The organism is Nonomuraea sp. NPDC052265, from assembly GCF_044547985.1.
Taxonomy (GTDB): Bacteria; Actinomycetota; Actinomycetes; order Streptosporangiales; family Streptosporangiaceae; genus Nonomuraea.
In genome coordinates this window covers 1-47,923 of the sequence record NZ_JBIUBJ010000038.1, presented here as the reverse complement: position 1 = coordinate 47,923, position 47,923 = coordinate 1, and the positions used below count along the sequence as shown (strand labels likewise).

General features: G+C 64.5%; 28 protein-coding genes. 16 read left to right on the top strand and 12 right to left on the bottom strand.

Annotation, left to right across the window (positions count from 1 at the left end; genetic code table 11):
* Positions 1 to 123: 123 nt before the first annotated feature.
* Positions 124 to 1,140, top strand: coding sequence for a hypothetical protein (locus ACIHAD_RS46855; protein WP_397361345.1), 1,017 nt, complete (start codon positions 124 to 126; stop codon positions 1,138 to 1,140).
* Positions 1,141 to 1,813: 673 nt separating this feature from the next.
* Here ACIHAD_RS46855 and ACIHAD_RS46850 read toward each other — a convergent pair.
* Genes ACIHAD_RS46850 through ACIHAD_RS46840 form a run of 3 tightly spaced genes read right to left on the bottom strand, consistent with a single transcriptional unit; the run spans position 1,814 to position 5,317 of the window.
* Positions 1,814 to 2,512, bottom strand: a complete 699-nt coding sequence (locus ACIHAD_RS46850) for a hypothetical protein (protein ID WP_394502933.1) — start codon at positions 2,510 to 2,512, stop codon at positions 1,814 to 1,816.
* A 37-nt stretch (positions 2,513 to 2,549) separates the two neighbouring features.
* Positions 2,550 to 4,484 carry a hypothetical protein gene (locus tag ACIHAD_RS46845; RefSeq protein ID WP_397361343.1) on the bottom strand — a complete coding sequence of 645 codons (1,935 nt, stop codon included), beginning with the start codon at positions 4,482 to 4,484 and terminating at the stop codon, positions 2,550 to 2,552.
* Positions 4,485 to 4,486: 2 nt separating this feature from the next.
* Entirely contained in the window at positions 4,487 to 5,317 is an 831-nt protein-coding gene (locus ACIHAD_RS46840) for a hypothetical protein (protein ID WP_397361342.1), read from the bottom strand.
* A gap of 474 nt (positions 5,318 to 5,791) precedes the next feature.
* On the opposite strand from ACIHAD_RS46840, the gene ACIHAD_RS46835 reads away from it, so the two are divergent.
* On the top strand, positions 5,792 to 6,694 hold the full coding sequence (locus tag ACIHAD_RS46835; RefSeq protein WP_397361341.1) for an IS5 family transposase: 903 nt from the start codon (positions 5,792 to 5,794) through the stop codon (positions 6,692 to 6,694).
* A gap of 299 nt (positions 6,695 to 6,993) precedes the next feature.
* On the opposite strand, the gene ACIHAD_RS46830 is transcribed toward ACIHAD_RS46835, so the two are convergent.
* Positions 6,994 to 9,249 (bottom strand): HD-GYP domain-containing protein, encoded by a 2,256-nt coding sequence (locus ACIHAD_RS46830; RefSeq protein WP_397361340.1) that lies wholly within the window; start codon positions 9,247 to 9,249, stop codon positions 6,994 to 6,996.
* Positions 9,250 to 9,992: 743 nt separating this feature from the next.
* Between ACIHAD_RS46830 and ACIHAD_RS46825 the strand changes: the two genes are divergently transcribed.
* The 6 genes from ACIHAD_RS46825 to ACIHAD_RS46800 all read left to right on the top strand — a co-directional run bounded on the left by ACIHAD_RS46825 (position 9,993) and on the right by ACIHAD_RS46800 (position 19,346).
* Complete coding sequence (locus ACIHAD_RS46825; RefSeq protein ID WP_397361339.1) at positions 9,993 to 10,925, top strand: HNH endonuclease; 933 nt, start codon at positions 9,993 to 9,995, stop codon at positions 10,923 to 10,925.
* A gap of 499 nt (positions 10,926 to 11,424) precedes the next feature.
* The gene (locus tag ACIHAD_RS46820; RefSeq protein WP_397361347.1) at positions 11,425 to 13,044 is read left to right on the top strand and encodes a DNA methyltransferase; all 1,620 of its coding nucleotides are present in this window, start codon (positions 11,425 to 11,427) and stop codon (positions 13,042 to 13,044) included.
* A 184-nt stretch (positions 13,045 to 13,228) separates the two neighbouring features.
* Positions 13,229 to 14,311, top strand: a complete 1,083-nt coding sequence (locus tag ACIHAD_RS46815; RefSeq protein WP_397361338.1) for a hypothetical protein — start codon at positions 13,229 to 13,231, stop codon at positions 14,309 to 14,311.
* A gap of 16 nt (positions 14,312 to 14,327) precedes the next feature.
* Positions 14,328 to 17,255 (top strand): DEAD/DEAH box helicase, encoded by a 2,928-nt coding sequence (locus tag ACIHAD_RS46810; protein WP_397361337.1) that lies wholly within the window; start codon positions 14,328 to 14,330, stop codon positions 17,253 to 17,255.
* The gene (locus tag ACIHAD_RS46805; protein ID WP_397361336.1) at positions 17,252 to 18,439 is read left to right on the top strand and encodes a hypothetical protein; all 1,188 of its coding nucleotides are present in this window, start codon (positions 17,252 to 17,254) and stop codon (positions 18,437 to 18,439) included. Before ACIHAD_RS46810 ends, ACIHAD_RS46805 begins: the two co-directional genes overlap by 4 nt.
* Before the next feature lie 700 nt (positions 18,440 to 19,139).
* Entirely contained in the window at positions 19,140 to 19,346 is a 207-nt protein-coding gene (locus ACIHAD_RS46800) for a hypothetical protein (RefSeq protein WP_397361335.1), read from the top strand.
* Between the two features lie 260 nt (positions 19,347 to 19,606).
* On the opposite strand, the gene ACIHAD_RS46795 is transcribed toward ACIHAD_RS46800, so the two are convergent.
* Both ACIHAD_RS46795 and ACIHAD_RS46790 read right to left on the bottom strand, forming a co-directional pair.
* Positions 19,607 to 19,927, bottom strand: coding sequence for a hypothetical protein (locus ACIHAD_RS46795; protein ID WP_397361334.1), 321 nt, complete (start codon positions 19,925 to 19,927; stop codon positions 19,607 to 19,609).
* Between the two features lie 29 nt (positions 19,928 to 19,956).
* Entirely contained in the window at positions 19,957 to 20,838 is an 882-nt protein-coding gene (locus ACIHAD_RS46790; RefSeq protein WP_397361333.1) for a hypothetical protein, read from the bottom strand.
* Positions 20,839 to 21,639: 801 nt separating this feature from the next.
* On the opposite strand from ACIHAD_RS46790, the gene ACIHAD_RS46785 reads away from it, so the two are divergent.
* Both ACIHAD_RS46785 and ACIHAD_RS46780 read left to right on the top strand, forming a co-directional pair.
* Positions 21,640 to 22,572 (top strand): hypothetical protein, encoded by a 933-nt coding sequence (locus ACIHAD_RS46785; RefSeq protein ID WP_397361332.1) that lies wholly within the window; start codon positions 21,640 to 21,642, stop codon positions 22,570 to 22,572.
* Positions 22,573 to 23,824: 1,252 nt separating this feature from the next.
* Complete coding sequence (locus ACIHAD_RS46780) at positions 23,825 to 24,205, top strand: hypothetical protein (protein ID WP_357988551.1); 381 nt, start codon at positions 23,825 to 23,827, stop codon at positions 24,203 to 24,205.
* A gap of 288 nt (positions 24,206 to 24,493) precedes the next feature.
* Here the strand turns inward: ACIHAD_RS46780 and ACIHAD_RS46775 are convergent, their stop codons facing one another.
* A complete protein-coding gene (locus ACIHAD_RS46775; protein WP_397361331.1) occupies positions 24,494 to 24,919 on the bottom strand; it encodes a very short patch repair endonuclease in 426 nt (141 codons plus the stop codon).
* Positions 24,920 to 25,205: 286 nt separating this feature from the next.
* Between ACIHAD_RS46775 and ACIHAD_RS46770 the strand changes: the two genes are divergently transcribed.
* Positions 25,206 to 27,170: a DNA translocase FtsK gene (locus ACIHAD_RS46770; RefSeq protein WP_397361330.1), complete on the top strand. Its 1,965-nt coding sequence runs from the start codon at positions 25,206 to 25,208 to the stop codon at positions 27,168 to 27,170.
* Here ACIHAD_RS46770 and ACIHAD_RS46765 read toward each other — a convergent pair.
* The 5 genes from ACIHAD_RS46765 to ACIHAD_RS46745 all read right to left on the bottom strand — a co-directional run bounded on the left by ACIHAD_RS46765 (position 27,151) and on the right by ACIHAD_RS46745 (position 40,962).
* Positions 27,151 to 29,244, bottom strand: a complete 2,094-nt coding sequence (locus ACIHAD_RS46765; protein WP_397361329.1) for a UvrD-helicase domain-containing protein — start codon at positions 29,242 to 29,244, stop codon at positions 27,151 to 27,153. The two genes, ACIHAD_RS46770 and ACIHAD_RS46765, sit on opposite strands and share 20 nt — an antisense overlap.
* A 64-nt stretch (positions 29,245 to 29,308) precedes the next feature.
* Positions 29,309 to 31,192, bottom strand: a complete 1,884-nt coding sequence (drmB, locus tag ACIHAD_RS46760) for a DrmB family protein (RefSeq protein WP_397361328.1) — start codon at positions 31,190 to 31,192, stop codon at positions 29,309 to 29,311.
* Positions 31,189 to 34,389, bottom strand: a complete 3,201-nt coding sequence (locus ACIHAD_RS46755; protein ID WP_397361327.1) for a helicase-related protein — start codon at positions 34,387 to 34,389, stop codon at positions 31,189 to 31,191. Before ACIHAD_RS46755 ends, drmB begins: the two co-directional genes overlap by 4 nt.
* Positions 34,373 to 36,277: a UvrD-helicase domain-containing protein gene (locus ACIHAD_RS46750; protein ID WP_397361326.1), complete on the bottom strand. Its 1,905-nt coding sequence runs from the start codon at positions 36,275 to 36,277 to the stop codon at positions 34,373 to 34,375. Before ACIHAD_RS46750 ends, ACIHAD_RS46755 begins: the two co-directional genes overlap by 17 nt.
* A complete protein-coding gene (locus ACIHAD_RS46745) occupies positions 36,274 to 40,962 on the bottom strand; it encodes a DEAD/DEAH box helicase (RefSeq protein ID WP_397361325.1) in 4,689 nt (1,562 codons plus the stop codon). Before ACIHAD_RS46745 ends, ACIHAD_RS46750 begins: the two co-directional genes overlap by 4 nt.
* A 438-nt stretch (positions 40,963 to 41,400) precedes the next feature.
* Here ACIHAD_RS46745 and ACIHAD_RS46740 point away from each other — a divergent pair, with 438 nt between their 5' ends.
* The 5 genes from ACIHAD_RS46740 to ACIHAD_RS46720 all read left to right on the top strand — a co-directional run bounded on the left by ACIHAD_RS46740 (position 41,401) and on the right by ACIHAD_RS46720 (position 47,479).
* The gene (locus tag ACIHAD_RS46740; protein ID WP_397361324.1) at positions 41,401 to 43,494 is read left to right on the top strand and encodes a helix-turn-helix transcriptional regulator; all 2,094 of its coding nucleotides are present in this window, start codon (positions 41,401 to 41,403) and stop codon (positions 43,492 to 43,494) included.
* A complete protein-coding gene (locus ACIHAD_RS46735; protein ID WP_357988524.1) occupies positions 43,491 to 44,423 on the top strand; it encodes a hypothetical protein in 933 nt (310 codons plus the stop codon). The genes ACIHAD_RS46740 and ACIHAD_RS46735 overlap by 4 nt, the downstream gene beginning before the upstream one ends.
* 5 nt (positions 44,424 to 44,428) lie before the next feature.
* Positions 44,429 to 45,247 carry a DUF6339 family protein gene (locus ACIHAD_RS46730; protein WP_397361346.1) on the top strand — a complete coding sequence of 273 codons (819 nt, stop codon included), beginning with the start codon at positions 44,429 to 44,431 and terminating at the stop codon, positions 45,245 to 45,247.
* Positions 45,248 to 45,315: 68 nt separating this feature from the next.
* A complete protein-coding gene (locus ACIHAD_RS46725; RefSeq protein ID WP_397361323.1) occupies positions 45,316 to 46,293 on the top strand; it encodes a DNA cytosine methyltransferase in 978 nt (325 codons plus the stop codon).
* A gap of 10 nt (positions 46,294 to 46,303) precedes the next feature.
* A complete protein-coding gene (locus tag ACIHAD_RS46720) occupies positions 46,304 to 47,479 on the top strand; it encodes a DNA cytosine methyltransferase (RefSeq protein WP_397361322.1) in 1,176 nt (391 codons plus the stop codon).
* The last annotated feature ends 444 nt before the right edge of the window (positions 47,480 to 47,923 follow it).

Here is a 47,923-nt window from a genome sequence, read left to right as displayed (position 1 = left end):
ACCCTTCGAAGTGCTCAACGAGTCCCTTTCAACCCAAACAGCCGCATAGGCTACGCCCATAAGACGGCTGTCCGGAATCTCCGTGGCCCCTCAGTCTTCGCTACGCACCCGCTGTTGCATGCAGTGGAGAACACTGACTTCCTGCAAGCGGTCGCGATGCTTGCCACGCTCAAGCGTAACCAGGCCGACGCCTCGGAGCGCCCCCCGGCGGTGTCGGCCAAGCGTGAGGACGTCCTCAAGCTCCAGCTGAGCGAGTACCTGGAATGGGTGCAGCCACTGCGCGCGGGCTTTCTGTGGGCGGCTACCTTCCTTGCGGACCTGCACATCTTCGACCAGCGCTCGGTGCCCTATGCCAAGCAGCTGGTGCCGATGGCCACGCTGCGAGTAGTGCTGGGCGACGACATAGATCTCCACGGGGTCCGTAACCGGATCAATCAGTGGTACTGGTGCGGCGTCCTGGGCGAGCTCTATGGCAGCGCCAACGAGACCCGGTTTGTCCGCGACCTCGAGCAGGTGCCGGACTGGGCACGCGGCAAGGACGGCGCCACGGTGCCGCGGACCATCCAGGACGCGGCGTTCGTGGAGTCCCGGCTGCACTCGCTGCGGACACGTGGAGCAGCGGCGTACAAGGGCATCCATGCACTCGTCATCGCGGACGACGCGGCAGACTGGATGTACGACAAGACCTTCGACAAGGTCCAATACGTCGACATGAACGTCGACATCCACCACATCTTCCCGTACAAGTGGTGCCTCGACCACGGCATCGACGACGAGCGCCGCGAGAGCATCGTCAACAAGACGCCGCTGTCCGCAGTCACCAATCGCAAGATCGGTGGCGTTGCACCGTCGAAGTACATGACCGCTATCGAGAAGGCCGCAGGCATCCCTTCCGACCGCCTGGATGCCCTGGTCTCATCGCATCGATGTGATCCGAGTGCGATGCGTGCGGACGACTTCGACACCTTCTTCGTGGCGCGGCGCGAGGCTCTGGTCAAGCTGGTGGAGAAAGCCATGGGCAAGACTGTGCAACGCGACGCTTCCGAGGGTGAGATGCAGGAGTCTGCTGACCAGTTCGACGCTGGCGACGACGCCGTCATCCCGGACGAGGAGGAGCCTTATGGCGACGAGCAACCGTGATTGCATCGAGGAGATATTCGAGGTCACTGTGGCGCGACGTCAACACGAGTCCGGCCGATTCCAGGGGCGACCGCGAGCAACGCGCGGGCCTGCTCCGGGACGCAACTTTGCGAGACTCGATGGTACCCGCGCAACCGGCGGCTGACGTCGCCGGACTCTGCCAGGGGACGGTCCTAAAATCTCGCTATGGACCTTCAGGATGTGGGTAGCTCGGCCAAATTCCTCATCCATGACCGGGACGCCAAGTTCACCGCGGCCTTCGACGCGGTGATGACCGACGCCGGAATACGCATCGCCAAGCAGTAGCAAGGCCCGAATGGAGGCGCGGGTGGACGGCCGGCCGTGGCTATGGCGCTTGCAGGTCCAACCCGCCGTACCAGATCGGCGTGCCAGCACAGCAGCATGCCCCATGTCACGAACAACCGCCGACGACCGGCCGGAAACAGCCGCGCCAGCGCGCTGATCACCGCCCGACCCTTCCACGACGGCCGAGGCATTGCCACCTGCCGACGCAACACCGCAAGCTGATAATGCAGGACCAAAATCTCCTCATACAGGGTTCGTGTTCCGTTTGCCCGCGCCAGGATGACACCCGTGGCAGGCCGATCGAGCCTTTGCTCGCGTCGAGTTAGTCACGAGACACGGGCACCCCGGTTTCGGGACGACGGCCGCCTCAGCCGGTCCGCCGTTCAAGTTCCTCTGTCATCTCCGCAAGGTCGCTCCAATCGACCAGGTCGAAGGACTTCTTCAAGAGCCAGAGGAGCCGTTGTTGGAGTACAGGTTCCTCGCTAATCCGGCCGGTGGCCGCCAGCAGAATGTGAGCTAGCCGTTCGACGTCGTCCTTGGAACTGTGGACTTCGGCGACGAGGGGGCGTACGTGCCGATCGAAGGTCTCCCAGGAAAGGTCGGGGTTCGGTTGGCTGAGGTGCTGCCTGAGCCACCAAAGGCTGGCTCGCGTGATATTCGACAGGTGGTCCTCACTCAAGGAAATGACGGCGTCGTCGGCGAGGACCGTTTCGAGACGGCCTGCCCTGCGTGCGTCCGAGAACCGCTCAGAGCGTACGAGATCCGGCTCAGACATGGAAACATACATGCGAGCCCGGAACTCTATATCCCCATAGGCAGGTGTTGGTTTCCAGCCTGCAAGCTTCATGGTCAGCTGCTGCTCAGCTTCGAACGCTTCTTCAGGGAATAACGTCTCAGTAACGTTCCGAGACGCTGCTTTCGTACCAGCAAGTGCAGCGGCGCGTGCCGCGTCGGCATTCGGGTGCTGCGGACGCTCCGGGTCGTGATCTCTTCGCGGAAAGGGCCGATACCAGACCCGCCCCCGTCCCTCAAAGGCGATGCCGGGCACAGTGGTCGGTAGGGTCATCGTTACCTTGACTGACCGTACTCGCCTCAGCTTTGCCTCATGCCTCTTCAGCAACGAAGCCCTCTTCCCTGCCTAGCAAGGATTCCGCGCTGTTGGACAGGTCAGTCGCAGCTGGCGCCTCAGCGGAGTGCTTAGGTCCCCAGATCAGGCGCCTCAGCATTGTGTCGCCGAACCTGTCGGTCTGGTCCGGGTCGTTCTTGGTGAGTGCCTCGAGGAAATCGAGGTTCATGTCCTGCTTGATAACGGTGGTGAACAGCTCGTCGACAGGCTCCTTCGGTATCAGGGCCTGCTTTACGGCTTCTCTCCAGAACAGCGCAGCACCGATGGCGGCCGTCCGGGTCTCAGCGCGGTTGTGAGCCTTCCGGAACGCGTCTGCCAGAGTCGCGAGACGCTCCGGGGACTCGAGATCTCGGCCGCCTTCACCACAGAGCACGACGAGCCCCTGGCCGGAGTTGGCGAGGCAGAGGAACGCTACGATGCCCGCGCGCTCGAGTTCGACCTTGCCGAGCCACTTGCGGATCGTCGTCAGCACCAGGGCCCGATGCTTGGAAGCCCCAAGAGCGGTGAAAGCGTCCACGAGGGCGGGGCTGACAGGGTCTGGGGACTTTAGCGCGGCCCGCCCCAGCCGGGTGAGCGCCAAGTTCGGGCTGGCCATCCCGAACTGGCCGCCACAGACTGCGGCGACGACGTCGACCTTCTCCTGCGACGGCTTGGCCGCGAGCCAGGTGTACAGGCGACCGCGTACGTATGCACCGAGCACAGGATCAAGCGAAGCCTTCATCAGTTCCTCGACGAGGAGCTCCGGCCGCTTACCGGATAGCTGTTCGAAGAGCTCCTGCACGAGGGAGCGGTCGTTCAGGCGGACCGCGAGCTCCATGAGCGAACTGACCACCCGCCTGGCATCGTCAGCATCGAGCTTCTGGACAATGTCGAGCGCCCAGGTTCGCAGCGTCTTCCGCTGATTCGGAAACTGATTCCACAGGTGGAGCCGGACCGCAGCGGCGAGGCCGTGAGACTGGGGATCCACCCTCACACCGCCGTCCACCTCGACGAGCTCGGCTGAGTCGAGCCGCTCGGAGGTGAAGGCGTCGGAGAAGATGTCGACGAGCGAACGAGTCTGGCCGATCTCCTGACGGAATGCCTCGGACATGGCGAGTACAGAATCCCGTCGGCCGCCATCACACATGGCCGCAGACCAGAGAAGAGTGCGGGCCCCAAGGTCAGAAGGGCAGACGGTCTTGAACCAGTCCCGCCAGCCGCGGAACTCCTCCGCGATCTGCTTGCCCGGGGTGTCCGGTTTCGCGGTGCGAAGGATATCCGTCAGGCGGAGCACTTCTCTGGCGCGTGGGGACGACTCCCAGATCTCGACGAGTGCTTCGTCCACCAGCCGGAAGGACAGGTGGCCCGCACCAGTGCGCCGCAGGATGCTCTCGGCGAGCTCTTTGCCTGGTGGAGTGGCCAGACGCACGATCCGCGCGCCGAGCTTGCCCAGCCACTGCTCCTTTACCTTGGCCTCGCAGGTGAGCACGACGAGCCTCGCGCCTCCGTCCACAGCCCAAGAGAGCAGCTCTGCACCGAAGTCGGCGGACGGGCACTTGTCGTACTCCGACATGTCGAGGACATAGCCGTGTCCCTGTGCTGCGGCGGGGAGAAGCTGCTTGCGTGGCTGCTCCCAGTTGGTCTGCAACCGGACGACCCGGTTGGTACCGCACTGCTCGCGGAGTCTGCGCAGGGCCGCGGTTCCCCGTCCTGTGCCGGGCGCGCCAACAATGACGAGGACACCGGGGTCGGAGACGATCACTTCGCTCCTCTTCCAGTCGTCGCTCTCTGGGTGGACGAAGAGGCCGTCGGCGGTGGGTCGCAGCTCCTCACCGCTAACAGGAACGGGCTCGACCGACTCGTCGCCCATGATGAAGGTCATGTTCTGTCCGAACCAGGTCGGGCCTTGGAACGTAGTCTCGGGAATGCTCATGGTCACTCCTTCGGCGAAGCCGGGGGGTAATGGGTGTTGATGGTCATGCCGTTGAAAACCTGCTGGGAGGCGAGATACGACGGGCCTTGGAACGTGACACCGCCCTCGAACCGGATTCCGCCTTCGAAGGGTGAAGTCTGTGCCGGCAGCGCAGGGAGTGCAATGCCATGCTTGCGCTGGAACCGAGTCCTCACCTGCTGGGCATCGAAGTCACCCGCGTGAGGGCCGATCGCTTCGGCGAGCTCAGCAAGCAGCACCAGCAAGACCGCGGCCGACTGGCCAGTGTTCCGGGCAAGTTCGGCGAGATTGTCGAGCCCGTCGCGCCAGTCTCGACCGTCCTCGAACGGTTCGACGCGCCACACATGTAGACGTGACAGCACCCGGTGGGTCAAGTGCTCGAGTCCGTCGGGTTCGGTGATGCCCGTCGCGGCGGACATTGCCTTGACGATCTGCGCATGCCGTGCACGTAGTCGCTGGCTCGTCACCTTCTCCACAAGGAGGCGCTGGAACGAAACGTGAGTGCTGTGAGCGCGTGCTCGAACTGCCAGATCATCCAGGTCAGCGAGGTCGTCGCTCGGCCCTGGCGCTGCCGCGCCGAGGAGGAGACGCCCGGTTTCCAGGGCATGCTCCCGAGTCTTCCAAGTCTCCGCAGCCTGGCCGAGTAACGAGATCAGCGCCTCACTGCTTCCCGTGACGGCCAGCTGCTTCTTGACCTGAAATTCGATCGTCGTGCTTTGGTGCGCCGGCCCTGCCCGCATGACGACGTCATCGAGCAGACTCCCTGCAACTCGCTGCTGCAATGCGACGCTCTCGACGGGCAGATCGATCCCCACGGGAACGTGCGCTCCGCGCAGCAGCCTGCTGAACGCCAAGGCTGCAACCCGGTACTCAAAGATCGTCCCTGCGCCCCCCGTTGCCTCTGGGGGCGCCACTCCGTACGCCATTTCCCCTCCCTGCTTCTGCGTTACTCACCACATTAGAAACGACTACCGACAAAATCGTAACTCGAATATCTATTCGATATTAGAGCGTCAGAGTTCCCGAGGGGGCACACGACTTCACCTAGTCATTCCTGTGGAGCTCCTGCTTCACCATGGGTGGATATGACACGTAAGCCGAGTGATATCGCTTATGGATCGCCAGCGGCATCGCCCAGGCCACGGTCGCATAGCGGATGGTGCCCTGGAGCGCTGCGGGCCTAGAGCCTGTCTCGAAGTGTTGATCAATGGCGTGTCGTAGCCAGACACGCAGAGAGGTCTCCGGTAAAGGGTTCAACGACCAAGAAGAACCAATACCCCGGAGACCTCGTGGCCACCTTAGCGGTGACGCGGCGGTTCGACCTCACCGATGCGCAATGGGCGCGGCTGGAACCGCTGCTGCCTGCGGGCAGGAAGCCAGGTCGGCCGTCGCAGTGGAGCAAGCGCCAGCTGATCGACGGCATCCGCTGGCGGGTACGAGTGGGCGCGCCGTGGCGGGACGTGCCCGAGTACTACGGCTCCTGGCAGGCGGTCTACAGCCTGTTCCGCCGCTGGCAGCGTGCCGGCGTCTGGCAGCAGATCCTCACCCACCTGCAGGCTCTGGCCGATGCTGCGGGCTTGATCGGCTGGCAGGTCGGGGTGGACTCCACCATCTGCCGAGCCCATCAGCACGCGGCCGGCGCCTCCAGGAACGGCGAGACGCAGGCCGAGCCGCCCGGCGGTGCCCAGCCTGAGCCCGCCGATCACGCCCTCGGACGCTCCCGGGGCGGCCTGTCGACCAAACTGCACCTGGCCTGCGAGCAGGGCCAGCGCCTGCTCGCCCTGGTGGTGACGGCTGGGCAGCGCGGCGACGCGCCACAGTTCCCCACGGTCATGGCAGCCATCAAGGTGCCCCGGCCCGGGCCCGGCCGCCCGCGCACCCGACCCGAGATCGTCCGCGCCGACAAGGCATATTCTTCCCGCGCTATCCGGCAGCACCTACGCTCTCGTAAGATCCGGTGCACCATTCCCGAACCGGCCGACCGCATCGCCGCCCGCCAACGGCGCGGCAGCCGCAGTGGCCGCCCGCCGTCCTTCGACGCGGCCGACTACCGCGCCCGTTCAGCCGTCGAGTGCGGCATCAACCGGCTCAAACGCCATCGCGGCATCGCCACCCGGTACGACAAACTCGCCGTCCGTTACGAAGCCGCCGTCCACATCGCCGCCATCAACGACTGGCTCACGATCCTTTGAGACACGGCCTAGTCCTGAAGATCTCCCGGTCTGGCTACAGTGCCGCCCGTGCACCGGACCAAAACAGCCGTTAGTCATGGCAAATACGTGCGCAACTCCGACTTGCGATGCGAAATCTACTTGCACCGCATTGGGGCGGCGCCGGGTAACGGGCGGGACGTGTTCGTCGCCGGCGCCCAAGGCATCCCGTCCTACCTCGTAGCCGCCCACGCCTGGCGGACGCCGACCAGCGATCGATCACTCGGCAGGCTGCCTTGTACGGGTAAAGGAATGATCACTGGCGCGCACAGGACAACCGCTCACATCGGTTTCTTACCGTCGTTGCGGGCGAGTCCGGCGTTGAAGAGCGATTCAAGCTGGTCGTATCGGCCGTCAGCGATGCTTAGGAACGCTGTCACCATCTCAGGATCGAAGGACGCTCCCGATTCCTGACTCATGATTTCAAGAGCCGCTTCGATGCTCCTCGCAGGCCGGTAAGCACGTCCGGTGGCGACGGCGTCGAACACGTCGGCCACGGCAATCACGCGAGCGCTCTCCGGAATCTCCCTGCCCGCTAAGCCCCTCGGATAGCCGCGGCCGTCGAACCGTTCGTGGTGGTGAAGAATCCCCTCCATGGCAGCCTCGGTGAGGAGCATTCGAGCAGCTGGTTCCAGGAACTCGTCGAAGAGCTCCACCAGCCCCGCGACGATGCTCACGCCACAGCTTGTATGCGATTGAATCAGCACATATTCCTCCTGGGTGAGAGCTCCGTCTTTGTTGAGGACAGCGCCAGGGACTGCGAGCTTGCCGATGTCGTGAAACAGCCCAGCTAGACGTACCACCTCCAACGCTTCAGAGCACATCCCCATTCGATCGCCGATCATGGCGGCCAGCCGCGAGATACGTTCGCTGTGCCGGCGCGTGTGGGGGCTCTTGATATCCAGCGCAATCATCAGCATCTCTGCCAGATCATCTGCAGTCACTTCGCCGTCGAACGGCTCAGGTGGCCGAGCAGTGACGAGGTGGCCGGCATCGGCCCAGGCCCGCCATAGTGTGGGCGCGTCCTGCGGGCGTCCCTGTGCGATCAGGAGACCGGCCATTCGTACGGCGGCCGCTCTGTCACCGATGCCAGCATCATTGGCCTGCCTGCGCACGAGCTCCCGTTCTGCTCGGTTCTGTTCGTCGAGAAGGCCGATCAGCGTCGTTATCGCAGATCCCTCACCCGCATCGGCCTGGGCCCGCCACAGCGCCAGCGCGTCATCTGTCCGGCCCTGTCCAACCGGGAGCATGGCCAAGAGCCCAGTCGCCTGCCCGCTACCAGAGCGGATGGCGTGACGGTACAAAGCTCCAGCATGCTGGTACAAGAGGCGATGTTGTGCGGCGTGGGCGACGCGGGTCTGGTCACCAGGGTCAGTGAGATGGTCGACCAATGCCTGCCAGCAGGTGCTTGGTACCTCTGACAGATGGCGGTGCTGCCCGACGTGTTGCTGGAGGTAGTCGGCGACCTGGTAACCGTTGATCTGCCCCATGGTGGTGGAGCTGGCGACCGGCGCGAGGGCGGCCGCGGCGCCGTTCAACATGCCGGTGGCGTACGCGAGGGCGGTCTCGAACCAGTCGGGTGGGGCGATGGCGCGCTGGCGGACGTCGCAATACCCGGGTGCTGCGGCACGTAGCAGGTCCGGGCTGAGCGGGGAAACAGCACCAAGGCGAGTTGCGTCGATGGCGGCATTCAGCACGGCGGCGGCGTAGGGGTCTGCGCTGCGCCATCGATTCACCAGTTGTGGGGCTGCGGCGATGATTTGGGTGAGCCCGTAATCCCCCGATCGCAAGGCCAAGGCGATCCTTTGATCCCCGGAGGTCGCCACGGCTTCGGCGCGCTCGCGCTCCGCGGTGCTGAAGGAGCCCCGCAGATGAACCACATCGGCCAGATCGAGCAGCTCGCGTTCAGCGGCGTACAGATCCGGCTGACCTGGGCCCGGCACCGCTGTGTAGGCGGTATAACGCTCGGGCCAGATGGTCGCGATCAGGACCGTGCCTGCCTCCAGCAGGACGCGGACGGTGGCGGCGCTCAGACCGGCTGAGCCGCCCAAGTACCGTTGCAGCTCATCCAGCCACACGACCAAGCGTCCGATCACCTGCTCGGCGGCCTGACGGACCTGCCCGGCATCAGCGGGATGTAGCAACCACCAGTGTGGCAGCACCGCTCTGATCGCTTCATACGCACTTCGGGACTTACCCACCGATGATTCGCCGACCAGCACCACCATTGCGCCTCGACTGGCAGCCTTGGCCAGCAGACTCCGAACTCCACGTGGGGCGGTATCGGTGTCACGAAGGATGTAGGCGGGAAGGTCGCCGGTCGCGCCCGGAGCGTCGATCGCGGCATGCACGCCCAGCCGCCGTGGGTCGGCCTGTGCAACTCGGATCACACCGGCAGCGCCAGGGACATCGGCGGTTAGCGCACGTTCTCTCGCCTCTTGCCACGCCTTCCACTGCTCGCGGGGAACCGCGCAGGCACGCAGGAACACCTCCAGCGTCTCCCGGCTGGCCCGACCCTTGTTCAGCAGATCCGACAACGTCGAACTCGATAGTCCTTCCTTCGGCCGGTCTCCGGGGTTGGCTGCTTTGTCGAGGTCGGCGTATGAGTGGCCCGCCCGTAAGGCCCGTAGCGCGGATATCAGCTCGGAGACGGTGTGCACCTGGCTGGGGTCTGGCATCTCAACGTGCACCAGCGACGCCCCTCCCCGTCCTGAATCCCCACCAGCCGCAGAGTCCTTCGCCCACTGACTCGGACGGCGCCGGACCGGTTCCATCCCCATCGTCGGTGCGACCCCAGCAGCCGTCCAGCCTGCAGGTCCGGTTCGTCCTGCGCGGTGGCGCCTCCGGCATGGTCCGTATCCGATGCCGGACCCTTGTCCTGCGCTGACCATGAGAGCAGCCAACGCACATCTCGGAGGAACCCAATGGAGCTTCTGGTTGACCTCATCCCACTGGCCGTCGCCGCCCTCAATCTGACCACCGCCCTCATCAACCGCGAAAAGCACGCCGGCCCGACACCCGGCACACGGGGAAGACAAAGGCGGCATGTTGCGGGCCGTGCGACCGCTGCTTTCCGCAGTCGGACGCCGGACAAGAGCGCGGGCCCGTCCCGATCAACAGCACCGCCAGCCACATGAGCACGTACATCGGCCAGCATTCCCGCCTGCGGGGGACGCGGCGAAATGGTCCGGTTGTGGACCATTGGCGAGAAGAAACCTCCCACGAAGATCAACCAACGGCCTGCTGGCAGGCCTGATCAAAAACCTGCACAATTGCCCTCGTGAAGGTGTACGTCGGGGTCACTGACGGAAGTTGGTACCGGTTCCTCTCCGCACGCCCATCGCTCACAGAGGTCAACTTCTGGCGCCCCTCCAGCAGCCGCGAATTCCGCGCGCTTGACCACGGCGAACCGTTCTTCTTCAAGACCCATCACCCACACAACCGCGTAGTCGGCGGTGGCTTCTTCAGCGGCTTCGCCCCCCTTCGCGTCTCAGAGGCATGGGAGTTCTTCGGACAAGGCAACGGCTCATCAAGCCTCGGCGAGTTACGCCACCAGGTCGGGCGATACCGCAGCCAGCCGATAGACTCCGGAGAGGATCCGGTCATCGGCTGCGTCATCATCCGCGACGCCTTCTTCTTCCCCGACGATCGAATTGCCGGCCCGCCCCCGGACTTCGCATCCAACATCGTGCAGGGCAAAAGCTACGACCTCGCAAGCCATCCGGCCGCCGACTACTTCCATGACCTACTGCACAGAATCGGCATCGGCGTCAACATCGACCTGTCCGAGCCGTGGCACCGTGACGGGCCGGTCTATGGGGATCCACGGCTGGCCCCTCGCAGGCTCGGCCAGCAGGCCTTTCAGGCCGTGGTCCTGCACGCCTACGAGCGCCGCTGCGCGATCAGCGGTGACAGAATCCGACCGGTCCTGCAGGCGGCCCACATCCGCCCAGTCGCAACAGGCGGTCAGCATCGCCTGGACAACGGACTACTTCTCCGCTCGGACATCCACACGCTGTTCGACCGAGGCTACTTAGCGATCGATCCCAAGCATCGCCTGCTGGTCAGCCCCAGACTGCGCGAGGAGTTCGGCAACGGCGAGGAGTTCTACCGCCGGGCCGGACAGGAAATTCACGTCCCGAGCCGACCACGAGACCGACCCCATCCCGAGACCCTCGCGTGGCACGTCGACGAGGTCTTCTTACGCACATAGGCCGCCCTGACAGATCCGGCTCTCCCTTCACTTCCGACTCGGTCGAAGGGCACATCAACCGCGTCATCCGTCCGGAAGCCAATGTCAGGCTGGGCCATACGGCCTGCCAGTAGATTTGGCCGGCCGGGTTCCGCGGCGGCCGTAAACAATCACCTCTCGTGATGAGTATCTCCGGCTTCGAACCAATCTTCTCGTCGGATTTGAGGCCGTCCGCAAGGAACATGGACGGGACTGGCCGCGCTTGGTGGCCAGCGTCTGATGGGATTCGTGCTCGTGCGTTTCGCCAGGGATGGGTACTGGTTCGCTGACTGCCCCGTCGTCTTGCGCTTCGACGGCATCCAGCCGGAGATCAGCCACTTGCAGCTTGGCGAGCTTTCGATCGGCTGGAACTCTCCATCGCATATCGAACACAGTTTCATATTGCCTCGTTCCAAGTTCCGATCTATAAAAAAGGGAGATCCGTCTATCAAAGCGGCTCGGTTGCATGAAGCGGGTGCCAATGCTGGATGCATGGAGAAATCGCCTCTTCTATGGTGATAATCTCGACATACTCCGCCGACACATCGACGACCGATCCGTTGACCTCGTCTACCTCGATCCGCCATTCAACTCCAACCGCTCCTACAACGTCCTTTTCCGTCATCGCACAGGCCAAGAGTCTCAAGCCCAGATAGAGGCATTCGACGACACATGGACATGGAGCCAGGAGAGCGAAGCTCAATATCAACAACTATTGAACGGCGGCGCTCCTGCACGACTCGCGGACGCGATGGAAGCTATGCGCAGGGTGCTGGGAACTAATGATGTGCTGGCCTATCTGGTAATGATGGCCGCTCGGCTGATAGAGCTGTATCGCGTTATGAAGCCCACCGGTTCGCTCTATCTTCACTGCGATCCGACCGCATCGCACTACCTAAAAATCCTACTCGATGCGCTATTTGGTGGCGAGAATTTCCGGAACGAGATTTCCTGGCTGCGGGCAGGCGCGAAGAATGATTCTCTACGCTATGGCAGATCACACGATGTGATTCTTTTCTATACTGCGGGCAGGACATTCATCTGGAACGTTCAATACACCCCCTTCGATCCAAAGTCAATCGAAAAGAACTACACACACGTCGAAGCTGAGACGGGGAGGCGATATCGGCGAGGCGATTTGACCGCCGCAAAACCCGGCGGTGATGTCGACTTTGAATGGCAGGGCGTCCGCCCATACCGCGGTCGGCATTGGGCATACTCCCGCGAGAAGCTCGACCAGCTGCTGACCGAAGGCCGGATAGAGTTCCGCAGAACCGGGATGCCGGTGTTCAAGCGCTATCTGGATGAGCAGCCAGGAGTTCCTCTGCAAGACGTCTGGACCGACATCCGGCTCACCTCTGCAGACAAGGAACGTCTGGGGTACCCGACGCAGAAGCCACTTAAGCTCCTGGAACGCATCGTCTGCGCTAGCAGCAACCCTGGCCAAGTTGTGCTAGACCCATTCTGTGGCTGTGGTACCGCTATCGACGCAGCCCAGAAAATGGGCCGTCGTTGGATAGGAATAGACATCACATATCTTGCGATAGATTTGATCGAAAAGCGCTTGCGCGGAGTGTACGGCGATGCAGTTATGGACTCCTTTACAGTTCTAGGCATACCGCACGATATAGAAGCAGCTCGTTCACTGTTCCATCGATCCCCGTTCGAGTTCGAACGCTGGGCCGTCTCCCTCATCGACGGACAGCCTAACGAGAGGCAAGTCGGCGACAAGGGCTTCGACGGTGTAATTAGATTTCCTATCGACGGCCGAGGCGGAACCGATCGGGTTTTGATCTCTGTCAAAGGCGGGCGACAGCTCGGCCCTCATATGGTCCGTGATCTCGCTGGTGCCGTCGGTCATCAAGGAGCTGCAGGCGGCATCCTTATTACCTTGGAGCGCCCGACACGAGGAATGCTCCACGAGGTCAACAGGTCCGGACTTTTCCATGCCGAACGCCATGGCCGGTCCTACCCTAAACTTCAATTAATTACAGTAGAAGAGCTTCTTACTGGAACACGCCCCGAACTTCCACCCGCACTTCTACCCTATATACAAGCACAACGCCGGCCCGCAGCACACACGCAACTGACACTCGACTGACTTCGCGATGCAGGTACGCGGCCTTGACGGTCAGCGGCAGCGTGTCCGTCAGGGTGATTACGCCGTTCCACATCGCATGCCTTAGATCATGACGGATTGCCGATGGCAAGCAACTGGCGCAGCGAGGCGCGGGACTTCTGCGGGACAGCCGTCGTCTGGGAGCAGCAGTCGCTACCATCCTCGGGTGGCGCAAGCTCAGCGCAAGCACATCCCCAACGAGATCCGGCGCGCGCTCTTCGACGCGACCGACAGACGATGCACCATATGCCGCAGACCCTTGGACATCGAGGGCGGCACCCACCACATCGGCGAGATGGGTCACATCGCGCCGCACTCCCCGGACGGGCCTCGCCGGGAGGCGGCCAGGCCAGCGGAAGTCGATGGCCTCGGCAACCTCATGTTGCTGTGCCCGAGCTGCCATCGAACCATCGACAAAGAGCCGGGTCTGTGGCCGGATGAGCATTTGCGCGCCATCAAGGCCGAGCATGAGGGGTGGGTGGTCGTCGAACGGGCCCGACCGGAGCCCGACAAGCCACTCGACGAAGAGCCGACGGGCCTTGGCGAGATCGTAGAGATCGGGGACGTCGCCTACCGGGTCACGAGCGATCCCGAGGAGGAGAGGTCCGCGGACGGCACAGCGATCGTGTCCCGGGCGTTCGCATTCGCGCCGGACGGCCGTCACGTCTGGATCCGCAGGATCGCCACCAGATGGCCGGGTTCCGACGCCCTGGAACGCCGCGTCGCCCTGGCCGACGAGGCTGGCCTGCTCACCGAAGCGCTCCCCGGCCTGCCATCGCCCGTCGCGGCATCCATGACGGCGGAGACGGCGGTGCTGGTCACCGCGGTTCCCTCGTTCGCCACCCTGGCCGGCTTCTACGGCGGCCGGGGCCGCGAGGCCGAGGCCGTACGTGTCCTGGCCGCCGGAGCCGCCGGGCTCTGCGAAGGGCTGGCCTCCCTGCATGCCAGAGGCTTCGCTCATGGCGCCCTCCATCCCGATTCGATCATGACTGACCGGGACGGAGCGCTCTTCCTGCGCGACGCCGGCCATGCGTTCCTGCGTCCCACCGAACCCGCCGAGGACGTCCGCCGGCTGGCCGAGCTGATCCACATGACGGTAACCGGGCGCCCACCTGTTCCGCTCGTCTCGGCCGCAGTCCTGAACCCCGCTGTCCCGGAGCGCTTCGCCCGCGCCCTCGACCGCGCGCTCTCACCCGACCCGGCCAAGCGCGGCGACATCGCGGAACTCGGCACGGGACTGCGCATCTGAGGCGAAGGAGCAGATCGTGGAGAGAAGCGTCGTCGACCTCGGTCCCGAGGTCGGTCTGCTCTGGTCCAAGAACTTTCCCGGCAAGCTGGTCGGGCAGCGCGAACGCCATCCGCTCCTACCAGGGCTGGAAGGGATCTGCCACGACCTGTGGGCGGCCGGGCCGCAGAATCTGATCCCCGCTCGTCTGGAGCGCGGCCGCGAGGGCCGTGGCGACCTTCTCAAAATCTACATCGACGGCCGATACGCTCTCATGCTCTTCCCCACCCAGGACTTGCGCGGCTACCGGATCGGCTGGATCCATCCGATGCACTTCAGCGACCACGACCAGATCGTGCGGGGCGGCCTGCTGCTGCGCGCCGGGCAATGGCGAGTCTTCGACCACCCCTACCAGCTGCATCACTCCTCCGGCTGGCCAGCCGTCCAGACCGCCTGGGCCACCGGCGTCACCGCACCGCCCGATCAAGACCCCACGGTACGGGCCTCCCACACCGCCTATCTCGATCGGCTTGCCACACTGGTGGACCAGGGGCGGCGAATCGAGGCCTCGGCCGGTGACGCCAGCCGGCTCGTCCCGTACCACCGCGTCACCTCGGTGGCCGCGACCCGCCGCTCCGCACGGTCGGTGCACGCCTTCCAGCTCGTCGACGCCAACCGGCTGACCGTCGGCACCCGCGTGCACATCGACGGCGAGCCCGACCTGCGCGGCCGGATCGAACGGATCGACGAGGGCGTGGCAACAGTACGGTTCGAACGGCCCGTGGACTTTGGCCGCATTCCCGAGAGCGGCGCCTTCGCCGAATCGCCCAACCTGATCGCCTACGACAAGAAGCGCGCGGCCATCGAGATCCTGCGGGAGGGCCGGGCCCGCAATCCGCTGCTGCTGACCGCGCTGGTCGACCGCCGCTTCCAGCCCTTCGCCCCCGCGCTCGGGCGCCGTCCCCGCGAGCATTTGGACGCCAGCCAGCTCAACGCCTTCCACAAGGCGCTGGCCGTTCCCGACCTCGCCCTCGTCCAGGGACCACCCGGAACCGGCAAGACGCACACCATCCGCCAGGTCGTCCTGGCCTGCGCCGAGGAGCAGCGCAAGGTCCTCATCTCCTCCTACACCAACCGAGCGGTCGACAACGTGCTCCAGGACCTACCGGAGGACCTGCTGGTCCTGCGGATCGGCCGGGAGGACGGCGTCACACCGGGCTGCGAGCACCTGATGCTGGAGGCGCGGGCGGTCGAGCTCCAGCGGCGTATCGCCGAGCGGACGGAGCCCGTCCTCGCCCGCTACGGCGCCGCGGCTTCGCATGGCCCGGCGGACGCCTTGTTCCGGCAGCTCACCGAGGATCTGCGGCGTCTGGAGGAGGCCGGTGCGGACGTCCGGCGGAGCGCCGCCGCGCTGGCCGAGCGGGAAGATGCCGTGACCGCCGATCTTCGACGGCGGACGAGTGCCCTGGACGACGAGGGGCGCCGCCACGAGGACCTGCTCGCCGGGCACGTCCAGGCTCTTGAACGGCTCGACCGCGTGCTGGGCAGGGCACAGCGGGCCGCCGACCTCCCACTGGTCGGCCGGTTCTTCCTGCGGCGGCTCACCCGCCTCCAAGCGGAGCGGTCCGCGACGGCCGCCGAGTCCGAGGGCATCCGCCGGACGCTGACCGCGATCGCGCAGGACCAGACACGATTGGCGGCTGAGCTCGACCAGGTCCGTGCCACGCATCCCGACCTCGTGGCCGCCCGCCGGGCTCACGAGCGCGACCTGGCCGGGCAACGAACCCGCGCCGAGCGGGCCGCGCAGGTCGCCACGTCCCTGCGCGGACCGCTCGACGGCGAGACGCCCGAGATCAGTGCCGACCCGGCGAAGTTGGCCGCGTTCCTGCCCGCCGCGGGCTCGGCACTCGGGCTGATGCGCAGGCGGCTCGATCTCCTGACGTCCTGGCGCGGACAACTCGAGCGGCGCACCGAGCAGTTGTACGGCGAGCTCGTCAGATACGCCGACGTGGTCGGCGCGACCTGCATCGGCACCGCGACGAGCGAGCATCTCGACAACGTCGACTTCGACGTGGCCATCGTCGACGAAGCCGGCCAGATCAGCACGGCCGACCTGCTCGTCCCGCTGGTCCGGGCACGCAGGGCCGTCCTCGTCGGCGACCACGTCCAGCTGCCGCCGCTGCCGGATCAGCGGCTGGTCGCCTGGGCCGCGGCGGAGCACCCCGGCGATTCCGGGCTGGCCCGGCTCATCACCGACAGCGCCTTCGAGCTACTGTTCCCCTCGACGCCCCCGGAGAACAAGGAGCTGCTGCGCTTCCAGCGGCGGATGCCCGAGAGCTTGGCCCGCTTCATCTCCCGCCACTTCTACGGCGGTCTCCTGGAAACCGACGTGAGACGGGTCCACCACGACGACCTGTTCGCCGCTCCCGTGGCGTTCGTCGACACCGCGGAGCTCCCGGAGCGCGCGCGGCGCGACCGCAAACCCCGCGCGGACGAGCCCTGGCCCAAGGACAGCCGGCTGAACGAGTGCGAGGCCAGGCTGCTGGCGCTCCTGGCGGCCCACTACCACGCGCAGTCCGATGACTGGGCGGTCATTCTCCCGTACTCGGCTCAGATCGGCTTGGTCACCTCACTGCTCGCCCGGCGCATCGGCGACGAGAGCGTCGTCGCCCGCCGGGTGGCGACCGTCGACTCGTTCCAGGGCGGCCAGCACGACACGATCCTCTTCGGGTTCACGGTCAGCAACCCGTACCGCAACGTCGGCTTCCTCCGCGAGGTACGCCGCTCCAACGTGGCCTTCTCCCGTGCCAAGCAGCGGCTGATCCTCGTCGGTGATCTCACCACGCTCCTCAACGCCACCGACCCCGGCTTCCGCGACCTCGCACAGGCGCTGCACGACCACGTGCAAACCTCCGAGGACCTGCGCGGCTACCGCGAGATCATGCGACGCCTCGGGGAGAGCCCATGAGCAGCACGTCGGCCGACACGATCCTGTACCCCCAGACCCGCGCCCTGGAACACGCCGCCGACCTGCCCGGCGTCCGGCCCGTACGGATCCACGCGCTCGCCTTCCCCCTACACGCCGCGGAGCTTTCGGCGATCATCGAGGAACGCGGCCCGTTCGACCTCCTCGACCGGTACGTCGGCCTCGCCATCGCCGAGGGCCGGTTCACCCGCCTCCAGGACATCGCCGTGTTCCTGGGAGTCTCCGAGCACATGGTCGACCGGGTGCTGCGCTTCCTGGGCGGCATCGGCCACCTGCAGGGCAGCGCCGACGCCCTCTCCCTCACCGAGCGCGGCCTGCGGTCGGTCCGCGCCGACCGCCGCTACACCGAGAAGCAGGAACGGCTACGCCTGTACTTCGACGGCGTGCGATGCGAGCCACTGCGTACCGCCCACTACACCCGCGGCGTCCAGATCCTCGACCGGGATGCCGCATACGCCCAGCGGGCCTTCCGCCTCCTCCCCGAGGCGTGTGGCTTCCGTCCGGGCGCCGTCGGGGAGCTTGCCCGGCGTCCCGACCGGGGCGAGTACGACTTGCCGGACGAGCTGCTCAACCTCGAGGTCCTAGAGGTGGGCCGGGCGTTCCTGCCCTGCTACACCGTCAGGGCGCACGACGGCCAGCGGCTCACGACGCTCGTCTACTCCGGCGTCGCCGAGCAACGGGACCATCACCTGGAGGAGATCCTCAACTCCTGGCCGACGGCCACGCACGTGATGGAGAGCTCCGACTCCGAGCAGCCGCGCGACCATTTCGCGGAGTGGATGCGCGAACGAGGGATCGCCCCGCAGGCACTTGCCTGGGTCGACCACTACAGCTTCCGGCTCGTCCTGCCGCCTTCCCGCTACTTGGGCCGCACGATCGGGGCACGGGACAAGGGCACCTTCTCCCTGAGGATGCTCGGCTCGTACGTTGCACCGCGCAGCCACGTCCTCCAACTGTGGTGCGACGACGCCCCTACTCGGACCAAAGCCGTCCTCAACCGAGCCTTGGCCTACGCCACGGCGACCCGCCGCACCGGGCCAGACATGACGGCATTCCTCGAACGCGTCTGTCGACAGCTCGAACCGGACGCCCACATCACTATCGATGACCTGCAAAGGCATGCCCGCGAGGCCGGATACGGCACTCTCGACCTCGACGAAGGATGAAGATCCGTCCGTGTCTCTCAGGTATGCCCTTCTCTACTACCGTCCTGCGGGTGTCGAAGAACATCGTCCTGTGGGGCGCCAGAATCCGTGCGTGATAGCTGGCCCACCCCTTCTACGCTCGGTCTTCGTGCTCTTTCGTCTCCTCTACCTGCTTGCCATCCGGGTGTCTGGCTGGCCGGGTGTTGCTCGCGCGGAGCGATACATCCCAAGGACGTGGAACTCCTGATACTGCGGCACGAGGTGGTGGTGCTACGTCGTCAGGTCACCCGGCCGAAACCGGACTGGACCGACCGAGCCCTGTTGGCCGCGCTGACGTGGTTCCTTTCTGGATCTCTTCGGCTGCATCGGATCGTGACTGCGGGCACGATGCTCGCCTGGCATCGGCGGCAGGCGGCGAAGAGAGGGACCTATCCCAAACGCGGCAGGTCGACCGCCAATACCGGTGGAGGTACGCGGCCTGGCCACCCGGCTAGCCGCTGAGGACCCGTCGGTGGGGATGTCGGCGCCTCAAAAGCGAATTTCCTGGCCTCGGGCACCATGTCCGGAAAGAGCAGCATCCGCCGAATCCTGACGGCAGCAGGACTGGGCCCGGCGCCGCGCCGGGCCTCACCGCCCCTGCGACAGTTTCTCACCGAGCAAGCTCCGGCTCCTTGGCATGTGACTTTCTCCACGTGGACACCAAGTTCCTCAACGCCTGTACGTGCTGTTCGTCATTGAGATCGAGATGCGACGCGTGCATATCCTGGGCGTCACCGCTCATCCGACTGGCACCTGTACCGCTCAACAGGCTCGGAATCCGCTGATGGATCTAGGTAAACACATGGGCCGGTTCAAGTCCCTGAACGCCGGACCGACGCCGTTCCCGCGCCCGCCCGACCGGACCGAGGCGGGGGTGTCATTCGCCTAGCGGGTGCGCAACCCACGCGCCCGCTAGGTGGACGGTACGCCCGCGGCGCTGGGGGTTCTGGGCCTGCGCCCCCCCCGAGCCCACCAGAAGCCATCCATCAACCCCGGACGCCCCACCGCGCTCCCGACCGCAGGAACAGCCAGGGGCCGGTAGCCTGAGGCCCGGGCGGTTGCCCTGTGCGCTCGCCCGTCGCAGGTGGGGGGCCTGCGACCTGCCTGCTGGCTGTCCGCCCCGAAGCGTGGCGTTCCAGTCCGGGGCCATCATCGCTTTCCCGAGTCAGCGGACGGGCGGCGCCGCGAACGCCGGTGGGGACGGGCTGGACGAAGCGCCGGCTGCTCGGGGACCTCGGGGAATGCTGGCGAATCGGGAACAGGGTCAGGCGGCTGCGGGTCCTTGGACGCCGGAAGGAAGGCCTCGATGATGCGCATCACCCGCTCGATGGGCTTGTCGGAGTCCCGGTGGATGACGCAGCCCACGATGACCACGATGCCCACCACGGAGACGAGCAGAGCCATGACCACCACGTAGAAGAGGGTGGGCGAGAAGTAGGCAGCGGCGGCGAGGGCGCCCCCGCCACCCACCGTGCTGAGGACAGCTCGTACCGCGGGCGTCATCGAGCCCTCGGGCTGGTACGGGAGGCACCGCGCGCTCGGCGACCACGAGCGCGTCCGGGGCCGGACCGCTGCGCGGGGCGTTCCCTTCGGGTTGGCGGCATGATGCGGCCCTGGTCGGCCAGACCCCAGGCATGCTGGCGCAGCCGCCACAGCCGCTGGTTGACCGCGCCTTCCGACATCTGCAGGTGCGCAGCGACCTCGGCCCGGGTATAACCGAGCCCGATCATCACGCACATCGTCCGCGTGTCGATGTCGGAGCCGTCGAGGATGATCTGGATGGTGTCGTCCAGCTCCACCCGCTCGAAGGGCGAGTCCACCGGCGTGCGCAGCTGCAAGGTGGCGTCGGAGGCCAGGCCGACCAGCAATTCCTGCCGCTCGTCTCGCCACTTCTTAAAAGTGCCCGGGAAGTGGTTGATACAGGCCCCTACGAAGAAGCTCGGCAGGGACGCGTACCCGGGCTCCCACCGCCCGGCGTACACGGCCTCCAGGAACGGGTCGATAGCAGCCAGCATGGTGCCGACGGCCAGGGTAGCCCGCTGGTCCCTGGAGGAGCGGAGGACCTCGCGCTCGCTCGAAGTGAAGTCCACGAGTGTCCTTTTGAACCGCGCCTTGCAGTCTTCGATGATCTCGCGGGTGTGGATCTTCTTGAGCAGGGTCGGCCAGGCGTAAGCGAAGACGTGACTGCTCAGGGCCTTGGCCACCCCGCTATCGAGGCCGGCCCGCTGCAGCCGGTCCACCCACACCGCTCCGTCTTTCAGGTGCTCGGCCGCCCACCCGGCCGCCGTCATGGCGGCGTCCAAGGTGGCGTTGTCGTCGTTGATCAGGTTGCGGGTCTCCTTGCGGGCAATATCCACCCCAGACCCCAGTTCTACTCGCATGCCCTGCTATAAGCACGAGGTGGCGTTTTCATCACGCGGCTTTCCGCCACTTTTTCTGGCATGTGGAGTAGCGGCCGGAGCGGCGGCTGGCGACCCTACGCTGAGAACACCATCGAGCACCCTGTGCGGGAGGCTGAAGCTACCGACGATCCGGTACGACAGGATGGGGTTACATCCCAGCGCAGCCTGGCTAAGGCTCCTGCACACGGCGCTCAATTGACACCATGCGATCTGCGGTGATGGACGACCCCCAACCCGCCCGTCCGCCCCACCGCAGGGGCCATACAAGAGTTTTCACATCGTGGAAACACTGGCGGGGTTGAGGTGTGGTCAGTTAGTCACAGTACCTACGGGCATCCTTGGCGTGTCAGGTCTCGCTGAACGCCTCCCCCGTCCACAGACCTGCGGGGGGCGGGCTCGCAGGGCAGCAGTGCAATTCGCTCAGCGCCACGCCCCCTGTGTGCGTTGCACTGCGCCCGCCGAAACTCCTCCATGCAGTTCAAGCGGGCATGTGAGTACTCGTGGAGGACGCCGCCAAGGCTCCGCACTGGATGAATTGCCCCGAGATTGGTGGAGTCGCGTTTCTGGATTGTCATGCCATGATGGACGTGTTCTTGAACCGTATCGGTCCCTAACGGCGTGTGACGGGGCGTGCGAGCACGGACCGAGCACGGTGTCAGCCGCGCACCGTACGTACGCGAGCGCGGGCGGAAGAGCACGTATGCGGCCAGCAGCCGGAAGACATCCAGCACGCATCGTCGGTTGGCCGGTTTAGGGTGAGGCAGGACATCGGGAGTGCCCATGGATGATCTCCTCGCAGCCTGTCGTACCCAACTGGACAACTGGGCGTCGGCTTTCGCCCGCGAGCGAGGCCTGTCCGCTCAGGCGTTACGACTGCACCCGCCACTCGATTTAAACGAGGCCAACGGGTTGATCCACGCTGTCGGCGCGGGGCTGGTAAAGATACAACCCGACGGAGTGTTCCGGCTCGCCGGCGCGGCACCCGGCAAAGGACCGTACAACCTCTTCTCACAAGGTCCCACCCCATCGCTCAATCGCGAGTACCTGGTGCAAATCGCGGCCTTCACCGAGTTGGTGACCGAGCATCGCTGGCCGGCACGGCTAGTGGCGTTCGAGTACGGCGCATTCGACCTGGGGACCTTTGACGAGGCTGGACGGCCAGTGGTGGTAGCAGAGGCCAAGCGCGATACCGCGTCACTGGACCGCATGCTCGACCACATGCGTACCGCGACGGCGCGCCAGGTCACAGCGCCGATGAGTACAACACAGCGTAAGATCGCCGCGCTGTCGAGGCTCGGCGCGACCGTGTTCTGGGCAGTAGCGCCCGGCGTGCGACGCGCCTTTGACATCCAAATCGATAGGTACGGCATGCCGCAGCTCATTCCTCGCGAGACCTTGCCGACAGGGCCACGCACTGATTTGGACTGCCCAGTGTGTGGCTCAGAAGACGAGGTGCACGGCAGCCCGCTGCCTGACGGACGCATCCGCCTGATGTGTACCACCTGTGATCATCAGTGGTCGCGGACACCCCGAAACCCCTGCCGACGCTGCGGAGCCTCAGACGTCGACATCGGCACCTACCAGGGTTGGGCCTACGACGACCCAGAAGCCGCCGCTGACGACACCTCCGCACCATGGCACTACGTCGACTGGAACGTCTACCGATGCCAACGCTGCCACCACCTGTGGCAAGCGGGCCATCGCGCGGACTAAAGAGCTTGAGCGAGTTCTGAACCGTAGGTGGGAGCGCACCTTCTGGCCATACTGCACACGCAGTCCGTCCGCGATGTGAGCGATCTGCGATTCATCCGCCGAAAATTCGTCGCCACAGGCACGATCAACGAATACCACGACGCCGCTTAACCACAGCTCAAGCCACGGCCACGAGGAGTGGCCCACTCCTATATCAATAGCACGCTTTCTCCAGGCCCAGATGCTGATAACAGGACGCTATGCCTCATTGAAGATCCCAGTAGGGTCGATAACCGGAGAGAAGGTGCGGATAGGGCCCCAAAGAGACTTATCCGATGCCCAGGATTAGGACTATCGGACTTGAGGGCAATAGGTAGTTGCGAACGGCTCTTATCAGCATATATTTGACACACCAAACCCCTGTCAAACGTGCATTGACATAACCTCATAGGCATTCTCCCTATGCGCGCGTCCCCACGCACCGAAGGCGCCTTGGGCTAGCGACCAACTGGGAGCCATCCAACCCCCGCCAAGCCTCTCCCCATAGGGTCACACGAGCAAGCTGCCCAAAGGCGTGCACAGGCAAAACCCAATACGAGCGTCGATCCCCCAATCACTTACCGGGCCAGTCCCACCCTCGCGCCCGCGAGTTATTCGTCCGTGCCCGCCCGGCGCCGCACGTCCGTGGCGGAGCACCGCCACAACCGATCCGCTTGAACCACTTAGACCACACAACGCCTCCGACCCGACCTTCCCCGCTCCTGATGCCAGGCGCAGGCGAACTTACGGTGTCGGCCATCTTTCTCGCTCGGCGTCGTTACCTCAACCTCTGAAACGGTCGCGCCCGAACCAACGGTCAAGGCCTCAGCAGGCTCTCCATCTGACCCACCGCACGGCGCTCGCCAACATTTTTGGGACGAGTTTTCCGACAAATAATCACGCATGGCCCCACCAATGATCAAACTGGACAAAACCCCACTATGCGGCTGGACAAGATGTACGGTACCTTTCCGGAGCAAGGTCGAGATCTTACGTTTGATCCGGCCTGAGCGCATTGATTCACCTTGCCCGAATACCGTTCTGCCCAGGCCCCAAGAGGGGCCTACTTGCAGTGCCAATAATCTGCAGAAGGAGCCGCCCAGATTCGCCTTTAAGGGAGAAATCGATCAGTCCGTACCTCTGACTTGGTTGGCAAACCAGGCCAGCGCTCTCGGCAGCCGCAGTAAGGGCTAAGAACCCTCCGACCTCCACCGACCAAGCCAAGGGAGCTTCCATGGCGAGAGTTACGACATGCGTTCCTCTCTACCTCGACGCTGACAGCACGAAGCTGTCTGCGTTCTTTAGGTACGACGACACCGAGGCGCCGTTCGATGTATATGTGCACGTTCCGCAGCTCGCAGCTTTCTTTATCCCTCGGGATACCGTCGCCGCCGGGCTCAACCGCGTATGTTCGCCCGACGGCTGCTCCTGTAAGGACATTTGCCTGCAGGACGTGGGCTTCGGGTGGCTACAGGCCGTTATTCAGCTTCCCTGGACGGATCCGCTTCAAGCTTGGATCCTGCGCCATGACTTGGAGGATTTCCTACTCCAGACGTACGCCCTGGTCCCCTACGACTGGGATGAAGCCCTCAGGAGGCTGAACCCCGACTACTAAAGGACCACTGGAGTAATCAATGTCTACGGGTGAATAAGGCGGAGAGCCGTTGGCCGGACATAGGAGCCTGCCGCAAGTTGACCAACTTGCAGTAGCTTTGCGCTTCGCGTGAAAGTTGTCAGGCTGCTGTTTCGCTACGCAGATCTGCGGGGCGGCACATTGAACCACATCTGGCCGACCGAGCAGTCCATCAAATCGGGGGTTCATCAAATCGGGGGTTCATCAAAAGCGCGGCCCGTGTAAGATAAGGCAGCCATCTTGGACTGCACAAAAATTCTTTCGCCTTCATCAACATCGACGGCTTCGGACGATTGCTTCGATTCTGTCAGCTGCGACGGCTAGATCCTGGTGGCCCCACACCCGGATTACACGCCAATCGGCCGCCTGCAGGCGTTTGAAGCTGTCTATGTCGCGTGTCCGATTCTTATGAATCTTATTCAGCCACCAGTCGTTATTGTTCGCCGGCGCCGTGTAATGCCTGGGGCACCCATGCCAGAAGCAGCCGTCGATGAAAACAGCAACCTTAGCTCCGGGAAAGACCAGGTCCACTTTCCTGCGGGTGCCCGGGATGACTTGGGCATGAACCCGGTAGCGCAGACCTCGGCGCCATAGCAGCTTGCGCAGCTCGACCTCGATGCCGGTGTCGAACTCGCGTTGCGAGCGCATCCGACGCGAGACACCTTCATCACGAGGTACGGGCTGGGCGGTAGTCATGATCGATAAGGATATCGGACACTTTTGGGCTGGTCCCGTGAAGTCTCAACCTTCTCTTACCAAGATATCTCGGCGCGGAAGTGTGCCAGGGCCGGTCAGTGCCCTGCGTCACGGCGCGTGTGACCGGCAGTGAGCGAATAGATCGACAACTGTTCCGTCATGGGCGTACTGGTAGTCCTGGAAGGCATCAAGTTCGGCATGCCTGCGTTGTCCAGGAACCCTCATGCGCCTGCAATAGCGACGAGAGCGCATGGACCGACTACGATCCGCATCGGGGACTGATGTCTTGATCAGATGGGAGGACGCCGTGCTTGGCGGTGTCACATTGGCCGGCCGGTACCGTCTGGGCAAGAAGCTGGGCGCCGGGGCCATGGGTGAAGTTTGGAAGGGTTTTGACCTGCGCTTGGATCGCGAGGTGGCCGTAAAGGTCTTCCCCAACCACGTGGACCCCGACCCGCGACGGATAGATCGTTTCCGCGCTGAGGCCAAGCTCTGTGGCCAGCTCCAGCACCCCGGCATCGTCGTCGTCCACGACGCTGACGAGGACAACGGGCAGCTGTTCTTCGTGATGGAGCTCCTCGACGGCAAGGACCTGGCGAAAGTCATGTCCAAGGCCCTGAACGGCCTTCCGCTCGAGCGGGTTATCACCATCGGGATCCGCCTGGCGGAGGCGCTCACCGCCGCGCACGACAAGAAGGTCATCCACCGCGACATCAAGCCGGCGAACATCATGCTCCTGCCGGGCGACCGACCGAAGATCTGTGATTTCGGCATCGCCAGGGTCATCGACAAGGGCCGGGCCACAATGCAGGCCGGTACTCCGGCCTATGCGGCACCCGAACAGACCGACGGCGCGCCGGACGAGCGCAGCGACCTCTATTCGCTGGGGTGTGTGCTCTACGAGATGGTTACCGGTGTTCGGCCCTTCCACGGGAGCGTCTGGCAGATCCTCTTCAAGCACGCCACCGAGGCACCGACGCCCCCTCGCGACATCCGCGGCGATATCCCCTCCCCGTTGGAGGATCTGATCCTCCGGCTCCTCGCCAAGAAGCCGGAGGGGCGCCCGCAGTCGGCCGTCGAGGTGGCTACTTTGCTCCGGGCCATGCGCCCACCCGCTCCCAAAAATGCGGACAAGAAGGTTGATCGACTTCCACCCGACCGGCTTTTGAAGTCCGGCACGCCTGAGCGCAGACACACTGACGCCGATGATGCCATGGCCAAAGCCATCGATCAGGTCCTACATAGGGCCCGGATCGATGCCAAGGTCGCCGGGTACACCCGGACGCCTCAGTTGACCCGGTTTGAGGTAAGGCTCGGTCCCACAACGCCAGCGGCCGCGGTCTTCGCTTTGACCGCCGACTTCACCGCGGCCGTGAACAACAGTGGAACTCAACTCGTGCCCATGGAACGGTCAACGTCTCCCCTGCCGGGCGTGGTGGCGATCGGCGTCGAAGTGCCCCATCGGGATCCCGACCTGCTCAGCCTTGGTGACATCCTCCGTGAAGCGCCCGACGGCGACTCTCTGCTGGTAGGCCTCGGCCGCGCCGATGATGGAACACCCGCCTTCCTGAAGCTCAACGAATCACCGCATTTCCTGATCGGTGGAAGCGGGGGGCGGTTGGACCCTCTTCGAAGCATCGTCGCCTCGCTCGCGATGCGACGCCATCCGAAGCGTCTCCGTCTGGTGATGTCCGGTCGGACGGGTCCCTTCACAGCTCTCCCCCACTTGGTCGAGCAGGCCAAGAGTGACCCACTCAACTGGGCGCTGGCCGAGGTGGAGTGTCGTTACGCCGATCTGACTGCACGGGGCTGCCGTACGACCGAGCAGTTCAACCGAGAGGTGCGCGAAGCCAGGACACCGACCCCCATCGGCGCGCTCGGCGACACCGAGCTGGCCCATCCGGACGTGGTCGTGGTCATCGACGAACTGACCAAGGTCGGCGACAGTGAAGCGATCACAGAACTCACCAGAGAAGGTCGCGCGGTGGGGTTTCATATCATCGCTCGTACGGCTGTGCCCTCCCAGAGGGAACTTAGTGGCCGGATCAAGGGCTACTTCTCGGCCCGGTTGTCCCTTCCCGTGGCCACGGCCGAGGAGAGCGTGTGCATTCTCGATCGCGTGGGGGCCGAGTCACTGCGTCCGGGCACAGGGTTGTTCCTGGCTGGCAGAGGCAGGGTGCCATACGAGATCAGACTCGCCGCGATCTCGGATGAGGAGATCGCGGCGATCGTCAGCCACTGGCGAGGTTGAGGAACGGGCTGGGGTCGCCGTGCCAGGAGACACGGAGGCGTTCGCGGGCACGGGTACTGGCAACGAAGAGCAGGCAGCGTTCCCGCTGGAGGTCGTTCCAGTGGGTGGTTGCGTCCTCTTCTGGCGGTGTGACCGCGTTCGCGGCGGGCAACTGATTGGCGCTGACGCCGATCACCGCTACGCAGCGGAATTCCAGGCCCTTCATCCGGTGCATGGTCGTAATCCGGACGTGGCCATTCACGCCGTCACGGTCGCGTGAGAGATAGCACGCGTTGATGGCGGCGCGGACCAGGGCTTCCGCGGCTGACTGCCCCAGCATTTCGGAGCGGGCCGCAATCCCGATCTCTTCCGGCTCCACTCCGGCGTCGAGCCAGGCCTGTACGGCCTCGACCAGGTGCGCCAGTTCGGCATTCTTGGTCGGCGCGCGGTACAGCTCGGGTTTGGCGCCGTGGACCTCGGAGCGACAACCGGTCAGGCTTGCCCGCCGACCATCGAGATCGTCGATTTTCTCGCCGGCCAGCATGGCGCAGCTCCACGTAAGGATTTCCTCGGTGGTCCGATAGTTGATCTTCAATCTGGTGGATCGGCCCGCGAGCTGAACACCGATCGAGTTGAGGGAGACCCGGTTGTCGTAGATCCGCTGGTGAGTGTCGTTGGCGATGAACAGGTCGTTCGGGCCTTCGGCGACTGCGGCCCGGAGCACTCGCCAACGCACCGGGTGGAGGTCTTGGGCCTCATCCACGATCACGTGCTCGTACGGCCGGGTGTCCAGCTCGTCCAGCACACGCTTCGCCTCGACGCAGATCGTCTCGAAGGTGCGGTAGTTGTGCTCGGTCAACTCCTGCTCGAACTCGGCGATGGCCCGCCAGATCTGGGCACGCTGCAGTGATCCGAGTCGTCGTCCGCGCCCGGTTCGACGTGCGGACAGGTAGTCGTCGGAGGAGGTGATTTCCTGTGCGAGAACGACCTGCCGCCACTCCTCATGGAGGAACTTTTCGGTGAAGTCCAGGCTCCGACGCCGGGTGATCCGCCGCCAGATCTCCTTCTCCTCTTCGTTGCGCAAAAGCGTGAACTTCCCGACGTGCTCGTCCACCAGCCGTCGGGCCACCTGGTCAACGGTCAATACGTCGATGCGGGCCAGCACCTCGTCGTCGGTTTCCAGCAGCCGCAGCGATTCGGCCAGCGAGCGGGCCAGCGTTGCAGTGAAGGTGGTCAGCAATACCCGGCCGCCCTGTTGGGCCAGGTGTCGGGCGCGATGGAGTGCCACCACGGTTTTGCCGGTGCCGGGGCCGCCGATCACCTGAGCGGCGCCCGTGTACGTCCGGAAGGCGGCTTCGTGCTGCAACGGGTGCAGGTAGACCCGCCATCTCGCGAAGGGTTTGGCGAACAGCTCCATCAGTTCGTCCGGCCCTTCCACCAGCGCCACCTTGTGCGGCATCCGCTGGGTGGCGGCGACGAGGTCTTCCGGATCGATCTTTTCCGGTAGGGCGGCGCCTACCACGTCGTTCCAGACGTCTTCCGGCGACATGCCGGCGGCAAGGCCGAAGAGCACGTCGTACTGAATCTGCGGCAGTTTGCCGTCCAACGCCTCCAGCATGTCCACGTTGGTGAGCATCCGGGCGAACCTGAGCATCTGTTCGTCGATGCCCAGCCGAATCAGGTCGGCGTCGGAGACATGCTCGAAAAGCGGACGTGTGGACTCGATGGGAGCCCCCGTCAGTCCTTCAATCGTGTCGTCGATGATCGCGTCATCACGGATCTCCATATGGCCGGTGACCATATTCACCGAGACGCGCCGATTTCGTACCCACTCATAAGCTTCGTCGTGATTGTCCACACGCAGCAGGGTGAAGGTGTCGCCCGACTCTGGAACCAGGACGATACCGCGGTACTTGCGGTTGATCCGGATGCTCTTGAATCGCTGATCGCGGATGTCGTTGAGCTTTTCCAAATGCGCCCCGGCGTGTGCGGTCTGTTCGAACTTGGCGATCGTGTCGATGACCTTCTGCTGGATAGGGCGGTCCAGCCGAATGAGATCTTGCAGGAAGTCCTGATGGATGCCCAGACGTGGCATCGCGCCCCTCCTCATGTCTCGGCTCCGGCCCGACCTATCACGATCGGGCCGGGAGAGCACTTGCTCAGTCACCCTTGTAGAAGAAACCGGTCGCCGGGTCGTCCGGAGTGCCGACCAGCATGGCCCGATCCAGGAAGACGTTGTTGGTCTCACAGCTGGTCTCGGGCAGCAAAACGCAGGCGTAGCAAGCCGCCAGGTTGAGGCTGTCGATACCGCTGGCCTCGGACTCCATACACGGGGGATCCTGCGAGCACCATTCCGTGCGGGTCAGGGCCGACTCCAGGGTCTCGTACAGTTTGCGATGCTCGCCTTGAGCGACAACACCTCCCAGGGAACCGGCCGAGTCGCTGGTCGCGGTGTAGATGAGCACCCCGGCCATGTCCTGGTCGACGTATAGCCGTTCACGCAGTGCCGCGGCCGGATAGCCGCAGTCCAAGCTCCACTCGTTGATCAGCACGTGCGCGAGGGTGTGAAGGAGCACGTATCGAGGGGTTACCGGGGACTTGATGTCACCGGGGAGTTTGGTGCTCCCGGCCCGTTCTGCGCGCTCGCGCAGGATCGCGGTGTGGTTGAGCCAGATCTGTTGAGCGCGTCTTACCGGCCCGGGGCGCTGCTCCCACGCCCGGACGAGGTGTTCGTCGATGGCGAGAAAGACGCCCTCGCCGCTGACCTCGATCGCAGGTAGCCAGTCCATTGTACCGTTGGCCATCGCGGCGCGGCGGGTGTCGCCGCCCGCAGGGTCGGGCATGGTGACCCGGGTGAACGACTCCAGTGCTCGTACCTCGCGTAGGCGTTTCACCAGCATGGAGCGGTTGATGCCGTACGGCAGGGCACTCCCGTCACCGGGAGCCTGTATGCACTCGAAGTTTTCGTCGCGCGCAACGCTCCCGGTGCCGTCGTAGAGGTGGTTGTACTCTTCCTGCCTGAGCTTGTTGGCCGACTCGAACATGGCTGCCTCGTCGGAGTCGGGCAGGGCGCTCGCCTCCAGTTCCCGACGTCGGTGGACAGCCGCCAGCACCGCTTCCGGCGTAAACCGACCATCGTCCGTCAGGTGGGGGTGTTCCTTGATGTCTTCGAGAATCTCCGACTCGGGCAGCCCACGCTCCAGCTTTTTGGCGAGCCAGTTGTAGTGCTCGTTCAACCGTTGCTGAAGGGTCTGCGACCAAGGCGGGATGGACAGCGCGGAGCGGGTGATCGAGAACCATGCGGCCGACGCACCTCGCTGCAGCGTCCGGGGTATCGCGATGCACTGGGGCTCTTTGGCATCACGCCCGAGCCACGGCCGCCGCCCCTTGCACTTGATGCCGAGCGCGGACATCGCTCCACCACCGAAAGCGCCCTCCAGCGACGCCGGCGGTACTCCGCACGAACACTTGATCACGACGGACCGAAGCGAGGCGGTCTGGCCGCTGCTCTCCAGCGTGAGCTCATGCTTGGTTTGCTGGTCTACCTCACGGGTGGGCGCACTCTTCTTGTGGACCCATTCGAAGTAGGGGAAGTCGTCCAGATGCCCGTTCTCGCAGGCGATTACGAATCGCGACGGGGTCAGCGGTTTGTCACAGGCGCCGCAGACGCTCCTGCCCGCTAGCGAACCGAATCTCTTGAACTCCTGGAGCTTCTTGCAGGTGCCGCAGGAGTACATCTCGGGGAAGAGCCGGACTCTGATCCCATCGCCGGAGGGCGGCTCGTCCGCCGGGGGGAGTTGGAAGTTGGCGACCTGGAGCCAGTGCTGGAGCCGCGGCTCGTAGACTTTGTCCGACGGCCAGACCCGCCAACTGTCCAGCCCGCTCACGATGTACGACTGATCCTCGATAGCGATTACCGAGCCGACACCGTACGTCGTGATGGCCTGCGCCCGACGCACCGCGCCCAGCGGCTTTCGGGTGACCTCGGCCTCGCCGTTTCGACCCGCCTGCCGGGTTCGTCCGCTACGAAGTGCCATGCTCATCGCTCCAGGTAAAGGTCGGATTCGGCATCGACGTCACGAAGGCTCCACAGGGTGGGGAAGGCTTCGGTGAGATCGGTATCGGTGAAGGTGCAGAGAAGCGCCTCGTCAGGATTACGCCTCTCGCTCCGTTTGAACCTCGGCTTGGCCTCATAGACCAACTTCGGATTCTCGTCGGCCAGATCGAACCAGTGGGCGATGAGGTCGTTGAGGTCCTTCTCGACGCCGGGCTGCTCTTCTTCGTCAACCGCGCCCGCCCTGACCAGGATGAGGTCCTTCAGCTCCTCGATCCGGCTCTCATACTCGTGTACGGCTGCCGCCGCACCGTTGAGCCTGAGCCCGGGGTAGATGAGCCTGGCCATACCCACCAAGACAGCGTGGAGCGCTCGGTCACGTGCGCGCGGCGAGAAGGGGGTGACACTGGTCGACTCGACCTGTCGATAAAGCGCCGAGTGGTAGGGCACGAAGCTCTCGTAATGCGAACGGTCCCGGGACCGGTTGGCGTTATAGAGCATGACGACCAGTCCGGGGTGCTGACGACCAACGCGGCTGCTCGACTGAATGTATTCGGCCGTGGTCTGCGGCTGACCCATGATCGCCATCAGGCCGAGCCGGTCCACGTCGACGCCCACGGAGATCATGTTTGTGGCGAGGACCGTGTCGAAGACGCTCTCGTCGGGAAGCATGCGTTCCAGATCCTTGAGCCGCTTGGGGATATCGCTGGACTTTACGCGGCTGGTCAACTCGGTGAGCTGGTCGGCGCGCCGGAGTTCGGTGCCATGGCGCTCCGCCAAGAGCTTGAGCCGGTCCTGGACGTCGTCCAAGACCTGGAGTTCGGCGGCGGCCAGGAGCCGGAGGCTGTTGAAGTAACCCACCAGAGTCCAGTAGGCATCCCGGACAGAGTCGGGCCCCCCGATGTGGGCCGCGTGGTGGAGAAGGGCCGAGTACGCGCGGACCAGCAGGGTCGCCTGACTGGTGTTGGGCGCGAGCAACCCCACGTAGAGACGTGATGCCTTGTCCTTGGCGGGGGTTTCCACCGCGAACCAGGAGTCACGGGCGTCAAGGCCGGCGGGCGGGAACTGTGCGACCTCCCGGTTGAACAGCTGTTTGCCCTGCTCTTTGGCCCGGCGGATGGTCGCAGTCGAGGCGATCACCTTGGGCTGGTCGGCGGCGACGTCGATCGCGGTCTCGTAGAGACCGGTAAGGCTGCCAAGCGGGCCCGAGATCAGGTGGAGCTCGTCCTGGACGATCAGTTCCGGCGCAGCGGTGCCTTCTCGATCGCGGTTGAAAAGCGCCGCCACTTCGGGACGCCAGGCAATCTGCGCGAACTTGTCCACCGTCGCGATGATCAGCGTGGGTCGGACCGCGTAGATTTTCTCGTCCACGACGTGGACCGGAAGCTCGTGGTGGAACTCGCATTCCCAATCGGCACAGAAGATGCGCATCTTTGAGCTTGCGACGTCCACCTCATACTCGTCCGGCCCCATGGCGGTACCGCACCACGGGCAAAAGCGGAGCTGGACCGGGTTTTCCGTGTGCAGTTCACCACCGTCCCGCAGCTTCTTCAGGCTACTGGCGGCGTCCTTGAGCTTGTTGGGTGTCGCGGCGGCGCCTACCCACATGCCGATGGAGATGGACTCTTCGCCCAGTTCCTTCGGCGTCCGACGACGGATGATCTCCATGGCGCAGATCAGCGCGGCCGCGCGTTCAAACTGCTGAAGGGTGAGTAGGCGGAGGGTGTACCGCATAATTGCGGTGACTCCGCCGCCCTGCTCGCCCTTGCGTAGTCGGCGTAGGAAGACGGTGAACGCGATAATGCCCAGATATGCCTCGGTCTTGCCACCCCCGGTGGGGAACCAGAGGAGGTCGGCCGTCCGCCTGTCGTCGTGATCGGGGTCAACGATGCCGTCCAGGCAAAGCAGCAGGAAGGCGATCTGGAAGGGGCGCCACTTACCCTTGTCCGCATCCGGCAAGCCCTGCTTCTGTCCTTTGATCCAACTCGTTCGTGCCCGCTGCACAGCCATGGCCTCGTTGGCGTGCCGGAAGGCGGTCATGACCTGCGGGTCATGCCGGAGCGTCTCGATGCCTGCGTCCATCCGATCGCAGGCCAGTTCGCACTGCCGGATTTGCTCCCGGGCGGTTTCGGCGTAGTCGGTGTTGCCGAGCAGTCTCGACTCCTCGGCCCGCTCCGCGATCCAGGCCCGGTAGCCGTTCACCAGGCCCCGTAGCCCGGACAGGATCTCTTCGTCCGGCTTGTGTGCCAGATCGATCATGCGGAGGGCGGAGTCGTCGATCTCCGGGTTGGAGTCGGTGAGCAGCACTTCCTTCGTGGGGACGAACTCGCTCCAGATCGCGGCCACCGCGGCGGGGGTGCCCTTGAGCAGGGCCTCATCGCGGGGAGCGGGCGGTGTCCAGTCCCAGTTGGCGGCGCAGCCGTGCCCGGCGGCGAAGTTTGGAGCGTAGCGGTAGAGCAGCCGGTTCGTCTTGATCTCCGCTTCGTCCGCGCCGACCGGGACGGGCCGCTCCACGAAGGGTTTCGTGCCTTCTGCACCGGTGATGTGGATCTTCGGCTGGAACAGGCAGTAGGCGTCCCGGATTCCGAACTTCTCGACCTCGTTCACGTTGAGGAGCGCGACGGTGATGGAGACCGACCCGTCCTTCGGACGGCGTACCCGTACACGAAGTTCGACACCAGGCACGAGGATTTCACTGATCTGGCCGGGAGTCCGCACGTCTATGGAGAATGGAGCGAGCTCCAAGTGTCGCCGTCGCCAGCGTAGTTCCTGCTCTTCGGTGGCACGGCGCTCGGCGCGCTGTGCCTTGACCGGTCGCCCGGCACTGTCGATCGGGTCGTAGCCTGCAGCCGTCACCGTTACCGTGATGGTCGGCGAGATCTCCGGATTCACCGCGAAGGTCAGCCCCATGGAGGATGGCGCCTGATCGTTGGCCAGCGAGACGCCGGTATCGGGGACGTCGTCCTTCACCCGGGTCTCCGGAGAGAGGTCGACGTCACGTTCGCCGGCCTCCTCGACCACCTCGGCGATGTCGCGACGCTGGGGATAGAGAACGCCCGCGGCATATTGCGTGACCGGCGAGTCCTTGAGAATCTCATCCGATCCGCCCACCGGACCGACCATATCGAGGCGAAGTTGCTCAAGGAGGTCGGTCCGGAAGGCGTAGTGCTCACTGTGCTTGGACATCGGGTTCCTTCTTGTCCCAGGTGAAGGTCGACAGACCTACCAAACGTGGCGCGAGCCAGACGCCGTGTTGGTTCAGTCCGGCGCGAATGCCGGCGGCTTCGTTGCCGGCGATGGCTTCCACGGTGTCGATGCGCACGGCAGAGATTACGGCCGGGAAGGCGTGCGGAGTGAAGGTCGGACCTCGCTTGAGGAACCGGTAGAGATCGGTCCGGAACTTCTCGGAAGCCGTACCGATCGGCCGTCCCTGATGCTTGATGACGTACGGCGGGCTCTCCTGAAGGCCGATCGGATCGGGATGGAGACGCTCCAGTTCGACGGCGTCGCCGGGCCGTACGGCGGTCGCCAGATAGTGCTGCACGTCCGTCGGGTCCGCATCGAAGTCGACCGTGCCGGCGGGGTATTCGGTGAGGACGTCTCCGCCTTCCAGTTCCAGACCGTCGCGCCGCCAGTGCTGGAAGAAGTAGCGCGCCCATCTGTTGGTGCCGTCATCGATCCGGATGTTGCGCGTATCCATGGGTGAGAGCCGGTAGAGCTCGTCCCGTGGCCTGGTCATGGCCACATAGAGGAGCCGGGCCTCTTCGGCCGCGTCCTTCGCGACGTTCTTGCGCTTGTTGGTGGCAACCACTTGCAGCGGCCCGGGATCCACGACCAGTACCCGGTCGAACTCCAGCCCCTTGGCGCGGTGGAAGGAGGAGACCACCAGGCGTGCGGGCGGCTGTGCGGTCAGCTCATCCGGTAACCGCCCGGCGGCCAGGGCAGAGCGGAGCCGGGTCAGGTTCAGGAGACGGTCCGAGCCCCGGCCAAAATCGGTCCGTTGCAGCAGCCGCCATATCAGATCGGCATCGGAGCCTTTGGGTAGCGGCAGGTCACTGACCAGCTCGTCGAATTTTTCTCGGTTGAGCGTGGAGGTCTCGCAGCGTGCCATGAGGAGGCCGAGCCACATGGGGACGACACGGTCACGCGCCGAACGCTGGAGCCGATGCGGGACACCGACCGCATGCAACTGCTCGGAGACCACCAGCGCTTGGCCGTTGGTCCGGCAGAGGATCGCGGTGGTGCTGGCGTAACCGGTGAGTGCGTCGGCAGCGAGGTCATCAAATCCCCCGAAGTCCATGAGGCCGGTGAGGGCCCTTCGGAGCTCGTGGTAATGCTCTTCGCCGTTTGTATTGCCTGACTCCGAGAGCGCCCGAAGCCGTGGCCCGAATTCGAGCGCGACCTTGGCGTCCTCGGTCCGGACCCGGAAGTTCTGGGTGAGACTCAGCTCGGTCAGGTCCTCGCCGAAGGTGCCGCGGAGCCATTCGAAAAACCGGTTGGTCTCTTCCTTACGTTCCACGGGGTTCTTGATCGTGAAGCCGTAGATGGACTGAGCCGGGTCGCCCACCACGGTGAATCCGCAGTCGAACCGGTCCAGCAGGGCTTCCACCAGGTCTCGCCGTGCCCCGACCAGGTCCTGGACTTCGTCGATGACGACATGGCGGAGGTCATGCTCGTACAGCTCGTCGGCACTGCCCTCGTCGATTGCCTTCTGTGCACCCTCGATGCGGGCGTCGAAGGATTTGTCGACCCATTCGCCCTGGGCGTCGACCCGTGTGAGCAGGTCAAGCGCCCAGGAGTCGAAGGTCTGCGCCCGTACGTGCCGGGCGGCTTCACCGTACTGAGACAGACGGTTCCTGAGCTCGCGGACGGCGGCGCGGGAGAAGGTGAGCACCAGGATCTCCCCGGCGCTCAGGTCCTCCTCGGCAACCAATCGGTCGAGTCGACGCACGAGTGTGTGGGTCTTGCCCGCGCCTGCCTGGGCAGTCACCAAGGTCAGGGCGTCGGCGGGCTGCTCGATCACGGCCCGCTGCTCGGCGGTGAGCGCGGGGGTGCCGCTGTAGGCGTCGCTCACGTGTTGCTCCAGAGGTGCTCGAACTGAGTGAAGGCCAGCTGGCGGTCGTAGTTGATGATGTTGTCGGCCACGTCGAGGATCAGGCAGGTCTCTTTGCCACCGTTCTTCGGGCCGCGGAGACCTCGGCCGATCATCTGCTGGTAGACGTTCGGGCTGAAGGTTGGCCGGGACACGATGACCACCTCGGTGGCCGGAGCGTCGAAGCCTTGGGCGAGCACGCCGTAGTTGGCGAGCACCCGGATCTGCTTCCGCCGGAATTTCTCGATCAGGGTGCGCCGGTCGGCGTCCGGTGTGCCGGAGTCGATCGCCGCGGACTTGATGCCTCGGTCATTGAGCTGTGCTGCCATGAGCTTGGCGTGGTTGACGGAGGTGGCGAAGAGGAGGATCGGGCTGCCTTCCGGAAGTGCTTCGATCTCGCGAATGAGCATCTGGTTACGCTCAATGTCGCGCCCCAGCTTCTCCTCCACGGATGCGGGCAGCCTCGCGCCTTCGAAAGCGGTCGCCTGCCTGAGGTCCTCTTCCGTGAGGGTGAGCGTCATGCCCTGGAGCTGCCGGTGGTCCACCCGCGCTAGCACACCCAGTTCCTGTAGTTCGGCGTAAGGATCTCCGCTCGTGAAAATGCCTTCGTCAAGGCGGTTCCCCCCGTAACGCTCGACCAGGCGGTTTGTCTCTGTCTCATTGAAGCCGCGGAACGGCGTGGCGGTCAGACCGAGCAACGGACGAGACGTCTCTCTGAACGTCAAGTTCATCGAGGTCAGAATGCGGGTGTAGCGCGGCGTGATTGAGGCGTGCGCCTCGTCAATGATCACGAGTGCCGGGTCGCGGAGCCAGGTGTACTCGGGCGTGTCCAGGCAGACATCGAGCTTGGCGTCAGTGGCCACGACCAGCTGAGCCGTGTCCTTACTGGGAGCGGCTTCGCGGGTGGACCAGAGCCGGTTGATGATTAGTTGCTCTTCCGGGCCCACCTTGGACCAGACGAAGGACCAGCTTTGGACTGCCTGCTCGCAGAGTTCCTCGCTCTGAGCGATCCAGAGCACCGGACGGCCGCCCAGTCCGCCTTCCTTGATCACACGAATGACGGCTTCGGCCGCCACACGGGTCTTACCGGCGCCGGTCGGCAAGCAAAGCATGGCGCGCGGCGCGTCGTACTTGGTCAGCAGCTCAACCGCCTTTTGCGCCAGTCTCTCCTGGTAGTCGTGCAGTCGAGGGAAGGCGGTGGGCCCGGAGACCTTCTCCAACGGCGGCAGCGTCTCTCCCTTGCTCCCCGCGTATTCGCCTGGGAAGCCGAGGTCGTTGACGATGCGCACTGATGTGGCGTCGCCGCGGAAGCTCGCGGACAGCTGGGGGAACTCCGCCTCGATGTCCTTGCGGTAGGTCCGCAGAACTTCGGTCCCATATGCGTTGTGGGCCAGCTCGGCGATCCGCCGCTCGCCCTGGGCGGCGCCCTTTTGGGCTTGGTCGCTCTCCAGGAGGCCCTCCGGGAGCCCCTTCTTCAGCGCGTCCGCTCCCACGAGCAGCAGCAGCTTCTCGGTCAGGCTCTCCGTCTGGCGTATCCGCTGGATGCGTTCGTTGTTACGTTCCAGCTCGCGCCGTTCGAGAATGCTCTTGCAGTTTGCCGGGCCGAGGGAGAGTTTCAGTACCCGGTCCACCGCGTTGAGCACCTGCAGGTCGTCTGCCGGCAGCCGGACGAGGACCATGTGTTCTTGTGGCATCACCGCCGCAGGGATCGACTGAGTTCGCATACCCTTTGGAGTCCGGATGATCTCTTCCAGTTCATCGCACCGAACCGTGGACCATCCCTCCACTTGCGCGCGTCGAAGCGTCTTCAGGTAGGGGAACTCTTCCATGAGGAGTACCGCTTCTGCCTGTCCGACGTACCGGACTTCCTTCTGAATCGCGTCCGAGGGTGCGAGCATCCCCCACGCCTCGCGCATCGTCTCCGCCAGGGAGTCGGTCGGGACCAGCAGGGCCGGCACCCTCTCACGTACGAGCGTGTCGTATTCAGGACGAACCGCGGTCACTGCGATGTCCTTGTCCTCGACATCGCTACGCCACTCGTCGCCCACCCGGCACCGCGTCATGGCCCCCTCGGGAAAGTCCGCAGCAACCTCGAACATCAGGGCATAGACCTTGCCGGGGAAGGTGTCCTCGGTTGATGAAGACGCCTGCTCAACCAGTTCCTCCCACAGTGACTTCTGTAGTTCGCCCAGCGTCTGCGGCAACGCCAACATCGAGGCGATACTTGCGGACACGTCGGCAACGGGAAGGACGTCCTTGTGGGCGATCAGCTCGGGACCGACGCAGCGCGTGATCGGGCGCAGTCCTCGCGAGGTCTGCAGGTAGCCATGCTTGCGCGCGAGCCACCGAATCGGTGATGCGATCAACTTACGGCTTGTCACGCCCTTGTTGCCGGGTTGCATGGTCCAGGTCGCCACCGCCCCGCCCGACGGAATGGCCTTGAGGAAAGCCGCACGCCCCTGGGGCGAGAGCGAAGTGAACAGATGCAGCGGCCCCGCCGGTTTGGTTCCTTCGAAAAGCATCTTGGCCAGGGTGGGCCGGGCCTCGCCAGCGGGGAGCTTTGCCACGTACTGCGTCCAGTAGGCCTCCTTGAAGTCCTCGAACCAGCTTTCTCCGGCAGGGTCCGCGCCGGTGACAGGGCCTTCGAGCAGACCGAGGTCGGGGAGGAACGCTCGGTCTTCCCGGTGGAAGTCCATGTCCACGGCAACTTGTGTGTCGCGGGTACCGTCACCAGGAACCACGCGGCCGGGAAGCAGACAGTCCCTGATCCGTCGAAATTCACCCGTCAAGGTCTTGACCTTGAGTTCTTTCGCGGTATTGATACCGCGCCCCGCGAACGCGGCACGAACCCCCGCGGGACCCGCCAGCCGAGCCAGCTCCCAGAACGCGACCCAGCCACGGTCGCCGTAGCCCTGGAAGCCGCGCTCTACCACGGATGCAAATCGGCCGACATGGTCGGCCTCGTGAATGCCGAGCGAATCCAGTGCCCGAGCGATGACATCGTCGCCCGCGTACACGCGTTCGTCCACGTAGACCGTGTTGTCGGCGAGGCCGTCGGCACGCGACCGCCGGAAGACCTGGGTGGAGGGAGTCACCATGCCCAGCGTTTCGGTCAGGACGATCCTGGCTCGCAGGGCATCCTCCGCCTGCGGGTGCCTGTGCTGCTTCATGTCGGCGGCAATGAGCACGGCCCGTGCCGAGGCTTCCGGGGATCCGTCGGATACCAGAGCCTCCAGCCACTCCTTGACCGTGGCGACGGGAGTCGTGGAGTGGCTCAGGATCAGGTTCGCACGGTCGCGCCGGTGCCTGACCTTCTCGATCGAGTGGTGCACCCAATTCGTCGGTCGACCGGAGTGCTCGCCCCACCACTGAAGCCATTCCGGACGCAGGTCGGCGGGGTGCAGGCGGACCTCGGCGGGAGTGCCGAAATGTCCGTTCTGGTCGGGGAAGACGGGTCGGCTGGGGGCGATCTTCCAGATCGTCGCCACCAACTGCTCGGCTGCCCATTGCGGCTCCTCGCGTCCCCGCGCCGGCGCGAAGTCCAGATATGCTCCCGGGTCATCCGGTCGGGCCAGCGATGGGAACGACGCGACTACCAATTCCGCGACTTCGCCGATCAGCTCTTCGTTGAATTGGTTGTTGGCGTAGAGGTTCTGCCGATCTTCGCTGGTCTTCCAGGGGGCATTGACGATCCCGCGGAGGGTCGTCGTGTAGTTCGTCGGGAAGTAAGCCCAGAACTGTCCTCGTCCGTGAGCACGCCCCACCGCGTCGGGGACTGCCCACGCGATGTCGATCTCGGGGCGGTCGTGAAGCTCGCCGGCCTCCTCCAAAGCTTTGGGTGAGGGACGGTAAACGCGGGTGAAGACCCGCCATTCGTCGCTTTCTTCCCGCTCTTCACCGCCCGTGACAGACAGAACCTTCTGAAGGGTGCGGCGATCACTGTCGACCTGCTGGAAGACCTGTCTCTTGGAGACCCGTCCGGACAGCCGTTTTTCAAGGGTGACCGTCCCGACATGAGGAGAGAACAGAGAGAACTCCGCCGGAAACTCGTCGAGGTCCTTCGCCAGCCGCGCCACGGCGGCGGGCTTCAGCGGCAGCCGCACAACCGTCCTGGCCCAGGAGAGCAATTCCTTGAGAATCGGGTCGGTGGCGGCAGCCCGGTCCCGATCAAGCGGCCGGGCCATCCGGAGCACGGGCGTCTCTGTGACTGCGGGCTGGACTCGCTTGATCTCCAGCTCAGCCCACTCCCTGTCAAATCCGAAGCTCTTGTCGTCGTCCCTACTGAAAAATTCGGGGACGTCCGTGACGCTCAGGACAGACTTCACACCGACCCCGAACCGGCCGATCTGGCCGCCTCGCTTACGCGAAACTCCCATACGCAGAATGGTGTCCGCACCCTCGGGTGTCATCGCGGTTCCCTGGTTCGCACAGTACAAGTGAGTGCCTGTGAGAACCACGGCGATTTCGCCGCCGGGGTCGTTCCTCAGCTCGTCGGCGCCGTTCTGGACAAGCTCATAGATCTGACGATCGCCGTAGCCACCCTCCTTGATACGACGCTCGCCGTTAGCGTGTTCCTGGATCAGGCCGGGGTCGATTTTGTAAGTCTCGAGCACGCGGATGGTCTGCTGGAGGATGACCTCGAGGACAGATGGGTCTTCGCTGCTCACAGCAATTGTCTCCCAGGGGATGGAATGCCAATTGAAGGGGGTGGAGCACGGGCATATGACCGATCCGGGTATGCCAAGCGATCCGACGGCGTCTTCAGTGACGCCCTTACCTGTGCATACGCGAACACGGCTCGATGCCAATTACACAATAAGGGGTAGTCGGACGGGCTTGGATACATCTCACCCCTTAGACGAGTCTTCGCCTCGAGTCATCCTTAGAGTGAGTTGAAATGTTGGCATGAGAGACCCCTGGCGCGCAAGAGGGTAGATTTTCCGGACTTTCCATATGAAATGCGACATATGCGGCCAATCAGCTTTTCCTGAACGAAGGAGCCCACGGGGCCCATAGGAATGACCCCGGTCGGGTGGTGTCAACTGCCGTTTAACGCTAGCCTGTGATGTCAAACGGACCCCCGTCTAACCTGGAGAAACCTCGCAATGACGCAGGACGCCGACGGCATCACCCGAGACCCGGAGGCGTTCGGGGCTTGGCTCGGCAGACAGTTGCGGCGGAAGGGCATGAGCCAGTCGGACCTGGCCGCCGCCCTGGACGTAACCCGCGCCGCGGTGTCGGCCTGGATCACCGGCCGCGCGACTCCCCGCATCGACAAGATCCACGCGATCGAGGAGATCCTCGACTTGGCCGCGGGTTCCTCGGCTACACGGGACGAGACCCCCGAGTCCAGCGGCTACATCGGTTGGCATCACCGTTTGGCCCACTCTGACGGTGGCCGAGAACTGGGCAACGCGGCGGCCTTCGCCTTCGACTCTTCCCTGGCCATCACCGCCAGGGAAGCGACACAGAACAGCCTCGACGAACGCTGGGACCGAACACGCCCGGTCCGGATGCGCTTCACCCTGCACGAGATCACCGGCGAACGCCTGCGCCGACTACAGGAGGCCCTCCGCTGGGACGACCTCATTCCCCACATCGAGGCGGCCGGCGACCCGAGGCAAAAGGTCGGCCGCATGCTGACCGACGGCCTCCGCGAGCTCCGGGAGACCGGCAAGTTGCTCCTGCTCCGCATCGATGACTACAACGCCAATGGTCTGACCGGCCCGGAGTATGACGACGGGCGGTTCGCCGCAGTGGTTCGCAGGCAACTCGACAGTCACAAAAAAGGCACCGCCGGCGGCTCATTCGGGCTGGGTAAGGCCACCATTTGGGGTGCCAGCCGTTTTGGCCTGGTCATCGCGAACAGCACGCTGTCGGAGCCCTACGAGGGCCTGCGCGAGCGCCGCATGATCGGCCGTCTTGACCTGCCCTGGCACGAGCTCAACGGCGTCCAATACGCGGGACCGGCCTGGCTCGGCAGCCGTGATCCCATGCGAGAATCCGCGGCCCGTTCCTGGTGGGCCGGTGAGCGCACGGTCGAAGAGCTGTATCTCACCCGCGGCAGCACCGACCCCGGTACGAGTTTCCTGATCGTCGGCGCACATGATCCTTCCGGTGAGGCAACCATTCTCGAAGAGATGCACAGGGTCCTCGTCCGCGGCCTCGCCTCGGATTTTTGGGCATCCATGGTCGCCGGTCACGGGCAAGCGCCGATGTTGGAAGCCTCGGTGGAGGCGTTGTGTGATGGCCAGGTGGTCGTGGCCGAAGAGCGGGTGGATCCGTATCGCCACGAGCCCGCGCGGGCGCGTGCCGTGCGGGCGTTCCTCGATCGGACCACAGTGTCGCAGCTCACCAGGGCCGATGACGTCGTCGAACTGTCGGTGCCACTGACCGTGCCACCGCGCAAGACCGAAGCCGGTGCCGGTTCGATCGAACATCATGCGGTGCTGTTGGTGACACCGGCGACCGAGGGCGACCAGAAACCCAATCGGTTGGTCGGCATGCGCGGAACCAGGATGACCGTGTTGGATCGGCCGGTCACCGGGGTTCCGCTTGGGTCGGCTCAGTTCCAGGCCGTGCTGCTTGCCGGGACGGCGACGGGTGCCGAACTGCCAGCCGACGAAGCCGCCGAGACCTTTCTGCGGGCCGCCGAACCCCCCGAACACAATGACTGGAAGCCCACCGAAGATCTGACCTCGACCTATGCTCGGGGCGCCACCACCAGGTTGAGGGAGTTTCGGAAGACGATCCTCGGCATGGTTCGCAGCGCGGTTAAACCCGCCGAACCCGTCGGACAAGAGGACGCTCCCGCCGTCCTACGAGACTTGACCAGTCTCGATCCCCCGCCATCGCCCCGTATCAAGGGCTATCCGACCGTCAAGAGCGCGACCGGCGAGGTCGACGAAGGTGGCGCGTGGCGGATCAGGGTCGAGATCAAGCTACCGGAGCGGGATGATCCCTGGGTGCTCCGTCCGTTGCTCCGATTCGCCACCCGTTCCGGTCCCAAGCCCGAAGCACGTTGGGCCGAACTCTCTGGCGAGTCGAACTGCGAGGTAAGCGGCGAGGTCCTGCTCTGCTCCGCCCGGGAGCGGTCTGCGGTCTTCATGGGCGTGAGCGATGTGGCCAGCCATCCGGTGGCCGGTCGAATGGCGGTCGCGGAGGTTGACCTGGTTCAAGCCAAGGATGGCTTCCAATGAAGCAGATTGTGCCTTACCCGGTGCTGGCCGGTGAGGTCACCATGACCGTGCGCGAGGTCCGGCTCGACGACGTGGCGTTGCCGTACGGAATGGTTTCGGAATCGGAGCGCACGGTTGCGCTGCATCTTCTCGATCGCGCGGACTGGAGTGTCGTACGGCTGACACTTCAGGTGAGCGCGCCGCGACATGAGTTGGACGCCGGGCCCTGGTTCAGCCTGGCTTTTCTGGCCACTGCATCGGAACGCCGCACCAACACGCACTCGGCGGTGAAGCTCATGATGGGGCAGCCCGGCGAGTGGGCCGGCGAGGTGGAGCTCCATCGTGACGATCATTTCGGCCAGGTCCGGGTATCCGGTCAGCTCGTGGCAACGGTGGACGATGTGCCCGGTCGGGTGATCGCGACGGTCGCACAGCCATGGATCGTCGATCTCCAGGCTCGTGTGGCGACGCAGCGGCAGTCCATCGAGACACGTTGGCTCAACTTCGGCGGCGACCCCCAGCTTGACTGGTGCAAGAGTGATCCCTGGGCGGTCACCACGACCGACGAGGCGGCCATACTCAACCTGAACAGTGGATTCGATGGGCTGCGTGCCCTACTCGAAAGTCCCAAAGCCGCGGATCGGCCCATGCGAGAGGCGCTGGCGGCGCAGATCGCGGTGGACATGTGGACCGCGCTCTTCAACGAAGCGGCTCACCATGTCGACGGCCAGGGGTGGCCGGAAGGTTGGCGTGGTCTGGTGCTCCGTCGCATGCTCCCCGATCTCTTTCCCGATCATTCGCTGGACGATGCGCTCCGGGAGATCGTCAACCGGGGGGCGGGCGGGATCCAGACGCGAGTTTTGCATGCCGCGGCCAAACAGGCGCGAATGCCGCGGAGCCTGGGCGGATTCATTCGATCGCTGCAATCGACGGGGCCGGAGGAAGAGTGAACACGATGCTCAGTTTGTTGCCCGACGAGGCCGCCGCGAGATTCCTCACCACCGGTGTGCTGGAGAACACCGAGCCGCTGCCGTTCGCCGCCGTCGACCAGATGTCGCAGCCGGCCCGGTGGGAGGCCGAGCCGGTACGACAACTTTTCGACGAGGCGATGAAGCGCTTCACGCCAGCGGAGCGGACCTCGGCCGACGCCTGGCTCGCTCCGGTTCTGCATGCGACGTTGCGATTGACCCGTCGTGAAGCTTCGGATTCCCGGATCTGGAATTACCTGGCCGTACGATTGGCGCCGGATTATGTCTACTGGCGGCACTTGAGTCGCGGGAATCCTCCCACAGTGTCCCGTACCCGATTTTCCGGGCCGTTCTATTCGCAGGCGTTTGCTCGGTTGTGGTGGGCGGCCGAGCTGTTCCGGGATGGACCGGATTACGGGCCGGTCGTGGTGGCCTGCGGTAATCAGGATGTGTTGAACACGGTGTTGAGGCTCGACATCATCCTCCACCGGCCCACCGCCCAGGCGATCATTCGTCTGCTCACCACCGGCGTGGTCCGTACCGGGCGGCAGGTCAACGCGCTTGCCCAAGCGGTGAACACGGCGGGTAGCACGCTGTCCTATGAGGCACGTGCACCGGACAACCCCCGGGACGTGGACGCGTATCGCGACTGGATCGAGGAGTTGACGGGCGTGCTGGTGCCTTATGACTCCATGCCGATCGGTCCCTCGGATGGGCGGGCGCGCTCCACCTCGGTGGACGCCCTGGCCACGCTCTTCACGCAACTCTTCGCCGAAAGTCCAAGCGCAAGGGAATTGCCGGAATAGCTTCGGGGCGTTTGCATTGGGGGCGAGATCACATATGCTCGGCGAATCTGGATCAAGGAGGCCTTCCCATGGGCGGACGGTTCACCAGCCTGGAGATCGGCGCCGGGGTCGGTGGGCAAGCGCTCGGGCTGGAGCGAGCGGGATTCGATCCCGTTGTCGCGATCGACAATGAACCCCACGCCTGTCGAACGTTGCGCGCAAACCGGCCGGGCTGGAACGTCATGGAGATGGACTTCAAGGACTTCGTCGGAGCCGACTATCGGATCTCAACCGTCGATCTCTTGTCCGGCGGCGTGCCATCCAGTCCTTACTCCATCGCCGGCAAGCAGGAGGGGATCAAGGACAAACGGGACCTGCTGTCCGCGGCCGTCTATCTCGCGATAGAGCTACAGCCTCGCGCGATACTGCTTGAGACGACGCCATCGCTGCTCTCGCCGAAGTTCGTACAGGTCCGCGAGGAGGTCGAGGCCGAGCTGAAGCACCTCGGTTATTCCTGGGAATGGAACATCCTGGACGCCCAACACTTCGGCGTGCCACAGACCAGGCGGAGCTGTTTGTTGGTCGCCATGCGCCCGGACGACTTCACGCGTTTCGTGTGGCCGTCACCAACTCACCAGGCCGGTGCGACGGTCGGCGAGGTGCTCCGTGACTCGATGGCCAGCAAAGGATGGCCCTTCGCCGATGCTTGGGCGTTGTTGGCCAACCGCGTCGCACCGACGATCGTGGGCGGGTCGAAGAACCACGGCGGCGCCGACCTCGGGCCCACCCGGACCAAACGCCAGTGGATGGAACTGGCCGTAAACGCCCACAGCCTTGGCAATGACGTCCCTGACCAGGACTTCGTCCTCGACCCGGAGCTCGGCCGGGACGGGGTGCCCAAGCTGACCGTTGAGCAGGTGATGAAGCTGCAGGGTTTGCCGGACGATTGGATCGTCACCGGAGGCAAGACCGCGCGCTACAAACAAGTCGCCCAGGCGTTCCCGCCCCCACTCGCCGAAGCCGTGGGCCGCCAACTCGTGGCAGCGCTGGCCCTCCAACCTCGGTAAGGTGACCCTCATGACCGCCCGCACCAACAGCCCCATAAACATCGTTGACCTCTTCGCGGGGTGCGGGGGTCTGACCCAGGGATTTCACTCGTTCAAGCCGGGCGCCTTCCGCACGGTCGGTGCGGTGGAGTTGGACGTCGCGGCCGCCTCGACCTACGCGGCAAACTTCGCCGAGGAAGCTGGCGGAACCGACCACATCCACGCCGGTGACATTGCCAAGTGGGACCCCAAGGACGTGGGTTCCACTGTCGACGTAATTCTCGGAGGCCCGCCCTGCCAGGGCTTTTCCGGCCTGGGCAAAGAGGACCCGAACGACCCCCGGAACAAGCTCTGGAAGGAGTATGTTCGAGTGGTCCGTGCCCTCCAGCCCAAGATTTTCGTCATCGAGAACGTCGATCGGTTCCTGCGGTCACGAGAATTTGAGCTGCTCACCGCCTCCACCCGGGATGGCGAACTACGGGACTACGAGCTGAAGACAAAGCTCCTCAACGCAGCGGACTATGGCGTCCCGCAGACCCGGCGGCGCGTGATCGTCCTGGCTACGCATAAAGACCTCGTCGCTTCCCACCCTTCGGGCGAGCCTCTTAAGCATCCTCGGCCGACCCACCGGAAGCCGAACAGCAAGGGTGACGAGGGCACACTCTTCGAACCACTCAAGGACTGGATCTCATCCGGCGAGGTCTTCAGCACAACCCCCCTGGAGACCCAAACCACCGAACTCCCCGACCGGACCTGCAGCATCCTCGACAAGACGCTGCCTGGCACCTTCAGCACCACCGACCTCCACATCGGACGCAATCCAACGGAACGCTCGCTCAAGCGCTACGAGGCGATTCCTGAGGGCGGAAACCGCCACTGGCTGCCGGAAGAGCTGTCCACCCCAAACTGGATCAACCACCGGAGCGGCTCCGGCGACGTCATGGGCCGACTCTGGTGGGATCGGCCCTCGGTAACGATCCGCACCGAGTTCTACAAGCCCGAGAAAGGCCGCTACCTCCACCCCAAGGCTCACCGCCCGATCACTCACTTGGAAGCCGCCCGCCTTCAGGGGTTCCCACTCGACTACAAGTGGGTCGGCAGCAAGATCCAAATAGCACGTCAAATCGGTAATGCCGTCCCCGTAGACCTCGCCAAGGCAATCGCCAACGATTTGTACCGTTACCTGTGCGCTATCGCTCCGCAGTAAAGACCAAGCGCTCTCAGTGAACCAGTTCGAGGGCTCTGCCTCCATCAATGCCGGACGGGTTCAGCCATGCGGTGATCGCATGCCACTGGCCCGGATCACGCGCGCCGACCGGTTCCTGGAGGCGACAGGGGAACGACGGTCCGCAGAAACGGGCCGCCCCGCCACGCTCTACCGCCGCGGCTCCGCCCGCCTCCTGCAGCCGCCGCTGCTCCGCGAGGGGCGTAGGGCTCGTACACAAACGACACCCGCCCTCCGTCAAGCAGTCTGACCAATAAAATGATCTAGGAATATCGCAAGGCGGCGTTGTCGCTTGTCTACCGGTTGGTGAGGGGCGTGTTCGGCCTCCTGACCTGCGTTCCGCGCAATTCGGGGGTTCTGGAGTCCGTCCCGAGCTGAAAGTGCAGGTCAACGGAGCGGAGGCTGGTGACGCGGGCGGATATGCCT

Coding starts and splice junctions, on each gene's coding strand:
- ACIHAD_RS46740 (WP_397361324.1), top strand. CDS start 41,401: ATGACGCAGGACGCCGACGGCATCACCCGAGACCCGGAGGCGTTCGGG.
- ACIHAD_RS46775 (WP_397361331.1), bottom strand. CDS start 24,919: ATGACTACCGCCCAGCCCGTACCTCGTGATGAAGGTGTCTCGCGTCGG.
- ACIHAD_RS46790 (WP_397361333.1), bottom strand. CDS start 20,838: ATGCGAGTAGAACTGGGGTCTGGGGTGGATATTGCCCGCAAGGAGACC.
- ACIHAD_RS46765 (WP_397361329.1), bottom strand. CDS start 29,244: ATGCCACGTCTGGGCATCCATCAGGACTTCCTGCAAGATCTCATTCGG.
- ACIHAD_RS46820 (WP_397361347.1), top strand. CDS start 11,425: ATGCTGGATGCATGGAGAAATCGCCTCTTCTATGGTGATAATCTCGAC.
- ACIHAD_RS46755 (WP_397361327.1), bottom strand. CDS start 34,389: ATGTCCAAGCACAGTGAGCACTACGCCTTCCGGACCGACCTCCTTGAG.
- ACIHAD_RS46725 (WP_397361323.1), top strand. CDS start 45,316: ATGGGCGGACGGTTCACCAGCCTGGAGATCGGCGCCGGGGTCGGTGGG.
- drmB (WP_397361328.1), bottom strand. CDS start 31,192: ATGAGCATGGCACTTCGTAGCGGACGAACCCGGCAGGCGGGTCGAAAC.
- ACIHAD_RS46735 (WP_357988524.1), top strand. CDS start 43,491: ATGAAGCAGATTGTGCCTTACCCGGTGCTGGCCGGTGAGGTCACCATG.
- ACIHAD_RS46720 (WP_397361322.1), top strand. CDS start 46,304: ATGACCGCCCGCACCAACAGCCCCATAAACATCGTTGACCTCTTCGCG.
- ACIHAD_RS46850 (WP_394502933.1), bottom strand. CDS start 2,512: ATGACCCTACCGACCACTGTGCCCGGCATCGCCTTTGAGGGACGGGGG.
- ACIHAD_RS46805 (WP_397361336.1), top strand. CDS start 17,252: ATGAGCAGCACGTCGGCCGACACGATCCTGTACCCCCAGACCCGCGCC.
- ACIHAD_RS46785 (WP_397361332.1), top strand. CDS start 21,640: ATGGATGATCTCCTCGCAGCCTGTCGTACCCAACTGGACAACTGGGCG.
- ACIHAD_RS46730 (WP_397361346.1), top strand. CDS start 44,429: ATGCTCAGTTTGTTGCCCGACGAGGCCGCCGCGAGATTCCTCACCACC.
- ACIHAD_RS46845 (WP_397361343.1), bottom strand. CDS start 4,484: ATGAGCATTCCCGAGACTACGTTCCAAGGCCCGACCTGGTTCGGACAG.
- ACIHAD_RS46780 (WP_357988551.1), top strand. CDS start 23,825: ATGGCGAGAGTTACGACATGCGTTCCTCTCTACCTCGACGCTGACAGC.